Source organism: Kribbella sp. NPDC051586 (assembly GCF_044453965.1).
In the GTDB taxonomy this organism is placed as follows: domain Bacteria; phylum Actinomycetota; class Actinomycetes; order Propionibacteriales; family Kribbellaceae; genus Kribbella.
In genome coordinates, this window is record NZ_JBITDF010000002.1 from 55,539 (window position 1) to 110,989 (window position 55,451).

The following is a 55,451-nucleotide window of genomic DNA, read 5'->3' on the forward strand; positions in this document are numbered from 1 at the left end:
GACATGAAGGTCCTGGAAACCACACCGGGCGAGCTCGTCCGCTGGGAAGTCGTCGGCGGACCCGAGGAATGGATCTGCACCCACGTCAGCTTCGAGCTCTCCCAGACCGACGAGTACACGATCGTGCTCTTCAAACAGGCGGGATGGCGTGAGCCGGTCGAGTTCATGTACCACTGCAGCACCAAGTGGGCCACGTTCCTGATGAGCCTCAAGCAGTACGTCGAAACCGGCAAGGGCGAGCCGGCGCCGCACGACGTGCTCGTCAGCAACTGGCACTAACCCTGCAGGGCGCCGAGGAGCTCCTTGAGTCGACGCTCCTGGGCTTCGCGCTCGGCCTTGAGCTGGTCGTCGTACGAGCGGTCCGCGGCACCGAGGAGCAACGCCTTGGTCTCGCGGATCGCTCCCGGCAGCGGGCCGAGCAACGCGTCGGACAGGTCCTTCACCGTCGCCTCCAGCTCATCGGCCGGTACGACGATGTTGGCCAGGCCGAGCTCCTTGGCCTCGGCCGCCTCGACCCAGCGACTCGTCGCGCACAGCTCGAGCGCCCGCGAGTAGCCGATCAGCTGGACGAGCGGCTGCGTGCCGCCGAGATCCGGGACGAGGCCGAGTGCGGGCTCGCGCATGCTGAAACGCGCGTCCGGGGTGACGACCCGGAAGTCGCAGGCCAGCGCCAACTGGAACCCGGCGCCGACCGCGTGGCCCCGCACGGCGGCGATGCTGATGATCTCGGGGCGCCGCAACCACGAGAAGCCCGCCTGGAAGCCGGCGATCAGCTCGTGCACCTCGTGGGTCGGCTTCGCACCGAGGCTGAGCAGCGGCTCCTGGCCCAGATCGTTGTCGCCCATGATGAGGCGGCGGTCGAGTCCGGCCGAGAACGACGGCCCCTCCCCCGACACGACGACGACGCGGACCTCGGGCGGCAACGACGTACCGAAGTCGGCCAAAGCACTCCACATCGCTGGAGTCTGCGCATTGCGCACCTCCGGCCGATCGAGAACCACGCGCGCAACAGGCCCGTCCACCGACAACCGCAGATCCGTCATAGGCGGAACATTACTGCGGAGTAATCAGGCGAGCGAGACCAGGTCGGCGTAATCGCTGGACCAGAGGTCCTCGACGCCGTCGGGGAGCAGTACGACGCGCTCCGGCTCGAGCGCCTCGACGGCGCCCTCGTCGTGGGTGACGAGGACGATCGCGCCGCTGTACGAGCGGATCGCGTTCAGCACCTCGGCGCGGGAGGCCGGGTCCAGGTTGTTGGTCGGCTCGTCGAGGAGCAGTACGTTCGCCGCCGAGACGACCAGGGTCGCGAGGGCGAGCCGGGTCTTCTCGCCGCCGGACAGCACGCTGGCCGGCTTGTCCGAGTCGTCGCCGGTGAACAGGAACGAGCCGAGCACGCTGCGGGCCTGGGTCTCGTTCAGGTCCGGGGCGGCCGACTTCATGTTCTCCAGCACGGTCCGGTTCACGTCGAGGGTCTCGTGCTCCTGGGCGTAGTACCCCAGCTTCAGGCCGTGGCCGTCGATGATCTCGCCGGTGTCGGCCTTCTCGATCCCGCCCAGGATCCGCAGCAGCGTCGTCTTGCCGGCGCCGTTCAGCCCGAGTACGACGACGCGCGAGCCCTTGTCGATCGCCAGGTCGACGTCGGTGAAGATCTCGAGCGAGCCGTACGACTTGGAGAGCTCGCGGGCCATCAGCGGCGTCTTCCCGCACGGGGCCGGCGTCGGGAACGCGATCTTCGCGACCCGGTCCGCCTGGCGCTCGTCCTCGAGCGACGACATCATCCGCTCGGCGCGGCGGAGCATCTGCTGGGCGGCCGCGGCCTTGGTCGCCTTGGCGCGCATCTTGTTCGCCTGGTCGACCAGCTGGGTGGCCTTCTTCTCCGTGTTCGCGCGCTCGCGCTTGCGGCGCCGTTCGTCGGTCTCGCGCTGGGTCAGGTACGCCTTCCAGCCGACGTTGTAGACGTCGATCTCGGCCCGGTTCGCATCCAGGTGGAAGACGCGGGTGACGGTCTCCTCGAGCAGGTTCACGTCGTGGCTGATCATGATCACGCCACCGGCGTACGACTTGAGGAAGTCGCGCAGCCAGATGATCGAGTCGGCGTCGAGGTGGTTGGTCGGCTCGTCGAGGAGCAGCGTCTCGGCCTGGGCGAACAGGATCCGGGCCAGCTCGACGCGGCGGCGCTGACCGCCGGACAGGGTCGCCAGCGGCTGGCCGAGGACCCGGTCCGGGAGGCCGAGGTTGGCCGCGATCCGGGCCGCTTCGGACTCCGCGGCGTACCCGCCGGCGGCGTGCAGGTCGGCCTCGGCGCGCTCGTACCGGCGCATGCCCTTGGCGCGGGTCTTCTCGTCGGCGCTGGCCATCGACTTCTCGGCACTGCGCAAGCGGCGTACGACGTCGTCCAGGCCGCGCGCGGCCAGGATCCGGTCGCGAGCCAGTACTTCGAGGTCGCCGGTGCGCGGGTCCTGCGGCAGGTAGCCGATCTCGCCGGACTTGGTCACCGAGCCGCTCGCCGGGAGGCCTTCACCGGCCAGGATCTTGGTCAGGGTCGTCTTGCCGGCGCCGTTGCGGCCGACCAGACCGACCTTGTCGCCCGGGCCGACCCGGAACGACGCGGGCGCGAGCAACTGCCGGGCACCGACGCGAACCTCGAGATTGGAGACAGTGATCATCGGGGTTCGCAGGGATCCTTTTCGCTAGAGCTCAAGCCGAGTTACCTGCTCTAGTGTAAGTGGCGTGAAATTCAATCCGGATGCGGATCTCGACACCAGTGGCGTCGAGGACACCCGCGGTAGTGGCGGCGGACGCGGTGGCGGCCTGCCCGGCGGGGTGATCCCGGTCGGCGGCGGCATCGGCGGCATCATCCTGCTGGTCGTCATCCTCCTGCTGACCGGCGGCCTGCCAGGCGGAGGTGGCAGCGCCGACGAGCCGGTCACGCAGAACACGGCGACCGGCAACCTGAGCTCCTGCAAGAAGGGCACCGACCTGCAGTCGAACTCGAACTGCCGGTTCGTCTTCTACCAGAACTCGATCGAGAGCTTCTGGGCCGCGGAGCTCCCCCGGCGCGGGAAGAAGTACACCCGGGCGCCGATGCGGGTCTTCGACGGCTCGGTGAGCACCGGCTGCGGCCCGGCCACCAGTGCGGTCGGCCCGTTCTACTGCCCGCCGGACATGCGGGTGTACCTGGACCTCGGGTTCTTCGAGACGCTGCAGACGGACCTCGGCGCCCGCGGCGGCGAGTTCGCCGAGGCGTACGTCATCGCGCACGAGTACGGGCACCACATCCAGAACCTGTACGGCATCCTCGACCGGATCAAGACCCGCAACGGCCCGACGTCCGACTCCGTGCGCTCCGAGCTGCAGGCCGACTGCCTGGCCGGCATCTGGACCAACCACGCCACCACGGTCCCCGGCAAGAACGGCCAGCCCCTGATCACCGAACTCTCCGACGACGACATCGCCCGCGGCCTCGACGCCGCCGCCTCCGTCGGCGACGACCGCATCCAGCAGAAGACCCAGGGCCAGGTAACCCCCGAATCGTTCAGCCACGGCACCGCCGCCCAACGCATGAAGTGGTTCCAGAAGGGCATGGACTCCGGCGACATGACCGCCTGCGACACCTGGTCCGCCAACCCCCTCTGACCACCTGGAGGGTTATCTCCTGGCGTTGCCGGTTCTCTCGTCTTACACGGGTGGGAGAACCGGCAACACCAGGGGATAACCCCTGGTGTTGCTGCGGGTCAGGCGACCTGGGCGGGGCGGTGGTAGCCGGGGAGGAGTTCGTCGACGAGGGCGTCGGTTTCGGCCTCCGGGCCGCGGGGGGCGCCGTGTTTGGTGAGGGCGGCGTACATCTGGCCGGCGACGTTGGTGACGTCGGCGGTGGTGCCGAAGTGCGACGCCAGGCGGAGGGTGGCTCGCCACAGTTCCTCCGAGGCCGGCGAGAAGCTGAGGCCGGTCTGGAGGGCCGTGCGGGCCAGGTTGCCGTCGTTGTGGCTGAGCGACGCCTCGGCGAGCCGCAGGGCGGCGTCGACGACAGCTTCGACCATCCGGCGCTCGATCCCGGACGCGGCGAGCCACGAGTAGCGGCCGCCGGGCAGGTTCGACCAGGCGGGGCCGTGGACCAGGCTGAGCGCCGTCGACAGCGGACCACGCGGGTCGTCCACCATCGTCGCCTGCTTGGCCAAGGTCCGGAACACGTCCCAGTCGACCCGTACGACGCTGCGGTTCAGCATCCAGCGGCCGGACTCGTCGGCGTACATCGCATCCACACCGACCCACCGACGGGTGTGCTCCAGCGCGGCGTCGCGCAGCTCCTCGCTGATGCCGCGCGGCCAGATCGCACCGGCGAGCACGTTCGGGTGTACGCCGTAGTCCTGGCTCGCCAGGAAGGCGATGATCTCCGTCGAGAGCGAGACCCGGCCCTCGTCGATCGCACCGCGGGCGTCCACCTCGACCGGACCGAGCAGGTCGACCTCGACCGGAGCCGGCTGGCTGAGATCGGTGGTCGAGAACTCGTACGCCGGCATGTCCTGCTCCGCGCGCCGCTTGTCCCGCGCGTCCACCTCGGCCGCGTCGAACAGCGCGACCAGGTCGGCGAACTGCTCCGGGTTGACGCTGTGGGCGTCCACCTCGAGGCCGAGCAGCCGGCAGACGGCCTGGTTCTTCTCGTCCACGACGAACCGCCACGGCGAGTTCATCACGTCGCCGACCACGACGACCGCGATGCTGCGCTGGGCGTCCGCGGCCAGCCGGTTCAGCTGGTCCTGCTCCTCCGGCGACGGCGGCGCGGACACGAAGATGATCTCCGAGCCCCACAGCGCCGCGTCGGGGTGCGACATCCGGGCTTCGGCGACCGACCCGGCGTTCCGCCGCTGGCACGCCTGCACCTGCGCCTCGGTACGCCGGGCGACCTCACCCATCGCGTCGTCGAGACGGATCCAGTAGCTCAGCCGGTTCGGCGCCAGCGACGACAGGTCGTCACCGAACCCGACCATGCTGATGTGCGCCCCCTCGGACCACAGGTTGGTCGCGAGCTCGACGGCGAGCGAACCGACCACGTCCCGGGACGCGTTGTTCACGCCGCCGAAGGAGACGATCCCGTTCGCGGTGTCGAGGTCGATGAGTACCGTCGCGCCGTCCGCGTTCTGCCCGACCGTGACCAGCGTCGGGTACGGCGCGGGCGCGTTGACCTCGCCACTCGGGCCGTACGCGCGCCGCAGGGTCCAACGGGTGCCTTCGGCAATCGCCTGCCACGGGCCGGGCGGCTCGGGCTGCGCCTCGTACGGGTCGAGTACCAGGGTCAGCGCCCGGTCCGTCACCAGCGCGGCGACGACCTTCGGCATCGACCGCTGCAGCTGCGTCATGTCCGCGCCGAGCTTGCGCAGCGCGTTGTCCACGAACTGAGCGGTCGGCACGTCCGACGCCAGCCGCAGGCCGATCTCGGTCTGCCGGTGACCTGCTGCCTTCGGCCCCGGGCCCAGTGCCCAGCCGCGACGCCGCCTCAGGGCCAGCGCCAGCCCGGCCGCGAGCAGCGCCGCACCGAAGCCGTAGATGCCGGCCTGCTGCAGGTTGATGCCGCTGCCGTCGGCCGCGACCGGCGTCGCCTCGGGCACCTGGATGCCGCCGCCGGCCGGCTCGCCGTGCTCGGACTGCCCGGTGCCGGGAACATGCGGCTCGACGGTGACGTTCGGGTCGCCCGGCTTGACGTTCTTCGCGCCGGGATCGTTCTGCGCGCTGCCGATGACCACCGACGAGCCAGGCTCGATGCCCTGCTCGGAGTACCGGGTCGGACCGCTGGGCTTGGTCTCGGTCTTCCCGCCGACCTTGCTCTCGGTCTTCGTGTTCGACTTGACCGTCGGCTTGACGGCAGTCCTGGTCTCGGTGGTGGTCTTCGTGCTGACCGTGGTCTTGCCGGTGCGGTCGTCGATACTCACGCGGACCGTGTGCACGCCCGGGCCCTTGGCGTCGCTCGGCAGCCGCACCTGCCAGCCCGGCATGATCAGATCCGGGTTGGTCAGCCGGCGGCCGTCGGGCTGCAGCTTGTTCTTGTTGAGGTCGTAGATCTCCTTGTACCGGCGGCCCTCGCCGAGGTACCGCTCCGCGATATCCCAGAGGCAGTCGTAGTTGCGGCCCTGCGGCGGACGGACCTCGGTGTACTTGATGACCTGACCCTTGTGGTCGTGGTTCGTCCGTACGCCGGTCGTCGTCTTCTGGTTGCCCGCGAGGATCTTGCTGGCCGCCTCGGTCTGGCGGAACTGCGACGTCGAGCTCTGCTCGGTCGCGTGCCGCGCGGACACCGAGGTCGGAGCGGCCGGACCGCTCGTGGTGACCGCGCTCGCGACCGGCAGGCTCACGCCCGCTCCGGCCGCGATCAGTACGACGGTGCCGATCAGCCGGCGGGCGATGGTCTGCGAACCGCCGCCGAACGGGATGTGTGGAGACAGGCCGTGCCCGCGGATCTCGGCGACCGCCTCCGCGATCAGGCAGACGACGAAGTGCAGCCACGCGACCCAGATGAAGAACGCGATGATGCCGAGGACGGTCCGGATGCTCAGCTCGTCGAACAGCATGCTGCTCGTCGGCATCTTGTCCGGCCACGGCGTACCGAAGAACCGCAGCAAGATGTACGGCACGCCGCCGACGATCGCGAGAATCGCCAGCAGCGCGACGAACCCCTTCAACCGGTCCGCGCCCGGACTCCCCGCCCGCCGCTGCGGCAACCGCGCCGCACGCACCGGCTCATTCGTCCTTACCATCGCTCCTCCATACCCCCACCATCAACCACCAATGGCCTGCGCTTCCTGAACCGGAAGCCGCTGTACCGCGGTCACGTTCGCCTGCCCGATCGGCTTCCAGCCGCCCGCGTCCTTACCGACCCAGTACGACACTTCCCACGTGATCGTCAGTTTCACCGTGTACATCTTCTCGGGCTGGTTCGCACTGGATCGCTCGTACGTGTGCTTGCAAGTGTTCATCTGATGGAACGGATCCTGGGTCTCGTCATACCCGTCCGGATCGTCCTCCGGCGTCACACCCATCGCGCACGTGAACGGCCTCGACCCGTCACCAGGGTCGACCTTCATCTTGACGACCAGGCCGCGCATGGTCAGGTTGTGCGTCGGGTCGATGTACCCGCTGTACTCCCCTGGGTCCTTGTGCGGGTCGGCCTCCGCCTTCGAGCTCTGCGCCGTCAGCGAGAAGAAGGCAGGCACGTTGACCCGCGGCGTGAACGTCGGCATGACCACCAGCGCCGGCGGCGGATAGTTGCTCCTGAACTCATGCCAGAAGGGCTCCATGTAGTTCGGGAACGGGCACTGCGCCTCCTCCGCCGGACCCACCGGGACGTAGGCGCGCTCCAGGTGAGCCGCGTCACCGCCGTCGTAGGTGTCGAGGTCGTAGTCGGTGATCGTGATCCGCATCACCCACTTCTTGCCCTCCGGCGCCTGCGGGAGCCGAATGCCGTTCGGGATGTCGAAGTCCCGGCACGGAATGAACGGCTTACCCGCGAGTCGCTTCCGCCACGTCGGCGGTGGGTCGAAGTTCGTGTCCGTATAGGCCGAGCCGTTGCTGCAGTACGCGCCGAAGCCCACGGAGTTGACATACATGCTGCAGACCGAGGTGCCGGTCTGGATGGTGTCGGCGGAGGCGGTTGTCGCGGGTCCGGCCATGAGTAGTGCGAGCACGGCGCTGAGCACCAGCAGTCCGCGGCCCACTCGGTTCTGCATCCTCACTCCCCAGACTCGACAGCTCTTCGGCAGGTTATCTTCGACCAGGTGCATCATGCCCGTTGCTCAGTGCCCCGTCACCTATTCGGAATGTGAATTCGGCAGTTCTGGCCTAGGCCGGATAGTGCACCCCGGCGCAGTTGACACCCTTCGGCGTGGCCAGGCGGTATGGCATCCAGCCGATGCCGGTCTCGATCATCTCGATGACCTCCGCGGACCCCCTGGGCGTCACCACGGTCCAGGCCTTCGCCTTCGGGTCCCAGTACTGCGTGGTTTGGGAACGGCAGGTCTGCACTGCGACGGTGCCGTCCTTCGTGCTGTGGGCGCCGACGATGACCACGCTGCCCGGGGGCTTCATGACCCAGCCGTTGCGCTGGGCGTCGAAGATGCCCTGCGACACGTCGGAGTAGAAGAACGACGGGAACTTCTTCTTCAGGATCGTGTCGTCCTTGGACACCAGCGCCTGGAAGTAGAGCGGGTAGCTCGTCACGAGGCCTTGGACGGCGGGGTTGGAGGCGAAGTTCCCTGTTTCGATGACGATCTGGCCCTTGGGCGCTGTCGTGGGCTTGGCCGTGGTGGCGGGCTGGGTCGGGGCGCTGGTCGGCTCGGTGGGCTCGGTGGACGGGGTGTCCGAGGACGAAGCCGTATCCGAGCCGCCGGCCGGGACCGGGAGGGTGCCGTCGTTCGAGTCCTTGCTGCAGGCACTCAACAGCAGGACTCCGGCCAACAGGGCGGGGAGGGCGAACCTACGCACGACGAACAATCCTCCGGTGTCTAGCGCCCGCTCGGCGGCGGCGTACTGGTGGGGCCGGTCGGCGGCGTCCCGGTCGGGGGTGTGCCGGACGGGTCGGGGGTGGGTGTCACGTTCGGCGAGCAGGTGGCGGGGAACGGGAACGGCGACAGGGTCCAGATCGGGGTCGGCGAGCCGACGGTCCAGGTCGGGCAGGGCAGGTCGATCGTCGGCGGGTGCGCGACGGAGGTCGGCGCGCCCGGGCCGTCCGTGGTCGGGTTGACCACGATCGGCGGGATGGTCGGGCTGTCGTCGGCCTTCTCGATGCCTTGCTCGGCGTGCGCCTGACCGGTGCCGCTGGCCTTCAGCGACGTCTTGCCGATCAGACCGAGGAAGGTGGTCTTGTTGGCGATGTCGACCTGGATGTCGACCTCTTTGTCGGTCAGTGTGGTCGGGCCGCAGGCGGTGACGGCCGGGTCGTTGCTGCGCACCTGGGCGCAGAACCCGGAGATCGCGACGGCCGCCTTGGCGGTGTCGATCTTGGCCTGGGCGACGTTCAGCTGGATCGCGGCGGCGCCGACGCGGGCGGCTTCCTGGGCGTACCCGACCGCACGGGAGCGGGCGCCGAGCTGACGGCCGCCGTCGATGACGAGTCCGGCCAGGGTGAAGATCATCACCGCGAGGATCGCGACGGCGGGACTCAGCGCACCCCGGGAGAAGCTCCGATGGTTGCCGGGAGCATCGATCCGGAGGAAGTCGGCGATCCGCGACCGGCGTTGCTCAGCTGTCACCGCGCACCCCCCGGTAAGGGTCGAGGGACGAGGTGAAGCGCTTGGTGATCGTGGTGTCGCCGCCCAGGCCGAGCAGGCCCAGGTCGCGGTAGTTGATCGTGCAAGTGACTTCGACCGACAACGGCGACCCGGCAACGAACCCGGTGGTGATCGAGCCGGACGCCGAATCCTTGCAGGACTTGATCGCCTGGCCCATCGTCGCGGTGACGGCCTGGTCGACGCGGCTCTGGGCGTCGGGCAACGACCGGGCCTGGCTGGCGCTCCGGGCGCCGTCGCGGGCGGCGCTCTCCAGCAGCGACGACGTCTGGAAGTACCGCCCACAGGCGAGCAGGAACATGAACAGCAGGAGCAGCACCGGCGCAAGGATGACCATCTCGAGCGCCATCGTGCCGCGCTGCCCGCGCGTCCCCAGTTTCATCCTCACGCTCACTTGTCGGCTTGGAACTGTTCGATCTGGCCGGTGGCGGTCCGGTTCACATGCAGCTTCAGCCCCGGCACGAGCGAGACCGTGTCGCCGCTGACGGTGAACGAGACCACGCCTTCGGGGTTGTTGTACTTCGGGAACTTCACATCCGTGTTCTGCAACGTCGTGCCGCCGAGCTGCGAGGCGTACGACGCGATGTCGGTGCGGACCTTCTCCCCCACCGCCGTGGTGTAGACGGTCGGCTGCACCAGCCGGAGCCGGGACACGCCTTCCTCCGCGGCATTCAGCGCGACGGAGCGCCCGTACAGCCAGAGGGCGGTCTGGATGGACAGGAAGATCAGCGTCAGGATCGTGGGTGCGAGGATCGCCAGCTCGAGTGTGCTGACACCTCGCTCCGACCGTCTGCGCCGCATCTTCTTCCACCCCAGCCGCATCGCTGTGACCGTCAGCTGCCGGTGTCGATATCGGCGGTGTGCTTGCTGATGACGCGCTTCACCACCACGCCGATCGCCAGCGCGGCGACGACCAGGATCCCCGAGATGATCGCCCACTCGAGTGCGGAGGCGCCCAACTCGGTGTGCCCCTGCCGGGCCCGAGCACGCTGGGCCTGCGCCCGTGCGAGCGCGTAGCGGGCCATGGTCCGCCAGAACATCAACTCCGAGGTCATCCGATTGCCTTCCAGATCGTGAGGCCGAGCGAGGCCTCAGTATGCCTTGTACGACGGACGAATCCGCCGAGTGGATCCCGTTCGCTGATCACCGTTTCGCGCTAACTTCCGAGGATGGCCACGCCGGCCGGGAACGCGAGGAACAGGAAGAACGCCGAGATCATGACGAGCTGGGCGACCAGCATCGACTGAGAGCGCTCACCCGCCTTGCCTTCCACGTCGGCCAGCTCCTTACGCCGCAGCGACGCCGCCCGCGCGAGCAGCGAGGACCGGATCTTCGCACCCTCGTCGCCGGCCAGTGCGAGCGCCGACGCCAGGTCGCGCAGCTCCTCGACGCCGAGGTCCTCACCGAGCAGTGCCATCGCGTCCCACGGCGTGATCCCGATCAGCCGCGCGTTCGCGAGCGCCTGCCGGATCCGGGCCATCGCCCAGTGCTCGCCGATCGTGGACGCGGTCATCAGCGCCTCGGGCAGGCCACGGCCACCAGCCAGGTTCATCGCGACCAGGTCGAGGAAGCTGCCGACCACGTGCCGGAAGTCGCGCCGCCGCTTCTCCGCCTCCTGCCGCAAGGCCAGGTCCGGCAGGAAGAACCCCAGCGTCATGAACGCCAGTGTCACGATCGCCGGCGCGGCACCCGGAGCGGAGAATCCGATCGCGGAGAACAGGAACAGCACGATCGGGATCAGGACCAGAGCGCCGAGCGCGAAGAACACCTTCGTCGCGAGCATCGCGGCGAAGGGCTGGTTCATCACCGCGAGATCGCGGCGCAGCTTGCCGAACGCCCAGCCCCGGGCGTTCGCCTCGGCCTCGAGTCGCCGGCCGAGCGTCTCCCTGGCCCGGTCCACGCCGCCGAGCACGCGCTCGCCGGCGGCGCTGGTGGTGGCGCTGGTGTACCCGCCGCGGCCGGCGTCGATCCGCGCGATCGTCGACAGCACGTTCGTCCGCGGCTTGATGAAGATCCGCACCGCGACGTACACGCCGAGGCCCGCCAGGCCGCCGGTGATGAAGGCCCAAGTCATCCGCTCACCGTCTCCATCCGGTCGTCACCCGGCCGGCTCAGCCGGCTGTCGGTGCTCATGCCGATCAGGAACCGCTCCGGCACCTCGATCTTGGCCAGCCGCCGCAGCCACAGCAGTCCGAGCGCGTACAGCCCGATCACGACGGTCAGCACGGCCTGCCCGATGAAGCTGCGGTACGGCGCCATGTACGTCGGGTTGAACAGCACCAGACCCGCCGCCATGATCAGCGTGATCGCGACGACCACCTGCACGCTGCGCCGGGTGGATCGCCGTTCCGCCGCGACCTTCCGCCGTACGTCGAGCTCCTCGCGGGCCGAGTCGGCCAGCGCGCTGAGCACCTCGCGCAAGCCGGGTCCGCGCAGGCGGGCGTTCAGCACGAGAGCGGCGACGATCAGGTCGGCCGAGGGGTCGTTCAGGTCGTCGGCGAACCGCATCAGGGCCGAGGGCAACGGTTCGCGGATGCGCAGCCGGTCGACCAGCAGGTTCAGGCTGGGCTTGATCGCCGGCGCCGCGTTCACCGCGGTCGCGGGGATCGCCTGCTCCAGACCCACCGCGCCGGCGATGGTGTCGCGCAGCGCTTCGGTCCAGGTGGCCAGTGCATCCAGCCGGTCGATCGCCCGGCGTTCCTCGCCGGTGCCGCCGAAGAACCGGTCCGCCATCCCGGCCAGCAGACCGAGAGCGATGGCGAGCACGAGCCAGCGGGTCACCACCAGCACGACCAGGCCGACGGCGATGGCGGCGCCCAGGCGGATCAGGTTCTTGCGGTTGTCGGCGGTGCGGTTGCGGAACAGCGACGGCGTCTCGTCCTTCGGCTCGGTGCCGCGGATCGCGACGATCAGCAGCATCACCGCGCCGCCGACCACCGCCCCGCACAGCAGCGCAAGCAAGGTCCTGTCGTTCATCGCGTCACGCCCACGATCCGTGGACGAGCGGCTGGTAGCCGTAGTGCTCGAGCTCGTCCATGCAGGCGATCGGGGCGTGCGCCGCGGCGCGACCGTCCGGTCCGGCCGCGAACACCTCGCCGGACAGCACCCGGCCGTCCCAGCCGGTGACCTCGCGGATGCTCTCGACGTACCGGCTCAGACCGCCGCCGCGCTGGTAGTCGTTGTGCTTGCGGATGAACACGACGAAGTCGAGCGCGCCGGCGATCAGCATCTGGGTGGCATCCATCGGCAGCCGCTCCATCGCCTGGATCGCGTACGTGCTGATCCGGTTGAACACCTCCATCGAGCTGTTCGAGTGGATCGTCGACAGGGAGCCGTCGTTACCCTGGCTCATCGCGTTCAGCATCGTCACGATCTCGTCGCCCAGCACCTCACCCACGATGACCCTCGAAGGGTTCATCCGCAGCGAGCGGCGGACCAGGTCGGCCATCGTGACCTCGCCGACGCCTTCGGAGTTCGGCAGGCGCTCCTCGAACGCGACCACGTTCGGGTGCAGGTCCTTGAACTCCCCGAGGCCGAGCTCGAGCGAGCGCTCGACCGTGATCAGCCGCTCGTGCGGCGCGATCTCGTTGGCCAGCGCGCGCAGCAGCGTGGTCTTCCCGGAGTTCGTCGCGCCCGCGATCATGATGTTCTTCCGCGCCGCGACCGCGGCCCGCAGGAACGAGCCGATGTCGTCGGAGATGGTCCCGTTGGCCACCAGGTCGCGCAGGTACACCTTCCCGAGGCGGGCGCGCCGGATCGACACGGCGGGGCGCGACGTCACGCCCATCACCGCGGACAACCGGGAGCCGTCCGGCAGGCGGAGGTCCAGCTGCGGGTTGGCCGAGTCGAACGGGCGGCTGGTCAGCCCCGCGTGCGCGGCCAGCACCTGGATCAGCTCGACCAGTTCCTCGTCGCTCTCGGCCACCGGACCGGGAGTCTCCTCGCGGCCGTCGCCGTACTGCACGAAGACCTGGTCGCAGCCGTTGATGTCGATGTTCTCGACCTCGGGATCGTCGATCAGCGGCTGCAGCCGGCCGACGCCGAACAGCGCGGAGTGGATCGCGCCGGCGATCTGCGCGTCGTCGTCCGGGGTCGGCGGCGTCCGGCCCTCGGCCAGCTCGTACCGCGCGTGGTCCTCGAGCACCTGCACGATCAGCGACCGCGCGTACTCCCGCTCGTCCTCCGCGCTCATCGGAGGTACGCCGTTGACCTGGTCGCGGCGACGCTGCTCGTTCAGCCGCTCCGCAACCTGCACGCGGAGCTTCCGGACCAGCTCCTGATCAGCGCTCATCGACGTCCTCGCTTCGCTCCGGGCGCCGATGAGACACGAGACGCACTGTGTCGAATGGTGATCTCGCTTCGCTCGATCACTGATAGCCACCCGGCGGGAACGCCGCGTTGGCCATGTCGAAGTCCTGCGGCGGCGGCGCGGAGACCAGGGAGGCCATCTCCGCGGTGATGTCCGTCGCGGACCGGATCAGCGGCGTCTTGTCGAGCCGGCCGTGGCCACGCCCGTCGAAGAACGCCGCACCGACCGGGTCGTACGCCAGGTGCCACCGGTGCCGGACCGGCACCGACATCGCGTCGAGCACGGTCCAGACCTGCTTGACGCCGTCACGCCGCTTCGGGTCGGCCACCACGATCACGCCGAGCTGGGCGTCCACGTGGTGCACCAGGGTGGACAGCCGCTCGCGCAGGTGCGCCACCGACGAGCCGGTCGCCGTACACACCATTACGACGAGGCGTGCGGACTGGATGACCGGCAACTGCGGCGACGACGCGCCGATCCGCCCACAGTCGGCCAGTACGTCGCTGTGCTGCATCTGGTTGAACGAGATGCCGAGCGGGTGCCACAGACCGCCCATGCCACCGACCTGCTCCGGCGACCGCACACCGAGCAGCACGTCGAGACCGCCGTCGAGCTGCTGACTGTGCGCAAGGATCACCTCGTCGCCCAGGCCCTTCCGGCTCGCGGCGGCCAGGCTCACCAGGCCGCGGTCGGAATTGAGCGCGGCGCCACCCGGCCCCGTCATCCGGATCGCCACGTCGCTGCCGGCCGGGTCGCACTCCGCCAGCAGCACCTGCCGCGGCCAGAGCGCACCGATGACCAGACTCGCGGTGGTGACGCCGGGTGAACCCTTCGCGCTCGCGAATGCCACCAGTGCCATCAGTTCGAACCGCCGTTGCGCGCGACGTCCGTCTTCGTCCCCGGCGGCAGCTTCGCCAGCATCAGCGACTTGGAGGCCGCTGCCGCGCCGACCGTCGTGATCTGGTCGGCCGGGATCAGCACGGTCACGTTCAGCGAGCTGTTCGCGCTGGTCTTCGAGTCCGTGATGGCGCCGGCGGTCGAGGTGACCTGGGCCGCCTTGACCAGCAGCACCGCCGAGCCGCCGTCCTGGTTCGCGGTGGGGACGCGGGTCACCGAGACGATGTCACCGACATCGAGCCCGTCCGACGGCGCACGACCGGCCTCCAGGCTGATACCGACCAGGGCGGCGCCGGTCGGGATCGGCTCCTGCCCGTCCTTGGTGAAGTTGTCCGGCGTGACGAACTGGTCCTTGTACAGCCACGTGGTGGTGTAGTGGCCGAGGTACTTGCTCGCCTCGGACCACGGGATCAGGCCGCCGGTCGCACCGGCCAGGTCGCCGCGGGACAGGTCCTTCGACTCGAGCTTGTGCCCGGGCGGAAGGCTGTCGGCCGAGATCGCGACGAAGTCGGACCGGTTGCCGCTGTTCAGCGCGATCAGCGCGGACCCGGCGGCGCCGAGCAGGATCAGGATCACCGCGAGCGCGGCCAGGGCCGGACGCCGCTCCCGGCTGCTCGGGAGGCGGTTGGGACCACCGCCCGCCGATCGGCCCGCTGCCCGGGCGCCTTGGGACGGGGTTCGCGTGGAGGACGAGAGACTCACCCGCCTACCGTAATGGCAGCGAGGTGCCACTCATGCCAGCAGGCCGGTGCCGTTACCGCGCCGCGACCCGCCTGCGTTCGGCGGTGGTGAGCAGTTCGTTGAAAGCGCCGGGGCCGCCGTGCAATTGGTCTAGATAGGTGTACAGCGCGCGCAGCGCCCTGCCGACGTCCTGCTGCCACCCGTCCCGCTCCTCCAACCAGGCCGTCAAGGCCCGCCCCTCGACCAGCGTGACCGCCGCGTTGACCGGCTGGGCGAGCCGCTCACCGCGCGGATCCGGTACGACGCTGCGTCCGCGGACCTTCCGGACCGCGTCGGCCAGCCCCTGCCGCTCGGCCCCGGTGAACACGTAGTCGAACCCGATCCCGCCGTGCAGCTGGTCGAGGTAGTCGCACAGAGCGATGAAAAGCTCCACGCCGTCGTACTCCGGGCCATCGTCGGCGACGTGCCGCAGCCGGGCGATCATGCTGCGCGCTTCGGAGACGCTCCACCGCGAAGTACCCAACCGGTCGGCCATGAACTTGATCCTAGGTGGCCGGTCAGGCGTAAATCGTTAACAGTTCGGGTGGTTCGAGTTGCTGGCAAGTAACCGCCTGTTTGCTAGATTCCGGAACTAGGACGTCCTAGTGACAACTGGTGAGCACTTGGACACCCAACGGGAGGGGGTGAGACGGCTGACCACACCCATTTCGTCGGCCGCCGATCCGACGACTCGCGCCCGCTGGGCAGTCGGAACCGCGCTCGGGATCCTGCACCCGTCCGCCGTTCCGCTGCGTAACGGACGGGTCTGGCTGAGCGGGCGCGACGACATGCTGCCCGCGAACGTCATGCGTGCGCTGGAGGAGCAGCTGACGCGCCGGGCCGCGGACCGCGCCGCCGACGACCGTCTGCTGGCCGAGGCCGTCACCGTGCTCGGCGCCGAGGTGGCCCGGGCGCGCGGTCAGCTGCCGGCCCGTGGCGCGATCGACGCGATAGACCAGTACCTGCGTGGTCCGGGGCTCGACCAGTCCCACCGGGCCGAGGCCGAGGCGATGCTCGAGCTGGCGCTCAGCAGGGCCGCGTCCGACGACCCTGACGCCGCTGCCCGGCTGGACCGCCTGTCCGGATCGGCTGGCGTCGTCACGCCGTCCACGATCGTGTCGACGTCGTCCCGGATCAGTCAGGACGCTCACCTTCTCGGCGTGAACGGTCCGGTGAACGGGCCACCCACCCGACGTGCAGGCCGACATCGGGCTCAGGTCGGCAGCAGCCACAGACGCGCCGAGGGCCGGCGGGTCTGGACCTCGCAAGTCCGCGGCACGGGCCTGGTGACCGGTGCGGGCGGACGACCAGGTGATCAGACCGACCTGACCGGGTCCGGCGCGCTGACGGCGCTTGCCGCGATGAGCGAGGTCGACCTCGCCGCTGCCTCCGTCACCGGCCCTCCGGCCGTGGACCTCCAGGCGCAGCGCGCGATCCTGCGGACGTCGGCCGCCGACGTGCCGCAACACGTCAGGATCGAGGTCGGGCCGACCACCCTCGACGCGATGGCGCAGGGCACCGTCCGATCCGGTACGGCGAACGACCCGCATGTACTGCGGATCTCGGCGCGTCTCGCCGACGACCAACTGCGCCACGTGTGGACGCACCAGCTCGCCCTGATGACGCAGGAGATCGCCGCCGCACGGGCAGACCGGCCGCGCGGCGTACTGGGCCGGCTGAAGTCGGTCTTCAGCCACGAGCGGCGCGACCGCCGGCTCCAGGCCGACCACGCGGCGTACCAGGTGATGGTCCGGGACTGGCAGGAAACCCGCGCCGAGACGCTGGCCAACGGCGCGCCGAGCGGGTCACGGAGCCTGGCCGATCTCGAGCGCGACCTCACCGGCCTGGCCCGCACGATCCGGCGCCACGGCGGATCCGAGCCCGTCCTCCCCTGGTCCGCCGAGGCGCTCGCCGGGCCGGATGCGACCACCTTCGGCGTAGCCGCGGTCCGGGCCAACCAGCGGCCGGCCCGGGACTCCGTCGCGCACCTGCGCGAAGAGGTCGTCACTCAGCTCCGGTCCCTGCAAGCCGCGGTCGACGATCTCGAGTCGCAGTCCGCCGCCAAGGCGGACAGCTCGGAGGCCGCGAAGGCGCTGGCCAGGAAGACCAAGCTCGAGGCCGCGACGGAGGAGCAGGGGCTCGACCTCGGCGCCGCCGAACGCGCCCGGATGATGCGGATCACGGCCACAGCCGCTGAGAACAAGGCCAACCGGCACAGCGAGATCAGCGCCGCGTACGGCGCCGCGGCGGGCGAGGCACAACAGGCCCTGAACGCGTACCGCACCCTCCTGGACGGGATCGACGCGGGCGGATCGCCGGCCCAGCTCCGATCGCTGGCCGACGCCGCGCAAACCCAGGTCGGCAAGTACGAGCAGAGCTGCAAGTCCGCCATGCCGGTCGCGGATGTGCTGATGACCGGCACGCCGGAGGGTGTGCCGGTCGAGCTGCCCGTCGACGTCATCAACGAGGAACTGACGGCGAACGGCGCCTCCCGCCTGCTCCCGTCGAGCGGGCCCCTGCCGCTGGAGAGTGCGGAGTACCGCATGCTGCTGTCGCAGGACGGCATGGTCTTCACCGTCCCCGGTGACGGGGACAGCAGCGTCTCCCGGATGCCGGAGGTCCGCCTGCGGATGCGCGCGCGCAACATCCGCGAGAAGGCGCACGACGACTTCGAGATGGCCGAGCAGATGTCCGGCACGCTCGGCGAAGGCGGTATCAGCGCCGGCACCACGAACACGCACTCGGGCAGCACCACGGTCGGCGTGAACCTGCAGCCGATCATGGCGCTGGCCGCACCGGGTACTCCGCTGCACGCGGTCGCCCAGCTGACCACGCCGAAGATCGAGGTCACCCACGGCCATACGCTGGCCGACAACGCCGGCGAGACCGGACACCATCAGCTCGGCTGGGTGAGCGTCCACCGTGGCGAGTCCGTTCTGGTGGAGTGGGACGGCGTCCTCGAGGTGGAGGTACGCAAGTCCCCCACCGAGCAGTGGTCCCCGGTCCGGAGCATCGATGTCGGCGCTCAGCAGACCTGGGTGGCCAGCCCGTACACGGTGAAGGCCGCGTCCGAGACGGTGAGCCTCGCGGAGCTCGGCCACGCCAAGGACGTCACCGGCGAGTTCCCGCGGTACACGATCGACAGCATCGACGGGCCGCGTGGCGTCGCCACCGATGTCATCCGGCAGGCCCAGGCGCGGTACGGGGACCTGGACGAGGTGACCGCCAGCCACATCTCCGGCCTGATCGTGATGGACACGCCGCGACTGATCCACGACATGAGCCGGCCGGGCGGTCTCACCCGCAGCTTCCGGACCGCCGACAACAACGAGTACGAGCTCACCTGGGAGCTCGAGCCGGACTGGAGCAAGGCCGAGCTCGTCGGCGAGTTCAGCGCCGAGATGGGGATGGAGAAGGTCCCCGTCGGCTTCCTCGGCGGCAACGCGAGCCAGACGTACGGCGCGTCGCTCACCGGCACCGGATCGCTGTCCTTCCCCGGCGTCCGGGACGCGGCCCATCCGGTGGCCGCGGCGACGGCGCTGAACGACGTCGCCGGGTCCGGTGTGAACCTCTCACCGAGCGTGTCCGCCGGCCGGAACGTGTCCCGCCAGGGCGGCCAGAACGTCAGCAACACGACGATCTCGCCCGTCGTCCACCGCTTCATGGGGACCCAGGGCGTCAAGGTCCCGCTCCGCGCGAAGGCGACGCTGCGCCGTGCCGGCGACCGGAAACCGCCGATCGTCGCCGAGAGCCTGTGTACGGCGCACATGCGGGTCGCGGAGAACGATCTGCTCCGGGCCGGTGGCCGCGCCGACGCGAAGGCCGTCCTGCGCGACAAGGCCAAGAACAACGCGATCAGGACGGACCAGGACGGCCGCGTGCTGCTGCGCGACGACCCGGAGCCGCCGACCGGTCCGCAGACGGCTCCGCCCTGGATGGGGCGCGGGCCGAACCAGATCCGCGGTGTCGGCCAAGGCCTGGCGCAGAACGTCGTCGGCGCGGAGCAGGCCTGTGCTGATGCGCTGGCCGGGCTCCGCGCGGAAGGCCTGGTGCCGAGGGACGGCGAGACCGGGACCAGGTCCCAGCTCGCCAACCGCCATCGCGTCGAGCAGGCGATCAGTGCGGCGCGGCTCGCGGCGGGGATGGACGAGGCCTGCCAGGGCGGCCTGATCGTGGTCCTCGAGGACGAGGGCTTCGCCGGCACACCGCGCTGGCGTCCGTACCGGTTGACCGTCGACCAGGAGTACGACCCGAAGACCGGCACCTTCGTCTCCGAGGGCCGCGGTACCAGCACGAACGAGAACCAGGTGCCGCTCGGCATCAGCTCGGAGGCGTCCAGCCGGACGATCGGGCAGAGCAGTTCGGTGCCGATCTCGGGCGGTATCGGCGGCTCCGTCGGGCCGGCGACAGGTGTCCGGGGCTGGGCAGCGAAGCTCGGTTTCAAGGCCAGCCGGTCCGCGTTCATGCGGAACATGAGCTGGACGGCGGGGCTGCGGATCAACCGGGTCACGCTGAGCGAGAGCACCGAGCCGCTCGACCGGGTCAGGCAGAAGATCCGGATCAGGTTCGCGGAGATCACCGACGCGGGCGACGCCGCGCCGTTGGCCGATGTCAACGGCAGCATGGAGGTCGCGTACGACAGCCCGCTGGCCCGGGCCGACACACCGGTGCTCGAGCAGACCCCGCAGGTGCCGTCCGCGGCCGCCGTCGAGCAGGCGATCCCGGTCGCCGTCGACGCGGGGAACGCGGCCGACGCGATCGCCGCCGCGATCCCGGCGATCCGCGCCGACTCCACCGCGCTGCCGGCGCTGCACGCGGCGCTGGCCCCGCGGAGCCTGATCGCGAACCGCGAGTGGATGAACGGCACGTACAAGCCGCCGTTCATGGTGGTGCAGGCGCCGGGCAACCCGATCCATGCGCTCACCGACGGCACGATCCTGCCGCAGCAGTACCAGGTGCACATCCGCGGCGAGGCGGTCAGCCTTACCCACGTCGCGATGACCCAGCAGAACAGCGTCGACATCAACTTCACGATGAGCGACGTCGGGTACACCTCGGGTACGTCGACCTCCGGCGGAGTCAGCGGGACGGCCAGTACCGGTCCGGTCGAGGCGGACGGCTCGGCGTACTCCGGTGGCGTCACGCTCGGCCGGACCGGCGGTAGGTCGCAGTCGACCACGGTCAGCGAGACGTCGGGTGAGGAGCGGCTGCTGATCAACGCCGGTACGCACCATCAGTTCCTGGAGCAGTACCGGATGTTCGCGGACATCGTGCACAACGGCCAGGTGGTCACGACCGTGCAGCTGCCCGACGCGACGGTGCAGAAGCTGATGGCCGAGCGGCGGGCGCTGGAGCTCTACGCGGCCGGCAAGCTCGATCTACCGCTGCGGATGGTCAGCGACGCGGCCGAGCGCTACCTGAACGACAAGCTTCCGCTCAGTCCGCGGGTCCGCGGCGCCTTCATCCGCCGCTACCAGCTGGAGAAGAAGGGCGTCACCACCGGTCTCGCGCCGACGCACACGACCGATCGGTTCGCCGCGAAGCTCCGGGCGGCGGGTGTCGCCGCGCCGGGTCAGCACAAGACCGAGGACGAGAAGCTCAGCGCGGCCCTCGACCGGTCCGACCAGATCGCCGCGTCCGGCCGCACCATGCACACCTCGGAGGCCTTCCAGGACAGCCTGGGCTCCGCCGAGGTCGAGAAGCTGGTGGTGGTCTCGGGCCAGGAGGAGCGGCCGGTCGATCTCCGGCCACAGGTCGCGGCCCAGATCGACGAGGCGGCCCCCGGACTGCGGAATGCCAGTCCGGTGGTGCAGGCCGGGCTGGATGTCGCCCTCGCGCCCGCGAACATCAGCGGTCAGCTGGACGACATGCTCGGCCCGGACGGAGTCGAGATCCCGATCGAGGCGCCGCTGTCCGGGCGGGCGCATCCCGACGTACTGGTGCTCCGGGTGCGGGCGCACTTCGAGGGCGACGTGACCGTCCGCGCCGTGCTGACCGACGCGGACGGGAATGTCCTCTACAACGAGAACGGACAGCCGAAACTCGCGGCCGAACAGGCCGGCGGAGCCGAGCAGGAGTACGACTACGAAGGCCGCGACCGTTCGGTGAGCCGCACCCGGTCGATCTCCGTCGGCGCCGACGGCGGAATGCCCGGGGCGGGCGGCGTCAATCCCACCGGCGGTGTCTCGACGGACCTGACCACGACAGACACCCTGGGCGACGGCCACCAGAACACCACCATCCGCCGGCACGGCGCCTTCGTCCGGAACCTGGCCGAGCGGAAGGTCGTTTTCACCACCGAGGTGGTCCGGCTGCACAACGCCGGCGCGTCGGCGATGAACAGCACCGGCGCGAAGCTGCGCCGCCTCGACCCGGATGCGAAGGTCACCCGCTCCGCGCCGCGCCGGCTGACGGCCGAGTTGTTCACGATGATGCCGGACGGCGAGCTGCGCGACGGCCCGGCGCCACAGACCGCGGAGATGGCCGAGCAGCAGCCCGACCACCGCAGGGTCCGGCTCCCCGAGGGCGCGACGCCGGTCCGCTCGGTGCCGTTCGGCCGGGGTCAGAAGAAGCAGGACCAGCTGTACGACAACCTGACCGCCGTCCTGCAGCAGCCGCAGTTCCTCGGACGGCGCGGCATGGCCACCTTCCGGCACCTGGTCCGGTCGACGCTGAAGCCGAGCGCGCTGAAGGCGAAGATCGGTCGCCTGCTCGACGGCGGGATCGACCTGGTGCCGATGAAGCAGCCGGGCAACGGCAAGTCGATGATCAACGTCACGGTCAACGCGAGGGCGGTGGGCTGGGAGCTCAGCGGCGATCCCTCGTTCGGTCAGGAGGGCCATGTCTGGCGGAGTCAGCGGGTGGCGCGCTCCGGCAGCTCCCGGAACCGGCGGACGCCGGTCACCGCGACCGGCGGGCTGAACGGCGGTGTGGTGGCGGTCAGCGGCGCGGCCGGTGAACAGGTCAAAGAGCAGACCGGCGACGCGATGGGCACCCGGTTCGAGCTCAGCCGCTTCCTCCAGGGGCAGATGGTCACGGTCCGGATCCCGGTCGTGTACGACGCCACGATCCGCACCACAACCGACAACGGCCGCGGCGAACAGGTCACCAAGAAGACCACCCACGTGCCCAACCTCGCGAACGGCCAGATCTTCGTGCGGATGCTCGGACACCGGTATCTCGAGGGCCTCCGGCAGCTGGAGCAGGGCGTCGCACTGGACTCAGTACTGGCCGATTCCCGGCTGCAGGCCGTGCCGGAGAAGCTGGGCCGGCCGGACATCGTGGCCACCGAGTACGGGCAGGGCAAGACCGGACAGGAGTACCAGCCGTACCGGCCGCTGCTGGAGGCGATCGACCGGGCGCAGGCCACGAAGCGGCCGGTCGTGCTGCTGGTCAAGGAAGCCGACGGCACGGAGCGGAAGTACCAGGCGCTGCCCGGCGACCCGGCACAGAACCGGCCGGCGACCCTGCTCGGGGTGAACGACGGTGGTTTCGCCTCCGCATTCGCCACGCTGAATCGGCAACTGGCGCAGATGGCCGAGGGCCGGGTCGACCTGCGCGAGCTGTACAACACGTCGTCGCCGGACGGCAGCTTCAGCGGCAAGGTGGCCGCCGAGCTGGAGAAGGCCGGCGTACCGCGGGATGTGCTGAAGGCGCTCGACTACACGACCGCCGCGCGCAGCATGTCGCCGGCGACCGCTCCGGCCGCACGCCAATCGGCGACCGGCGCGGGACGGACCATCGCACCGACCGGCCACGGGCAGACGATGAGCGGGCCTTGAAGGCGATAACGCCGGACGACGAGAGGGGCGGAATGGCATTCGCGGTGGCGCGGACCCGGGACGAGGCGCAGCTGTACCTGGAGCTGCACCCGTGCCCGGACTGCGCGTCGGTGGACGCGCCGTGGGAACAGGCACTGGTCGAGATCGACGGCGAGCTGGCCTCCAGCTACGCCGCGATCTGCCCGGGCTGTGACGCGGAGCGCGAGTACCTGTTCGGTCTGCCGGCCCGGGAGACGCCGGTGCGCGGCTGGCCCACGTTCGGCGGTCCGGAGCCGTCGGAGTTGCTGGATGCCGGCCAGTGGCTGGAGGTTGCCGACACCGCCGCCTCGGAGGTCCCCGCGGACCCGGCCGAGGCCGGTAAGGTGCTGGCCGTCGCGCAGGCGGCCGTCGTCGAGGTGATCAAGTTCGTCCCGTCCGGCACCGACGCCGTACCGGAGGACGAGTTCTGGACGCCGCAAGGCCAGGCGGTCCGGGACGCCGAGCCCGGGCGGTTTCGGCTCGACCGGCTGCTGATCGCCCGCGACACCTACGACGCACTGGCCCGAGATCTAGGAGCGAGATAACCGATGCTGACCGCGAGGACCCTGGTCGAGGCCCAGATCTACGTGAGCCTGGTGACCGCGGCCGATCCGGAAGCTCCGGCGGTCGTGCCGGCGCGGCCCGAGCCGGGCGTGAACGTGACCGACGGCCCGGACGCGTGGGTGTTCGCGTCCCAGGCCGGCGAGATCACCATCCCGTACGCCTCGGAGCGCGCGGCGACCGCCATCGGCGCCCGGTTCGGACTGGGCAAGTCGCAGCTGATCGACGCGGCGCAGTGGGCGATCGTGTCCGCGTCGTTCGCCAGCCGGGCGCAGGAGGCCGACCTGGCCTACACGGGCGAGGCGGACCAGGACCGCAACTCCGTCGAGCTGAACTGGGAGTTCGCCGCCGACGCCGTCGCCGAGGCGATGAAGTTCCTGCCCGACGACGCGGACGAGGTCCCCGACGCGGACATCTGGTCGGAGTACGGCGCCGCGGCGAAGGCACGGCACCCGCATCTGGTCAGCCGCGCCAAGCTGCAGGACGACCTCGAGTTCTACCGCGGCACCCTGGAGGATTTCCGCGCCCTGTACGACCGACCGTGAGCTGACCAGTTACGACGGTTGATCCACGTCGATCCGGATCGCCCGGGCGTCGAGGCCGGCCTGTTCGAGGACCTTCTGTTTCGGGTCCGGTACGCCGAGGAAGGGCGGCCGGACCAGCCCGGGCAGATCCTTCAACCGGGGATCCTCGAGCACGGTGTCGACCGCCCGGCGGTCTCCCCCGCACACCAGCACGTCGAGCTTCGCCGGGGCGAGGATCCGGACGGCGACCTCCGTCGCGGCCGCGAACGCCTCCCTGGCCTGGTTGTCGCGCCGGCGGGCATACCGCTGCTGCGACCAGCCGCCCGCCTTCGTGGTGCCCTGCACATGCCGGGAGCCGACCTTCGAGTCGAGAAGCTTGCCATCGGCAAACACTCCGGCGCCGTACCCGCCGCGACGGACGAGCAGTACGCCGAGCCGCCGCTCGGTCAGCACATGTGCGACGAGCCCCTCGCGGGACAACACCGCGAGGGGCTCGAAGGGCACGGTGACGACGGCGGTGGAGCCGTCCTCGGCGGACAACGTGACGCTGGTCGGCGTCACGTCGTACCGCACCGCACCATGGCGCTCACCGAAGCCGTCCAGCCACCTGTCCAGTCGGCCCGGCGCCACCGAGACAGTGCGGGTCACACGTTGAAGCCGAGTGCGCGCAGCTGGTCGCGGCCGTCGTCGGTGATCTTCTCCGGGCCCCACGGCGGCATCCAGACCCAGTTGATCCGGAAGTCGTTGACCAGGCCGTCCAGCGCCATCCGGGTCTGGTCCTCGATCACGTCGGTCAGCGGGCACGCGGCCGACGTCAGCGTCATGTCGATGATCGCCGTGCTGGTGTCGTCGACGGTGATGCCGTAGATCAGGCCCAGGTCGACCACGTTGATGCCGAGCTCGGGGTCGACGACATCCTTGAGTGCCTCGGTGACATCCTCGACCTTCGCCGGGGAGGTGCCCGGGGACGCGGCAGCCGCGAGGTCGACCTCGGGCAGCTCGATCTTCTCGTCGGTCTGGTCAGGCATTCTTGACTCCTTCGTTGGCTGCCATGGCCTGCGCCGTGGCATCGCGCCACGCCGACCAGCCCAGCAGTGCACACTTCACCCGGGCCGGGAACTGCGCGACGCCCGCGAACGCCACACCGTCCTCCAGAACCTCTTCGTCCGGCTCGACATTCCCCCGGCCCTGCATCAGCTCGAGGAACTTCTCGTACGTCGCCATGCCCTCGGCCACCGGCTTGCCGATCACCAGGTCCGACATCACCGACGTCGCCGCCTGGCTGATCGAGCAGCCGACGCTGTTGTGCGTGATGCCCTTGACGGTGTCGCCGTCCAGCTCGACCCGGAGCGTGACCTCGTCCCCGCAGGACGGGTTCACGTGGTGCACCTCCACGTCGTACGGGTCCGCGAGGCCCGAGTGGTGCGGGCTGCGGTAGTGGTCCAGGATGATCTCCTGGTACAGGTTGTCCAGCTGCATATCAATCCACCTTGAAGTACGAGCGCACGAATCCGAGTCCGTCCACGAGCGCCTCGATCTCCTCGGGGGTCGTGTACAGATAGAAAGACGCTCTGGTCGACGATTGCATTCCGAACCGCTCGTGCACCGGCCGCGCGCAGTGGTGCCCGGCGCGGACCGCGATGCCGCGGGTGTCCAGCACGGTCGACACGTCGTGCGGGTGCACGCCGTCCAGCGCGAAGCTGATCGCGCCGCCGTGGTCGGCCGCGTCGGTCGGTCCGAGGATCTTCAGTCCCGGCACCGTCTTCAGGCCTTCCAGGGCGTACTCGACGATCGCGTGCTCGTGCGCCGCGATCTTGTCCATGCCGATCCCGGACAGGTAGTCGACGGCCGCACCGAGACCGACCGCCTGCGCGATCGGCGGCGTACCCGCCTCGAACCGGGCCGGCGGTGCGGCGTACGTCGAGCCGGTCATTCGCACGATCTCGATCATCTCGCCGCCACCGAGGAACGGCGGGAGCGAGGCGAGCAGGTCGTACCGGCCCCAGAGCACGCCGATGCCGGTCGGGCCGACCACCTTGTGGCCGGTGAAGGCCAGCAGGTCGGCGCCGAGCGTCGAGACGTCGACCGGGAACTGCGGAACGGCCTGTGACGCATCGACCACGACAGTCGCGCCGACCGCGTGCGCCCTTGCGGCGATCTCGGTGATCGGGTTGATCGTGCCGAGCGCGTTGGAGACCCAGGTCAGCGCGACGACCTTGGTGTCCTCGGTCAGCAACTCGTCGATGTTCGACAGGTCGAGCCGTCCGTCCTCGGTCACCCCGAACCACTTCAGCGTCGCGCCGGTCCGCTCACACGCGAGCTGCCACGGGACGATGTTGCTGTGGTGCTCCATCTCGGAGACCACCACGACATCGCCCGGCTTCAGCGACGCGCCGAGCGTGTGGGCGGCGAGGTTGAGCGCCTCGGAGGCGTTCTTGGTGAAGACGACCTCGTCCCGCGACGTCGCGCCGATGAAGGCCGCGACCTTGTCCCGGCCGCCTTCGTACGCCGCCGTGGCCTCCGCGCCGAGCTGGTGCATGGCGCGGGCCACGTTCGCGTTGTGCTTCAGGTAGTGGTCCTCGATCGCCTGCACCACCTGGCGCGGCTTCTGCGACGAGTTCGCCGAGTCCAGGTAGACCAGCGGAAAACCGCCGGCCAGCTCGCGCGACAGGATAGGGAAGTCCGCCCGGACCGACTGCAGGTCCAGGGGACTGCTGAACGTCCGGGCTTCGGTCACTTGGCGCCGGCCTTCAGGAAGCGCTCGTAGCCGTTGGCCTCGAGCTCCTCGGCCAGCTCCGGGCCGCCCTCCTCGGCGACGCGACCGTCGACGAACACGTGCACGAAGTCCGGCTTGATGTAGCGCAGGATCCGCGTGTAGTGCGTGATCAGCAGGACACCCTTGTCGCCCTGCTCGGCGAACCGGTTCACGCCGGTGGAGACGATCTTCAGCGCGTCGATGTCGAGGCCGGAGTCGGTCTCGTCGAGGATCGCGATCTTCGGGTTCAGCAGCTCCAGCTGGACGATCTCGTGCCGCTTCTTCTCACCACCGGAGAAGCCCTCGTTGACGTTGCGGGTGCCGAAGTCGGCGTCCATGTCCAGGTCGGCGAGCGCCTTGTTGACGTCCTTGACCCAGGTCCGCAACTTCGGGGCTTCGCCGTCGATCGCGGTCTTCGCGGTGCGGAGGAAGTTCGCCACCGAGACACCGGGCACCTCGACCGGGTACTGCATCGCCAGGAACAGGCCGGCCCGGGCGCGCTCGTCCACCTTCATGTCGAGCACGTCTTCGCCGTCCAGCGTGACCGTGCCGCCGGTGATGTTGTACTTCGGGTGACCGGCGATCGAGTACGCCAGCGTGGACTTGCCGGAGCCGTTCGGGCCCATGATCGCGTGCGTCTGACCGCCGGCGATGGTCAGGTTGACGCCGCGCAGGATCTGCTTCGGGCCGCTCTCGGTGTCGACCGACACATGCAGGTCGCGGATCTCGAGTGTCGCCATGAGTTTGTCTATCTCCGTCTGTTTACAGGGCCATACAACTTATAGGGCTGGCTGGTTCAGGGGGTTCTTCACGTCGACGAGTACGTCGTCGCCGTCGAGGCGCACGGGGTAGATCGGCACCGGGTCGTAGGCCGGCAGGCTGGTCGGCTCGCCGGTGCGCAGGTCGAAGCGGGACCCGTGCAGCCAGCACTCGATCTCGCACTCGCCGACGTCACCCTCGGACAGCTGGATCTGCGCGTGCGAGCACTCGTCCCGCACCGCGAAGTACTGTCCTTCGCTCTTCACGACCGCGACCTCCACGCCACCGACCTCGACCGGGATCACTCCCTCGTCGGGTACGTCGGCGGCGGCGCAGGCGCGCTCGAAGGTGTCGCTCACTGGCCGGTGACCGCCTTGGCAGCTTCGCTCAGCTCGGCGGTGCGGGCCAGCTTCTCCTCGATCACGTCGTGCAGGTGCTCGGTCACCTCGGGGACACCGATCTTGCCGATGATGTCGTTGAAGAAGCCGGACACGACCAGCCGGCGAGCCGCATCCTCGGGGATGCCGCGGGCCTGCAGGTAGAACAGCTGCTCGTCGTCGAACCGGCCGGTCGCCGACGCGTGCCCCGCGCCCTCGATCTCGCCGGTCTCGATCTCCAGGTTCGGCACCGAGTCGGCGCGGGCGCCGTCGGTCAGGACCAGGTTGCGGTTCAGCTCGAACGTGCTGGTGCCCTCGGCCGCGGCCCTGATCAGCACGTCGCCGATCCAGACCGAGCGGGCGTTGTCACCGGCCAGCGCGCCCTTGTAGATCACGTTGCTCTTGCAGTTGATCGCCTCGTGATCGACGAAGAGCCGGTTCTCGTGGTGCTGACCCGACTCCGCGAAGTACACCCCGAGCAGCTCGGCGTCGCCGCCGGGACCGGCGTACCGGACGTTGGTCCCGATCCGGACGATCTTGCCGCCGAGCGTCACGACGACGTGGTGGAGCCTGGCGTCGCGGCCGACCAGCGCGTCGTGCTGGCCGAGGTGGATCGACTCGTGGTCGCCCTGCTGGATCGAGACGACCCGCAGATCCGCGCCGTCGCCGGCGACGATCTCGACGGTGCTGCTCAACTCACCGGCGCCGGAGTGATCGATGATCACGATCGCCTTGCTGTGCCGGCCGGACTCGATGATCAGGTGGCTGAAGCCGCGTGCGCCGAGGCTCGCGACGTTCACGTGCACCGGCTCGGTCAGCTCGGCCTCGATCGGGATCCGGACCGCGAACGCGTCGCCGGCGTGGTTCCAGGCGACGGCCGCGGAGCGGTCCTGGGGCTTGCCGACCTTGAGCGAGTCCGCGGCGACGGTCTCGAAGACCACGCCCTCCGGACCGGACGCGTCGACCTTCGGGGTCTCGGTGCCGGCCACGTCCTCGAACAGGGCCTTCAGCTGCTTGACCGGGGTGAAGCGCCACTCCTCCTCGCGTCCGTTCGGCACCGCGAAGTCGGCCACGTCGTACGACGTCGGCCGCTCGCTGCGGGCCTGGAGCGGGACCGGCGAACCCGGCCCGTGGGAGTGCGCCTTGTTGCCGGTAGCAACAAGGGTGTCAGACGACGACATCAGCCGACGGCCCCTTCCATCTGCAGCTCGATCAAACGGTTCAGTTCCAGCGCGTACTCCATCGGGAGCTCGCGGGCGATCGGCTCGATGAAGCCGCGGACGATCATCGCCATCGCCTCGTCCTCGGCCATACCCCGGCTCATCAGGTAGAAGAGCTGGTCGTCGCTGACCTTGGACACGGTCGCCTCGTGCCCCATCGCCACGTCGTCCTCGCGGACGTCGACGTACGGGTAGGTGTCCGAACGGCTGATGGTGTCGACCAGCAGCGCGTCACAGCGCACCGTGGACTTACTGTGGTGCGAGCCCGGCGCCACCTCGACCAGACCGCGGTACGACGTCCGGCCGCCGCCGCGGGCCACCGACTTCGACACGATCGAGCTCGACGTGTACGGCGCGTTGTGCACCATCTTGGAGCCGGCGTCCTGGTGCTGGCCCTCGCCCGCGAACGCGACCGACAGGGTCTCGCCCTTGGCGTGCTCGCCCATCAGGTAGACGGCCGGGTACTTCATCGTCACCTTGGAGCCGATGTTGCCGTCGATCCACTCCATCGTCGCGCCCTCTTCGCAGGTGGCGCGCTTGGTGACCAGGTTGTAGACGTTGTTCGACCAGTTCTGGATCGTCGTGTAGCGGCAGCGGGCGCCCTTCTTCACGATGATCTCGACCACCGCGGAGTGCAGCGAGTCCGACTTGTAGATCGGCGCGGTGCAGCCCTCGACGTAGTGGACGTAGGCGTCCTCGTCGACGATGATCAGGGTCCGCTCGAACTGGCCCATGTTCTCGGTGTTGATCCGGAAGTAGGCCTGCAGCGGGATGTCCACCTTCACGCCCTTGGGCACGTAGATGAACGAGCCGCCGGACCAGACCGCGGTGTTCAGCGAGGCGAACTTGTTGTCGCCGACCGGGATCACGGAGCCGAAGTACTCCTTGAAGATCTCCGGGTGCTCCTTCAGGCCGGTGTCGGTGTCGAGGAAGATGACGCCCTGGGCCTCCAGGTCCTCGCGGATCTGGTGGTAGACGACCTCCGACTCGTACTGCGCGGCGACGCCGGCGACGAGGCGCTGCTTCTCCGCCTCCGGGATGCCGAGCTTGTCGTAGGTGTTCTTGATGTCCTCGGGCAGCTCTTCCCAGCTCGACGCCTGCTTCTCCGTCGAACGGACGAAGTACTTGATGTTGTCGAAGTCGATCCCGGACAGGTCGGCACCCCACGACGGCATCGGCTTGCGATCGAAGAGCTTCAGGCCCTTCAGGCGCAGGTCGAGCATCCACTCCGGCTCGTTCTTGAGAGTGGAGATGCCCCGCACCACGTCGGCGGACAGGCCGCGCTGGGCGACCGCGCCGGCGGCATCGGAGTCGGCCCAGCCGTACTGGTAGTTGCCGAGGCCTTCCAGTTCGGGGTGAGCGGTTTGCGTCATCGTGCAGTCCTCGCAGCTTCGCCGTCGGATACAGGGGCAACAGACTCGGTCGCGACCGGGCCTGGGATATGCGTGGTGCAGACACCGTCGCCGTGGGCGATGGTGGCCAGTCGCTGCACGTGCTTGCCGAGGAGTCTCGAGAACACCTCGGTCTCGGCCTCGCACAGCTGGGGGAACTGCTCGGCCACGTGCGCGACCGGGCAGTGGTGCTGGCAGAGCTGGGCTCCGTGGCCCGCCTCCGCCGTGGACGCGGCGTACCCGTCGGCCGTCAGGACCTGGGCGAGCACCTCCGCCTTCTTGCCGTCGGGAGCCAGTGCGACCTGCTCCCGGTACCGCTCCTCCACCTCGGCGACGCGGCGCCGCGCGAACTCCGCGACGGCGTCGTCCCCGCCGGCCTCGGCGATGAACCGCATCGCCGTCGCCGCCAGGTCGTCGTACGCCTGGTGGAAGGCGTGCCGGCCGGTGTCGGTCAGCACGAAGACCTTCGCGGGGCGGCCGCGGCCGCGCGGGCCGTAGACACGCTCCTCGCGGGCCTCGACCAGCCCCTCGTCGAGCAGGTGGTCGAGGTGCCGGCGGACCGCCGCCGGGGTCAGCTCGAGCCGCTCCGCCAGCACCGCGGCGCTGGACGGACCATTGGTCAGGATCGAGCGTGCGACCCGGTCCCGGGTGGACTCGTCCCGCGCGCTACCGGCGCCGTGGGGCACGGCTCCGCTGTTCGCAGGATTTTTCACAACATCAGTGTCGCGTAAATACCCGGGGCCTTCAAATAAGGCTCCCCTAACCGGTTCGCGCCGGCACGCGGGGCGCGGGACCGGACCGTGAGCGAGGTCACTCCGGGGCGTTCTCTATGCTGCCGTTGTGCCAGTCGCGGTAGAGATCGACAACCTCGTCGTGCGGTACGGCGAGAAGACCGCGGTCGACGGTCTCGGTCTCACCGTAGCCGCCGGCACGGTGACGGCCGTGCTCGGCCCGAACGGCGCCGGCAAGACCACGACCGTGGAGACCTGTGAGGGCTTCCGCCGGCCCGACTCCGGGCGGGTCCGGGTGCTCGGGCTGGACCCGATCGCGGACCACGACGAGCTGATGCCGCGGATCGGCGTGATGCTCCAGGAGGGCGGCGCGTGGTCCGGCGTCCGCGCGGTCGAGATGCTGAAGTACGTCGCGACGCTGCACACCGACCCGCTCGAGATCCCGGGCCTGGTCGAGCGCCTCGACCTGGGCAGCTGCGGGCGTACGCCGTACCGGCGGTTGTCGGGTGGGCAGAAGCAGCGGCTCTCGTTCGCGCTGGCGATCGTGGGGCGGCCGGAGATCGCGTTCCTCGACGAGCCGACGACCGGGCTGGACCCGCACGGCCGGCGCGAGATCTGGCAGGTGATCCGCGACCTGCGCGACGACGGCGTGACCGTCGTCCTCACCACCCACGCGATGGACGAGGCCGAGCAGCTGTCCGACCAGGTCCACGTGGTGTCGGCCGGCAAGGTGATCGCCTCCGGCACTCCCGACGACCTGACCGAGCACCACAAGAAGTCCCTCGAGGACGTCTTCCTCGAACTCACCGCCAAACCGGAGCGCTCGTGAGTACTTACAGCCCGCAGCCGGGCAGTGCGCCGTGGCCGCGGAAGGTGCTGGCGCACTCGCGGATGGAGTTCAAGCTGCTCGTGCGCAACGGTGAGCAGTTGCTGCTGGCGCTGGTGATCCCGCTCGGCATCCTGCTCCTGCTCGGCGCGACCGGGCTGGGCGACCGCCTGCCGCTCGGCGAGGGCCGGGCGATCGACGAGGCTGTCCCCCGGGTGCTCGCACTGGCCGTCCTGTCCTCGTCCTTCACGTCGCTGGCCATCGCGACCGGCTTCGAACGCCGGTACGGCGTCATCAAACGACTCGGCGCCTCCCCGCTGTCCCGGACCGGCCTGCTCGCCGGCAAGATCGGCGCCGTCCTGCTCGTCCAGCTGATCCAGCTCGCCGTCCTGACCGGCACCGGGCTCGCCCTGGGCTGGAAGCCGGTTGGCGGAGTCGAAGCAGTCGTCGGCGTGATCCTCACCGTCCTGTGCGGCACCGCGGCCTTCGCGTCGCTCGGTCTGCTGATGGCCGGCGTACTGCGAGCTGAAGCGACGCTCGCGGCTGCGAACCTGCTGTACCTGTTGCTGCTGGTCGGCGGGGCGATCATGACGCCCGTCGACGAGTACCCGTCCGGCATGCAGAGCGTCGTACGCCTGCTGCCGAGCGCCGCCCTGGCCAACGGGCTGGCGAACTCGACCATCGAAGGTGTGATCCCTTGGGCGGCCGCTTTGTCCCTGGCGTTGTGGGCCGGGGTGCTCGGATACCTGGTGTCCCGGACCTTCCGCTGGGACTGAGCAGACCTTTCTCTAGAGTGTGCCGGTGATGAGCCCGGAGAACCCACCCCCAGACAACGAGCCGGTCAACAGATTCTGGCGCCTGGTCCCCGCGCCGACACTGGACACCGTCCGGCGCTGGGGCTGGGCCTCGGTGGTGGTGAACATCGGCATCGTGGTGACCGGTGGCCTGGTCCGCCTGACCGGCTCCGGCCTGGGCTGCCCGACCTGGCCCTCGTGCACCGACGACTCGTACGTGCCGCACGCCGCGCTCGGCTATCACGGCGCGATCGAGTTCACGAACCGGATGCTCGGGTTCGTGGTCGGTGTGGTCGCGATCTGCACCTGGCTGGTCGTGATGCGCTACCGCCCGATCCGCCGCGACCTGCGCCGGCTGGCGACGGCGGCTGCCCTGGGCGTCCCGCTGCAGGCGGTGATCGGCGGCATCAGCGTGCTCACCGGGCTGAACCCGTGGATCGTCTCGGCGCACTTCCTGGTCTCGCCGGTCATCATCACGCTGACGGTGTCGATGATGCGGAGGTCCCGCACCAGTCCGTACCCGCACACTCCCCCGGTGGTGCGCGCGCTCGCGACCGCCGCTGTGGTGGCGGTCTGGCTGACCGTTGCCCTCGGCACCGTTGTCACCGGCGCCGGTCCGCACTCGGGCGATCCGGAGACCGGCCGCAACGGGTTCGACCCGGAGCTGGTCAGTCAGCTGCACGCGGACGTCGTGTTCGGGCTGCTCGGCATCACGATCGCCCTGGTGATCGCGACCCGGGTGACCGCGACCTCGCGGACGTTGCGCAAGCTGGCCGCCTGGCTGCTGGCCGTCGAGCTGTTGCAGGGCGCGGTCGGCTTCACGCAGTACTTCACCGGTCTGCCGTGGGGCGTCGTGCTCGTGCACATGTTCCTGGCCGGGATGCTGATCGCGCTCGTCACGGCCGTGTACGGCGAGCGCGGGACGCCCGCGACCTGAAACGGGCGTCCCGCCGTACCTCAGTCGATCTCAGTAACGCACCTTGTAGACGGCGCCCGGGCCGAAGACCGGTGCGGCGACGAACAGCTCGCCCCATCGGTTGAAGCCCGCTCCGCCTGGCAGCGTCAACTGATCCTTCACCAGTTCCCGTGCGTACCCTGCGCGGTGGTTCCGGCCCGGGTACTGCAGGAACAGCCCACCGTGCGTCGGGCCGCTCATCTCGAACTTCAGCCAGCTCGCCTTGTCCAACTCGACGACCGCGAGCGTGCCGCGCGGACCGCCGGCCAGGTCGACGATCGACGTGTAACCGTCGGCGTACCGCTTGCAGTTGCCCTTGTTCGGATTGACCGGGTCACACACCGCGCCCATCGAGCCCGGCCTGATCCGCCAGATCTCCGACGTCCCCGGTGTTGCCGGGAAGCCACGGAGCTCACCGACGTACCAGTAGCCGTCCGAGCCCACCGTGACCGACGTGGCCACTGCCTCGGCGACGAACGGCGTACCGGCCGGCGGAGCCTCGTCACCGAGACCGGCAGGCACCTTGACCGTGCGTGGCTTCAGCCGCGCGACCGTCTTGACGTGACCGTTCGGCCACACCCTCAGCAGATCGTTGTTCGCGGCATCGGACACCAGCACCGTGCCGTCACTCAGGGCCGCGACGCCGAACGGGTTGGACTCCGTCGGTGAGTCGGCCTGGTTGTACGGGTCCGGGTCGTGCGCCTGGTACGCCGCGATGTCCGCGACCTTGATCGGCGCCTTCCCGTACCGCATCCGGTACAGCGTGGAGCTGCCCGGCACCGGCGGCTGTCCCGGCTCGCCGCCCGCACCGGTCAGTGCGTACGTCGTACCCCACTTGTTCGTGTCGATCGCGGGCGGGAACCCGCCGGTGCCCGGCACCGTACCGAGCTTCACGGACCTGTGGCCGTTGGTGACGTAGACCGAACCGTCGGTGACGCTGTAGATGACGAGGTTCTTGTACGTCGACACGCCGCGCGGACCGTTCAAACCCGTTGCCACCGGCTTCAAACTGCTGTGACTACCGGCGTCGGCCTGCCCGGCAACCAGCAACGAGCCGGCCAATGCCAGTGCGGCGACTGCCGCAACACGTGTTCGTACCCCCATACGAATCCCCCTGCCACTGTGTCTCCCCAGGCGTGGAAACGCCTCCACAGACCGGACCATCGCAACACGTGGTCACGATCTGGTCAAGCGCTGCCCGTCAGTGCAGGAGCGGATCGACGGCCGCCGCGATGAACAGCAGTGCGAGGTAGATGTTCGAGAAGTGGAAGAGCCGCATCGGCCGCAGCGCGGCGCCTTCCGCGCCGGTGTGGGCCCGGAGCAACAACCGGCGGGCCTCGCGGAGGAAGACGAAGCCGAGCACGATCGAGGCCAGCGGATACACGAAGCCGGTGCCGGCGACCGGCCACAGCGCGATCGACGTGACCACCATGACAACGGAGTACGCCATGATCTGCCGGGCCGTCGCGACCGGGGTGGCGACCACCGGCAGCATCGGCACGTCGACCGACGCGTAGTCCTCGCGGTAGCGCATCGCCAGCGACCAGGTGTGCGGCGGCGTCCAGAAGAACACCACCAGGAACAGCACGACCGGGGTCCAGGCCAGCTTGCCGGTGACCGAGGTCCAGCCGATCAAGGTCGGGAAGCAGCCCGCGATACCGCCCCAGACGATGTTCTGCACCGTCCGGCGCTTGAGCACCATCGTGTAGCCGAAGACGTAGAACAGGTTCGCCGCGAGCGCCAGGCCGGACGACAGCCAGTTGACGAAGAACCCGAGCTCCACGGTGGCCAGCACCCCGAGCACGACGCCGAAGACCGTCGCGGAGCGCGGGCTGACCGCGTGCCGCGGCAACGGGCGGCGCCGGGTCCGGCGCATCTGCTCGTCGATGTCGCGGTCGAGCACGCAGTTGATCGTGTTCGCGCTGCCGGAGGCGAGGATGCCGCCGATCAGGGTGGCCACGACAACCTCGAGCCCGGGCACTCCCCCGGCGGCCAGGAACATCACCGGCACGGTGGTGATCAGCAGCAGCTCGATGATGCGCGGCTTGGTCAGACCGACGTACGCCTTCACCACGTCGCGCACCGACGGACTCACCACAGCGGTAGCGTCCGGCAGCGGCGTCGGGTACGACGTCGTCGCGGCGGGACGCGGGTCGACGGCCGTCACGAACACCTCGAACATCAGTGGGTTGACGCCGGAGCTCCGGCGCTGACGATTCAGCAGTCTACGACGCCCCGTAGGAGGGTTCTCGCACCCCCCTCCGAAGACGCCGGTGTGACCTCGCAGACGTCGGGGAACAGCCAATGATGCTGAACGGTTGACAAACAGTCGAGCGGTGCGCAACACGGGCAGGCCCCCGCAGTAGGCTCATCCCGAGTGCGAACCCTGAAGGTCATGTAAGTCTGCATCGAGAGGAGCGCCGCCGGCGTGACGGAGAAGACCAGCCCCAAGCTTGAATGGACCGAGCTCGACCAGCGCGCGGTCGACACCGTGCGGGTGCTCGCGATGGACGCGGTCGAGAAGGTCGGCAACGGACACCCCGGTACGGCGATGAGCCTGGCGCCGGCGGCGTACCTGCTGTTCCAGAAGGTGATGCGGCACAATCCGGCCGACGCGCACTGGGCCGGCCGCGACCGGTTCGTGCTGTCGGCCGGCCACTCCAGCCTGACGCTGTACATCCAGCTCTACCTGGCCGGCTTCGGCCTCGAGCTCGACGACCTGAAGGCGCTGCGCACCTGGGGCAGCAGGACCCCGGGCCACCCGGAGTACCGGCACACGACCGGCGTCGAGACGACCACCGGCCCGCTCGGCCAGGGCGTCGGCAACGCGGTCGGCATGGCGATGGCGGCCCGCCGCGAGCGCGGCCTGCTCGAGCCGGACGCGCCGACGGGCGAGGGCCTGTTCGACCACCACATCTACGTGATCGCCTCCGACGGCGACCTCGAGGAAGGCGTCTCGGCCGAGGCCTCCTCGCTGGCCGGGCACCAGCAGCTCGGCAACCTGACGGTGATCTACGACGCCAACAAGATCTCCATCGAGGACGACACCAACATCGCGTTCTCCGAGGACGTCGCCGCCCGCTACGCGGCGTACGGCTGGCACGTCCAGGACGTGGACTGGACCAACGGCGGCACCGGCTACCACGAGGACGTGCAGGCGCTGTACGACGCCATCGAGGCGGCGAACGCGGTCACCGACAAGCCGAGCTTCATCCGGCTGCACACGATCATCGGCTGGCCGGCGGCGACCAAGAAGGGCACCGGCAAGGTGCACGGCAACGCCCTCGGCGCCGAGGAGGTGGCGGCGACCAAGAAGATCCTCGGCTGGGACCCGGAGCAGACCTTCGAGGTCGCCGACGACGTGATCGCGCATACCCGCGAGGCGCTCGACCGGGGCAAGGTCCTGGAGGCCGAGTGGAGCGGCAGGTTCGACGAGTGGAAGGCCGCGAACCCGGAGCGGGCCGAGCTGCTCGACCGGCTGTCCAAGCGCGAGCTGCCGGCCGGCTGGCGGGACGCGCTGCCGAGCTGGGACGCCGACGCCAAGGGCATCGCGACCCGCGCCGCCTCCGGCGAGGTGCTGACGAAGCTGGCGCCGGAGCTGCCGGAGCTGTGGGGCGGCTCGGCCGACCTCGCGGGCTCGAACAACACCACCCCGAAGGGGCAGCCGTCGTTCATCCCCAAGGAGCACTCGACCGAGGAGTTCCAGGGCGACGAGTACGGCCGGGTGCTGCACTTCGGCATCCGCGAGCACGCCATGGGCTCGGTGCTGAACGGCATCGCCCTGCACGGCCTGACCCGTCCGTACGGCGGCACCTTCCTGGTCTTCTCCGACTACATGCGCCCGGCGGTCCGGCTGGCCGCACTGATGCAGCTGCCGGTGACCTACGTCTGGACGCACGACTCGATCGGCCTCGGCGAGGACGGTCCGACGCACCAGCCGATCGAGCACCTCTCGGCGCTGCGGGCGATCCCGGGCCTGGACGTCGTCCGCCCCGGTGACGCGAACGAGACGGCGGCCGCGTGGGCCACGATCCTCGAGCACACCGACCGCCCGGCCGGCCTCGCGCTGACCCGGCAGAACGTACCGACGTTCCCGCGCGGCACCGACGGGTTCGCCACCACCGAGAACGTGCCCAAGGGCGGCTATGTGCTGCTCGACACCGACGGCACCCCGGACGTGGTGCTGATCGGCACCGGTTCGGAGCTGCAGATCGCCGTCGAGGCCCGCACCAAGCTGGCCGAGGAGGGCGTCAACGCCCGCGTCGTGTCGATGGTCTCGCGCGAGTGGTTCGACGAGCAGGACGACGCGTACCGCGAGTCGGTCATCCCGGCCGGCGTCCGGGCCCGGGTCTCGGTCGAGGCCGGGATCGCGCAGAGCTGGCACGACATCGTCGGTGACGCCGGTCGTTCGGTCAGCCTGGAGCACTACGGCGCCTCGGCGGCGTACCAGACGCTGTACGACGAGTTCGGCATCACGACCGATGCCGTCGTACAGGCCGCGAAGGACAGCATCGCCGCCGCGGCGCAGATCAGCGGCCCGGGTGTCCCGCCCGGACGCGCCGCCTCCGGTCCGGTCGGACCGGCCGACGCCAGCTGAAGACACCCACAACAGAACATCCCGGAAGAAGGCATCGGAGAAATGAACGATCGCTTGAAAGCACTCGCGGACGCGGGTGTCTCCATCTGGCTCGACGACCTGTCCCGCGAGCGGCTGACCAGCGGCAGCCTGCAGGCCCTGATCGAGGACAAGCACGTGGTCGGCGTGACCACGAACCCGACCATCTTCGCCAAGGCCATCTCGGACGCCGACGCGTACGCCGCGACGGTCGCCCGGCTGGCCGCCCAGGGCGTGTCCACCGACGAGGCGATCCGGGTCATCACCACCGAGGACGTCCGTGACGCCGCCGACGTGTTCAAGCCGGCCTACGACGACTCCGAGGGCCAGGACGGCCGGGTGTCGATCGAGGTCGAGCCGACGCTCGCGCACGACACCGCGAAGACCGTCGAGCAGGCCAAGCAGCTGTGGGACATCGTCGGCCGGGAGAACATCTTCGTGAAGATCCCCGCCACCAAGGCGGGTCTGCCGGCGATCACCCAGACGCTGGCCGCCGGGATCAGCGTGAACGTGACGCTGATCTTCTCGCTGGAGCGCTACAAGGCGGTCGCCGCCGCGTTCCTGGCCGGCCTCGAGCAGGCCGTCGAGAACGGGCACGACGTGACCAAGATGGCCAGCGTCGCGTCGTTCTTCGTCAGCCGGGTGGACACCGAGGTGGACAAGCGGCTGGACGCGATCGGCACGGACGAGGCGAAGGCGCTGAAGGGCAAGGCCGCGATCGCCAACGCGCGGCTCGCCTTCGAGGCGTACGAGGAGATCTTCGACACCGACCGCTGGCGAGAGCTCGAGACCGCCGGCGCCAAGCCACAGCGGCCGCTGTGGGCGTCGACCGGCACCAAGGACCCGTCGTACTCCCCCACCCTGTACGTCGACAACCTGGTCACCCGCGGCGTCGTGAACACGATGCCGGAGGCAACCATCAAGGCGGTCGAGGAGCACAGCGAGTTCTCCGGCGACACGGTCCGCGGCGACTACGCCGGCGACCGCAAGGTGATCGACGACCTGGAGAAGCTGGGCATCTCCTACGACGAGGTCGTGCAACTGCTCGAGGACGAGGGCGTGGCGAAGTTCGACGCCTCCTGGTCGGAGCTGCAGGACACCGTCACCGCGGCGCTGAAGGGCGCGGCCAAGTGAGCGCTCCGAAGGTCAGCACGCAGAACGGCGACTGGGCCGAGGTCGTCGACAAGCTGGTCAGCGAGAAGATCGCGTCCCGGATCGCCGCGAAGGACGCGACGATCTGGGGACCGGACGCCGAGCACGAGGCGTCGATCCGGCTCGGCTGGGTCGACCTGCACGACACCTCCCGGCCGCTGCTGGCCGAGATCGAGGCCCTGCAGGCGGACTTCCGCTCCGAGGGCCTGGACCGGATCGTGCTGTCCGGCATGGGCGGTTCGTCGCTGGCGCCCGAGGTCATCACCCGGACGGCGGGCGTGGAGCTCGTCGTCCTGGACTCGACCGACCCGAGCGTGGTCGGCCGCGCGCTGGCCGGTGACCTGTCGAAGACCGTGATCGTGGTGTCGAGCAAGTCCGGCGGCACGGTCGAGACGGACAGCCACCGGCGTACGTTCGTCAAGGCGTTCGAGGACGCGGGTCTCGACGCGGCGTCGCGGGTCGTCGTCGTGACGGACCCGGGTTCGCCGTTCGAGAAGCTGTCCGCGGACGAGGGGTACCGCAAGACCTTCCTGGCCGACCCGAACGTCGGCGGCCGGTACAGCGCGCTGACGGCCTTCGGCCTGGTGCCGTCCGGCCTGGCCGGCGCCGACATCGCCGAGCTGCTCGACCAGGCGGCCGAGGCGGCGCCCGAGCTGCAGGCCGACTCGACGGACAACCCGGCGCTCTGGCTGGGCGCTGTGCTCGCGGCGAGCGCGGGCCGGGACAAGGCGATCATCACGGCCGACGGCTCCGAGATCGTCGGATTCCCGGACTGGGCCGAGCAGCTGATCGCGGAGAGCACCGGCAAGAACGGCACCGGCGTACTGCCGGTCGCGGTCGAGGTCGATGCGCCGGAGCTCTCGAGCGACGCCGCTGATCTGACCAACGCGCTGCTCGCCGAGAAGGCGACCAGCGGCGTCCCGACGGCGTTGACGTCGGGTTCGCTCGGCGGACAGATGCTGCTGTGGGAGACGGCGACGGCGGTGGCGGGCTACCTGCTCGGCATCAACCCGTTCGACCAGCCCGATGTGGAGAGCGCGAAGAAGGCCGCGCGCGGTCTGCTGGACGCGCAGCCGAAGCCGGAGGCGGCCGCCTTCACCGAGGGCGCTGTCGAGGTGCGTGGCTCCGAGGGGCTGCTGGACGGTGTGGATTCGCTGCAGGGCGCGGTCGACGCGCTGCTGGGCAAGCTCGACGCGAAGGGGTACGTCGCGGTGATGGCGTATCTCGACTCCGAGCGGGACGCCGAGCTGATCGGCGTACGGCCGGCGCTGGCGACGAAGACCGGCCGGCCCGTCACGTTCGGCTGGGGTCCGCGGTTCCTGCACTCGACCGGTCAGTACCACAAGGGTGGGCACCCGGAGGGCGTGTTCCTGCAGATCACCGGCGCGCACACCACCGACGTGGAGATCCCCGATCGGCCGTTCAGCTTCGGCACACTGATCACAGCGCAGGCCGCCGGCGACGCGAACGTCCTCGCGGAGCGCGGCCGGCCGGTGCTGCGACTGCACCTCACGGACGTGGCGGCAGGGCTGCAGCAGCTCCTGTCCCTGTTCAAGTAGCTCGACAACTCGGAGGGATACGGCAGATGACCGCTGAGCTCGACGAAGAGCCGGCTGGCCCGGTAAACCCGTTGCGGGATCCGCAGGACCGGCGGCTGCCGCGGATCGCCGGGCCGTGCAGCCTGGTGATCTTCGGTGTCACCGGCGACCTGGCCCGCAAGAAGCTGATGCCGGCGGTCTACGACCTGGCGAACCGGGGGCTGCTGCCCCCGGGCTTCGCCCTGGTCGGGTTCGCCCGTCGTGACTACACCAACCAGGACTTCGCCCAGATCGTGCACGACTCGGTGAAGGAGCACGCCCGGACCCCCTTCCGCGAGGAGGTCTGGCAGCAGCTGTCCGAGGGGTTCCGGTTCGTGCCGGGCGACCTGACCGACGACGTGGCCTTCGAGCGGCTGCGCGAGACGGTCGACGAGCTGGACGTCACCCGGGGTACCGGCGGCAACCACGCGTTCTACCTGTCGATCCCACCGGGGCTGTTCCCGGAGGTCGTGCGGCAGCTGTCCGAGCACGGGCTGACCGACGAGAAGCCGGGCTCGTGGCGGCGGGTGGTGATCGAGAAGCCGTTCGGCCACGACCTGAAGAGCGCCCGCGAGCTCAACCACGTGGTCGAGTCGGTGTTCCCGCCCGAGGCGGTCTTCCGGATCGACCACTACCTGGGCAAGGAAACGGTCCAGAACATCCTGGCCCTGCGGTTCGCGAACGCGATGTTCGAGCCGATCTGGAACAGCAACTACGTCGACCACGTGCAGATCACGATGGCCGAGGACATCGGTATCGGCGGCCGCGCCGGGTACTACGACGGCATCGGCGCCGCCCGCGACGTGATCCAGAACCACCTTCTCCAGCTGCTCGCGCTGGTCGCGATGGAGGAGCCGGTCAGCTTCGACGCCTGGTCGCTGCGCCAGGAGAAGAAGAAGGTCCTCGCCGCGGTGCAACTGCCGGAGCGCCTCGACCTGCACAGCGCCCGCGGCCAGTACGCGGCCGGCTGGGCCGGTGGCGTGAAGGTCAAGGGCTACCTCCAGGAGGACGGCATCCCGGCCTCGTCGGCGACGGAGACGTTCGCCGCGCTGCGCGTCGACGTCGACACGCGTCGCTGGGCGGGCGTGCCGTTCTACCTGCGCACCGGCAAGCGGCTCGGCCGCCGGGTGACCGAGGTCGCGGTGATGTTCAAGCGGGCGCCGCATCTGCCGTTCACCAAGACCGAGACCGAGGAGCTCGGCCAGAACGCTCTGGTACTGCGGATCCAGCCGGACGAGGGCATCACCATCCGCTTCGGCGCCAAGGTGCCCGGGACGACGATGGAGATCCGCGACGTGAACATGGACTTCCAGTACGGCGGTTCGTTCACCGAGTCCTCGCCCGAGGCCTACGAGCGGCTGATCCTCGACGTACTGCTCGGCGATCCGCCGCTGTTCCCGCAGCACACCGAGGTCGAGCTGGGCTGGAAGATCCTCGACCCGGTGCTCGACTACTGGGCCCGGCACGGCAAGCCGGAGCAGTACGCCTCCGGCCACTGGGGCCCGGACTCGGCGCACGAGATGCTGGCCCGCGACGGACGGTCCTGGAGGCGGCCATGATCATCGACCTGACCGATACGACGTCGAGCGGGATCGCTTCGGCGCTGCTGAAGGCCCGCCGGCACGCGGGGTCGCCGGCGATGGGCATGGTCGGCACGATCGTGGTCGTCGTCGACGAGGCGTCCCACCACGACGCGATGAAGGCGGCGAACGAGGCCGGTCGCGAGCACCCGTCGAGGGTCCTGGTCGCGATCCTGCGGCCCGGCCGGGGTCCGTCCGGACTGGACGCCGAGGTGCGGGTCGGCGAAGGCATCCCGGGCGAGGCGGTGCTACTGCGCCTGCACGGCGAGCTGGCCAAGGTGCCCGAGTCCGTGATCACGCCGCTGCTGTTGCCCGACTCCCCGGTCATCGTCTGGTGGCCGGGTGGCGGGCCGAAGGTCCCGGCCGACGACCCGCTGGGCCGGCTCGGTCGGCGTCGCGTCACGGATGCGGCGTCGACACGGCGCGCGTCGGTCGACTTCAGCGCGCGGGCCGAGGGCTACAAGCCCGGCGACACCGACTTCGCGTGGACCCGGTTGACGCCGTGGCGGGCGCTGATGGCGGCTGCCCTGGACCAGTACCCGACGAAGGTGACCGGGGCTGAGGTCGCGGCAGCCAAGGGAAACCCGAGTGCGGACCTGATGGCGGCGTGGTTGCAGTCGCGGCTGAAGGTGCCGGTCGAGCAGCGGAATTCGCGCGGCCCGGGTGTGACCGCCGTACGGCTGTTCACGCCGTCGGGGCCGATCGCGCTGACGCGGCCGGACGGCGCGGTCGCGACGTTCAGCGTGCCGGGTCAGCCGGACCGGCCGGTGGCGCTGAAGCGGCGTACGACGTCCGAGCTGTTGAGCGAAGAGCTGCGGCGGCTCGATCCGGACGACGTGTACGCACACACGCTGGCGTGCATGGTCGAGCGGGACCAGATGCCCGCCGCGAAGAAGACGGTCGACGCGACGGCGCGGAAGTCCACGGCGGCGAGCGTGACCGCGGCAGGCAAGAAGGTGGTCGCGGCCCAGAAGAGCCCGGCCCAGAAGAAGCCGGCCGCGAAGAAGGCCGTTGCCAAGAAGACGGCCAAGCGGACCGCCGCGAAGAAGACGGTTGCCAAGAAAGCGGCCAAGAAGACTGGTGCGACCAAGAAGGTTGCCGGAAGCAAGCGGGTGGCCAAGCGATGACCGTCGATCCGGAACTGCTGATCCATTCTGATGCCGACGACCTGGCGTTCTCGGTGGCGTCCCGGTTCATCACGGCCATCGCCGACGCGCAGAGCACCGGCGGGGTCGCGCAGGTCGTGCTCACCGGCGGGCGGGTGGCCGCGGTCGTGTACCGCGCGGTCGCCGAGTCGCCGGCGCGGGTCGAGGTCGACTGGCGGCGGGTCGAGTTCTGGTGGGGCGACGAGCGGTTCCTGCCGGACGGCGACGCCGAGCGCAACGAGACGCAGGCACGGGAGGCGTTGCTGTCGGTCCTGGATGTCGACCCGGCGCGGGTGCATCCGATGGCCGCCGATTCCGGTCAGGGCGCGGAGGCCGCCGCCGCGGCGTACGCGTCCGAGCTGGAGGCGGCGGGTTCGCCGACGTTCGACGTGCTGATGCTCGGAGTCGGTCCGGACGGACATGTGGCGTCGCTCTTCCCCGGGTATCCGCAGATCGAGGTCACGGACACGGCGGCGGTCGCTGTGCACGACTCGCCGAAGCCACCGCCGACCCGGATCTCGCTGACCCTGCCGCTGCTCAACCGGGCCCGTGAGGTCTGGTTCGTGGTGGCAGGCGACGACAAGGCCGACGCGGTTGCGACCGCTCTGGCCGAGGGCGACGTCCCCGCCGCCCGCCCGAAGGGCGAGAACCGCACCCTGTGGCTCCTCGACGAGGCCGCAGCGTCGAAGCTGACCTAGCTCGCACCCTATGGTTGGTCGCTGAGGGGGCTGCACAGCGACCGACCAGGAGCTAGCAGCATGAAGAAGACCATCGCGGTGGTGGCGAGCATCCTGCTCGCCGCCACCGTTTTTGTTGCCACGTCAGACAATCCCGTCCAGGCAGCCACACCGGTGCTGATGGGGGTGCACGACGACGTCGCCCCGAAGGACCTGGCCAAGCGCTACCCCGGCGTGAAGGCGACGCGAGAGTTCGTCAACGGTGTTCAGGGCACGAAGGTCGACCTGCGGAAGAAGTACGCCGGGGTCGCGAAGGCTTCCTGGGCTGCCGGTCTGATCCCGTTCGTCAGCATCAAGACCGCGCCGGGGCCGACCGGCGCCGGCGCGTACGACGCACGGTTCCGCGAGCTCGCGCAGTGGCTGGCCGAGCAGCCCGGCACCTACTTCATCTGGTACCACGAGCCCGAGAACGACATGGACGGCGCCACCTTCGCGAAGGCCTTCAAGCGCGTCCGCGACGTGATGAAGGCGGCGAACCCGCAGGTGAAGGTCGGCTACTCCGCGATGGCGTACCAGTGGAACAACCAGCCGCGGACCAAGGATCCGGCGCCGTGGCGGGTCGAAGCGGACTTCTACGGCGCCGACACGTACTCCGGCGGCACCCAACCGGCGACCGCGATCATCAGCGAGCACAAGGGCCACGCGCGCTGGTACCGCGAACTCGTGCAGAAGACGCCTGGTGCGGCCGCGAAGTGGGGCCTGACCGAGCGCGGGTTCAAGGGCACCAAGAGCGATCAGGCCCGGGCGAACGAGATCGACCGCGAGACGGCGTACCTCGACCAGCTGCCGGCGGGATCGCGGCCGTCGTTCTACCTGTACTGGAACACGAAGGGCACCGAGGGCGATCCCGATCTCGTCAACGGCCCGAAGGCGCGGGCGGCGGTGGCGCGGATGGTCGCGAAGCTTGGTTGACGGGTTCGGTGAGCGCCGAAGCGCCCGGGTGACAGACTCGGGGTATGACTTTCCGTGAATTGCATGCCGGTCGTTTCGTGATGCCGAATGCGTGGGACGCCGGCAGCGCGGTGATCCTCGCCGCAGCCGGGTTCCCGGCGATCGCGACGACGAGTGCGGGGATCGCGTTCTCGCTGGCGAAGGGCGATCACACGCTGCCCGACGGTGCGCCGGCGGTGTCGCGGGAGGCGATGTTCGAGCGGGTGCGGGAGATCGCGGCGGCCAGCGCCGTACCGGTCAACGGGGACCTCGAGGACGGGTACGGCGCCGAGCCGGCCCGGGTCGCCGAGACGATCACACTGGCCCGCGAGGCCGGGCTGGCCGGCGGGAACATCGAGGACTACGACGGCAGGGAGTTGTACGACGCCGCGCTGGCGGTCGAGCGGATCGTCGCGGCGCGCGAGGCGGCGGGGTCCGAGTTCGTCCTGACGGCGCGGACCGACGGGCAGTTGCTGCGTACGCCGACGTCGCTCGCGGACTCGATCGATCGTGCGAACCGCTTCCGCGCGGCGGGTGCGGACTGTCTGTACGTGCCCGGGGCGAACAGTCTGGACGCGATCCGCACGCTGGCGGAGGAGATCGACGGGCCGCTCAACGTGGTGATCGGGCTCGGTACCTCGACGCTGACCGTCGCCGATCTGCAGTCGGTCGGGGTGACGCGGATCAGCCTCGGCGGGAGTATCGCGCGGGCGGCGCTCGGGTTCGTCCGCCGGAGCGCGGAGGAGCTGGCGACGAAGGGCACGATCACGTTCGCCGCCGACCAGATCCCACAGGCTGACCTGAACCTGCTGTTCGCGCGATCATCCAGGGGTGAGCACTAGAGCGGTGGCGATGGCCCACGGCATCGTGGGCTTCACCACCTGCGTCTGCCTGATCGTCTTCTTCGCCGCCGGCGGTCCCTTCGGCACCATCAACGACTTCGGCAACGCCCTCTTCGGCGTCGTCAGCTTTGCCCTGGCGTGGCTCCTTCGCCCCGCGGCATCCTGGCTGTCCGGAGTGCTGGTGAGTCTTGCCGGACTCGGCGCGGCGTTGACGATCGTGGGCACGGTGCTCGTGGTCAGCAACATCACCGGGTACTACCTGGCCGGCTTGTGGTCGAGTTCCGGGTTCGGGCTGATCGGGATCTGGCTGGTCGGGATCAGCCGCCCGGCCGCAGCGCGGATGCGTCGGGCTGGGTTGATCGCAGGCGCGGTGATGGTGCTCGGGCTCGTCGGCGTACCTGGCATCTTCAGGGGACTCGACATCCTGGAGATCGCTCCGGCGTGGACCTACCTGGCCGACCTCAGCTGGGCCGGGACGTATCTGCTCTTCCCGGCCTGGAGCCTAGGACTGGCCTGGCAGCACCGTCCCGAACGCGTCGGCTAGCGGCGGGAACATCCCGCGCACATCTCCCCCGCTCACCCAGATCCCGATCGCCAGCGCAGCAGTTGCCTCCAGCAACTTCGCCCGCACCAACCCACCCGCGGCCACCGGCACACACCCGAGGTCCCGCACCAGCTCGGCGACGACCTCCACCCCGTCATCGCCACAGATCGGCACACCCAGCCCGGCCGGCGGGTTCCGCCAGACCGAATCCGCCGCGAGGTTGAACGCCTTCACCACCCGCACCTCCGGGACCGCCCGGCTGATCGCCTCGGCCGTCGCCGGCTGCGCCAACGTGAAATCCCTGTGGTCCAAGGCATTCGTGCAGTCGATCACCGTCCGGCCGGCCGGCACCATCCGCGCGACGTCGACCGCCACCTCGGCCGGTACGCCGAGCAGCACCACCTCGCCGTACGCCGCTGCCTCCGCCAACGATCCCGCCACCGCACCGATCCGCTTGGCGACCTCCCCGGCCCGGCCCGCATCGCGGCCGCCCACCATCACGTCGTGCCCGGCCCTGACCCACTGACCGGCGAGCGCTTCGGTCATCAATCCGTTGCCCAGTGTTCCTATTCGCATGGTCCGACGGTAGACAGTTCGATGCGCACCTTCCGGTGTCTATGCTGGCCCGATGGCAGCCGTCAAGCAGTTCCAGGTCACCTTCGATTGCGCGGATCCGGAGCGCGTCGCTCGCTTCTGGTGCGAGGTGCTGGGGTACGTCGTACCGCCGCCGCCCGAGGGCTTCGCCGACTGGGGCGAGTTCGATCGATCGTTGCCGGCGGAGAGTCAGGGCTCGGCGTTCGCGTGCATCGACCCCACGGGTGTCGGCCCGCGACTGTTCTTCCAGCGCGTCCCCGAGGGGAAGGTCGTGAAGAACCGGGTGCATCTCGACGTACGCGTCGGCACCGGGCTCGTGCGTGAGGAGCGGCTTGCCGTCCTCGAGGCCGAATGCGTTCGCCTGGAAGCGCTCGGCGCGACGCGTGGGCTCCTGCTGCGGTACGACGGCGTCAACGAGTCGTGCCAGAACATGCAGGACATCGAGGGCAACGAATTCTGTCTCGATTGATCGATAGGCACCACCTGGTGCGCATCGGCCGACGCACAATGGACAGGTGGAGCCGAGATTCTTCTCCGACTGTCAGGCGCGGGTCGCCGCCGACCTGATCAGCGGTCGCTGGCCGATGGTGGTGCTGTACTCGCTCGCCCACGGCGCCGCCCGCCCTGGTGACCTGCGCCGGCAGATCGGCGGCATCAGCCAGAAGGTCCTCACCGAGACGCTGCGCCGCCTCGAGCACAACGGCCTGGTCGAGCGCCGGCGGTACGCCGAAGCGCCGCCGCGGGTCGAGTACTCGCTGACGACCGCGGGCAAGGACCTGCTGGTCCCGATCCGGGCGCTGGGCGACTGGGCCGCTGTTTACGCCGACCAGGTCCCGACCGAAAGCAAACCGTAAACGCCTCCAGGCACAGTGATCGAGTCATCCAAACTGGAGGTTCTGATCATGTTCACGTTGCAGCAGGTCGTCGATGCCCCGCCCGCCGAGGTCGTCCGCGCGTTCACCGAGGCCGAGCCGTTCGCGGCCTGGTTCCTCGCCGAAGGTTTCACCACCCCGTCCGACCGCGTCGCGCTCGACGTCCGGCCCGGCGGCCTGATCTCGGCCGTCTTCGTCGGCGAAGGCGGCGTCGAGGTGCCGTTCACCCTCCGGTACGGCGAGCTGGATCTGCCGCATCACCTGGTCCTGCACTTCGACGACCCGGCCGAGGAGATCACCGTCGACCTGACCGAACTGCCCGGTGGCAAGACCCAGCTCGACTACCGCAGCGTCGGTCTCACGGACGAACAGCAGGTCCCGATCAAGCCTGGCGTCGCCACCATGCTCAACCACCTGGCGACGTACTTCAGTCGATGAACCCCTTGTACACGCCCGGCATCGGCCCGCGTCGCGGCAGCACGCCGGCTCCTCCGCCCGGTCCAGCCAGCCCCGGTCCGGGCGGGTCGCCGCCGCCTGCCTGGTCGTCGTACGGCTCGCCTCCAGTCGCTCCGAGCAGTCGCCGGGTCAGCGCATCACGCGACGACAGCAGCTCGGCGACCGCAGCTCGGAGGTGATCAGCTGCCGGCGCCTCTCCCGCCTCGGCAGCGAGCAGCACAGTCCGCCGTACCAGCTCTTTCATGAACGACGCCGTCGTACCCGCCGTCTGCTCCACGATCTCGTCCACCAACTCAGCGGACAGCTCCAGCCCCGGCCCGTAAAGCCGTAGCAGCCGCCCTCGTCCATCGGCGTCCGGCAGTGGCACCTCGACCGCCATGTCGACCCGACCGGGCCGCTGCATCAGCGCGGGCTCCAGCAGGTCCGCCCGGTTCGTGGTCAGCAGGAACGCCACATCCGCGTCCTGCGCCAGTCCGTCCATCTCGTTCAGCACCTGGAACAGCAGCGGATTCTCGGCGCCGTGCGAGTAGTCCCGCGCCTCGGCCACCAGATCGCAGTCCTCGAGTACCACGAGCGCCGGCTGCAGCATCCGCGCCAGCGCGCACGCCTGGGAGATGAAGTGGATGCTGGTCCCCGCGAGCAGCACAACGGTGAACTCGGGCAACTGCGACAGTACATACCGTATGGTATGGGTCTTTCCGGTGCCGGGCGGGCCGTAGAGCAGAACGCCCCGCCGCAGGTGCTGACCCGCCGCCAGCAGCGTCTCCCGATGCGCGGCGATCCCGACGACCTCCCGCTCGATCCGCTCCAGCACACCGTCGGGCAGTACGACGTCCGCGCGCGTGATCCCCGGCCGCGGATGCAACCGGAACGGCCCCACCCCCTGGCCGAACTCGTGCCCCTCGAACGACATCACCTTGCCCCGGAACACGTTGTGCTCCCGGATCAGCCCCGGCAGCGCCCCGAGGAAACGGTCGCCCGCCGCCTTCTCCACCGCGAGCACCTCGAGATCGACGCTCCCCCGCCCGTACTGCGGATTGGCCGCCCGCAGCAGAGCGACGTACCGGTCATCGCCCCGCACGCCCAGGTAGAACCCGAACGCGACGCAGTCCATGTCCTCGTCCACATCGATCTGCAAGCGCTGATAGTCGACCGCCCCGATCCCGAACCGGTCGTACTCCGCCAGCTCCAGGAGCTCGCCGAGCGAGTGGTGACCGCGGTTGGACCCCGCCAGCCCGACCACCTGGAACGAGTCGAACCACGCTTCGATCGCCCGCTGCACGTTCGGCAGGTCGTACGGCGGGAAGCTCGCCGACACCACCGGCACCTGCTCGGGGTCGACGCCGAGATGCGCCCGGAGCCGGTCCCGCAGGCTCTCCCGGCTGCTCCGCGGCGCGCCCTGCTGCATCCGCTCCAGGAAGCGCGTGAACAGCCGCGCGAACTCGTCGACCTCTGCCCCGTCGGCAGACACGGTGTCAGACATCTGGCGGTACCTCCTCGTCGTCGTTCCGGACCTATCCGGAGGGTCCTCCGCAACGGCGGATAGGATCTTCACCATGACAGCTTCCGAGTCCACCGACCGTCCGTACGGCGCCTTCCCGGTACGGATCGGTCTGCAGGTCCAGCCCCAGCACGCCCAGTACGCCGACATCCGGCGTACCGTCGCCGCGGCCGAGGAGATCGGCGTCGACGTGGTGTTCAACTGGGACCACTTCTATCCGCTCAGCGGTGAGCCCGAGGGCCTGCACTTCGAGTGCTGGACCATGCTGGCCGCCTGGGCCGAGGCGACCGAGCGGGTCGAGATCGGCGCCCTGGTCACCTGCAACTCCTACCGCAACCCCGACCTGCTGGCCGACATGGCCCGCACGGTCGACCACATCAGCGACGGCCGGCTGATCTTCGGCATCGGCTCCGGCTGGTTCGAGAAGGACTACGACGAGTACGGCTACGACTTCGGTACGGCGGGCGGCCGGCTGGACGCGCTCGGCGAGGCACTGCCGCGGATCGAGCAGCGCTGGACCAAGCTCAACCCGCAGCCGACCCGGGACATCCCGGTGCTGATCGGCGGCGGCGGCGAGAAGAAGACGCTGAAGCTGGTCGCGCAGCACGCGAACATCTGGCACGGCTTCGGTGACGCCGAGACGATCGCGCACAAGCACGCCGTCCTGGACGAGCACTGCAAGACGATCGGCCGCGACCCGGGCGAGATCGAGCGCTCGGTCGGCGTCGGCGACAAGGAGCCCGAGGACGTCGGCAAGCAGTTGCTCGACGTCGGCACCCGCCTCTTCACGGTCCACGCCTCCGGCCCCGACTACGACCTCGGCCTCCTCCGCGAGTGGGTCAGCTGGCGCGACGAGGTCAACGCCAAGTAGCACCTTGGGCACCCGCCAACCACCGGCGCCGACCGGAAACGGTTGGTGGGTGCCCAAAGCCGGGGGCAGGTTAGGATTTCGGGCATGTCTACGTTGCCTGGGAATGGTTCGGTGCGGGCGATCACCCGATGGGGTGAGGACGTCATGCATCGGGTCAACAAGCCTGTGACCGACTTCGGGGACGAGCTGCAGACGCTGGTCGCCGACATGGTCGCGACGATGAACGCGGCCGAAGGCGTCGGCCTGGCGGCGAACCAGGTCGGCGTCGACCTGCAGGTGTTCGTGTTCGACTGCCCCGACAAGGAGGGCAACCGGGTGCAGGGCGTGGTCTGCAACCCGACGGTCGAGGTGCCCGAGGGCAAGGACCGCAACCTGGACGAGGGCGACGAGGGTTGCCTGTCGCTGCCCGGAGCGTTCACCAAGTGCGCCCGCCCCGACTTCGCCAAGGTCACCGGGGTCGACCAGCACGGCGAGCCGGTCAGCTTCGAGGGCAACGGCCTGCTGGCCCGCTGCCTCCAGCACGAGACCGACCACACGCAGGGCATGGTGTTCGGCGACCGCCTGTCCCGCAAGTACAAGAAGCGCCTGTTCGCCGAGGCCGAGGAGTTCGCGCCGGACTACCCGTCCGACTGGCCGGTCTCCCCGATGGTCGAGCACGAGGACGACCACGAGGACGACCACGAGGACACCCCCGCCACCTGAGCTACCAGCGGGCCTTCTCCAGGTCGATCTCGTCGACCGTCTGGGCCGGGGTCTGACCGGTGGTGTCGAGCCACAGGCCCCGGCGCGGAACCTCGTCGAGGCCCGCCATCAGTGCGCGGACGCCCTCCTCGACCGAGGGTCCCCAGTCCCGGTACGCATTGTTGCCGCCGCGCCCGATCTCCCGCTCGACGATCGATTCGACCGACGGCACGAGTACGACCAGGTACGGGTCGACGCCCCGCAGCCGCGAGAACCATCGCTCGACGTGCTCGCCCAGCACGATGTCGCTGCAGACGAAGTCGAATCCGTTGTCGGCATAGTGCTGTGCCACGAGTGCGCTCGCGGCGTACCGCAGCTCGAGCTGCCGGACGGCCTCCGCGGACGGCTCCGGCGTCATGATCTCGGCTCCGGCGACGACGCCGCGGTAGAACACGTCGCCGTCGAGGGTTGCCGCGGGCGGGCCCATCCTTGCTGCGAGCAATGGTGCGATCGTGGACTTCCCGGCCGCCTGCATCCCCGTCACGAGGACTACCTTCGGTCTGCTCTCCATGCCTTCCGTGCCTCCGCCGTCAGCGAGTAGATGGTGGCGTCGAACGGTACGCCGTCCTCCTCCAGCACCGCCTCGTGATCGAAGCTCATCCCGAGCCGGCGCATGACCGCGATGCTACGGACGTTCGGGGTATCGGTCACCGCAATAATGCGCGGGAGGCCGAACGTCGTGAATCCGTGCTCGATCCAGGAGGCCGCCGCCTCGGCACCAGGCGTTCCGTCGTACGCATGGCGCCTCCTCAGGGTCGAGTGGCGTAGAACGCGACTGCTGCCGAGGATGCCACGTTGAGGGAGTCGACGCCGCCGGCCATCGGGATGCGCACGGTCAGGTCGGCCTGTTCGAGCACGTGCGGTTTGAGGCCGTGACCTTCGGTGCCGAAGATCAGCGCGAGCTTCTCGTCCTTGCGGCCGGCAAGCTCGTCGAGCGTGATCGAGTCGTCGGCCAGCGCCATCGCGGCGGCGACGTACCCGTTGTCCTGGAGGAGTCGCAGGTCGCCGGGCCAGTCCTGCAGACGCGTCCACGGCACCTGGAAGACGGTGCCCATCGAGACCTTGATCGACCGCCGGTAGAGCGGGTCGGCGCAGGTCGGCGTCACCAGCACGAGACCGACACCCAGCGCCGCCGCGGCCCGGAACCCGGCGCCGACGTTGGTGTGGTCAACGATGTCGTCGAAGATCGCGATCCGTCGTACGCCGTCGGTCAAGAGCTCTGCGAGGGGTACGGCGGCGCGGCGCTTGTACGACGCGAGCGCGCCGCGGTGCACGTGGAATCCGGTGACCTGCTCGGCCAGCTCCTCCGACACGACGTACACCGGCCTGTCCGGCCATTTCGCCAGGACGTCCTGCAAAGAGTCCAGCCAGCGCGGCGCGAGCAGGAACGACCGCGGCTCGAACCCGGCGTCCGCGGCCCGCCGGATCACTTTGTCGCCCTCGGCAATGAACAGCCCGTGCTCCTCCTCGAGCAACCGACGGAGACTGACCTCGCGCAACTTCACATAGTCGGCCAGCCGCTCGTCCGCGGCGTCGTCGACCGCGACCAGCGTCACACCGACCCACCGCCACGTGCCTGGGCGGCCACCTCGACCACGTTGCCCACGACAACGATTGCTGGTGCGCCGACGCCCGCGTCCGCCATCGCCGCCGCGATCCCGGCCAGGTCCGAGGTCACCATCCGTTGCCCCGGCAACGTTCCGTCGGCGATCGCGGCCGCCGGTGTGTCGGCCGGCCGGCCGGCCGCGATCAACCGCTCGGTGATCGCCGGCAGGTTCTCGACCGCCATCAGCAGGACCAGTGTCCCGTGCAGCTGCGCCAGCGCGTCCCAGTTGATCAGCGAGTCCGGGTGCGACGGAGGGATGTGGCCCGACACCACCGTGAACTCGTGCGTCACCCCGCGATGCGTGACCGGGATCCCCGACACCGCCGGCACCGAGATCGAGCTCGTGATCCCCGGCACGACGGTCCACGGCACCCCGGCCGCGGCGCACGCGAGCGCCTCCTCGAACCCGCGGCCGAACACGTACGGATCGCCGCCCTTGAGCCGTACGACGACCTTCCGGGCCTGTCCGCGCTCGACCAGGATCCGGTTGATCTCCTCCTGCTGCGCAGCCCGCCCGCGCGGCAACTTCGCCGCGTCGAACAGCTCCACGTCAGGGTGCAGCTCGTCCAGCAACTGCTGCGGGGCCAATCGATCCGCGACCACCACGTCGGCCTCGGCCAGCAGTCGCCGCCCGCGGACCGTGATCAGGTCCGGATCGCCCGGCCCACCGCCGACCAGGTACACCCCCGGTCGCCGATCCACGTCCCGTGCGGCCAGCTCCCCGGTCCGCAGCCCTTCGAGGATCGCGTCCCGGACGGCGGCCGACTTCCGGTGGTCGCCCCCGCCGAGGACGCCGATCGTCACGTTGTCGTGCTGCCCGGACGCGGGCGTCCACGCGGTCGCCCGCGAACGGTCGTCGGAACGCACGCAGAAGATCCGCCGCTCCTCGGCCTCCGCCGACACCTGATCGTTGACCGAGGCATCGTCCGTCGCCACCACGACGTACCAGGCGCCGTCGAGATCGCCTTCCTGGTACCCGCGCTCGATCCAGGTCAGCGAGGAGTTGCCCAGCAGGCCCTCGATCGTCGGTGTGACCGACGGTGAGATCAGGTCGACGTGCGCGCCGGACTCGAGCAGCCGCGGCAGCCGGCGCTGGGCGACACCGCCACCGCCGACGACGACCACGCGCCGGCCCTCGAGGACGAGACCGGACAGGTACTGATGCGTCACTGACCGATCCCCGCGTCCTCGAACGTGGCCATCTCGGCGAGCGCACGCACCGCGCAGGTCAGGATCGGGTACGCAAGCACCGCACCGGTCCCCTCACCCAGCCTCAGGTCGAGGTCGACCAGCGGCTGCAGTCCGAGCCGCTTCAGCGCGACCGCGTGACCGGGCTCTGCCGACCGGTGACCGGCGACGCAGTAGTCGATGGCGGCTGGGTGGAACGCCTGCGCCACGAGCGCGGCCGCACCGGCGATGACGCCGTCGAGGATGACCGGTGTGCGGTTGGCCGCGGCGCCGAGGATGTAGCCGGCCAGGGCGGCGTGCTCGAGGCCGCCGTACGCCTGGAGTGCCTTGAGCGGGTCGGCCGAGGGTACGTCGTGGAGCGCGAGCACGTCCCGTACGACGGAGGTTTTGTGGGCGAGGGCGGCGTCGTCGATGCCGGTCCCGCGGCCGGTGACCGCGTCGGCGGTCGCCCCGGTGAAGGTCGCGATCAATGCGGCGGAGGCGGTCGTGTTGGCGATGCCCATGTCGCCGGTCAGGAGGCAGCGGTACCCCTCTTGGACCAGCTTGTCCGCGAGGTCGAACCCGACCGCGATCGCCGTACGCGCCTCGTCCTCGGTCAGAGCGTCGG

55 protein-coding genes (2 of these 55 cut by a window edge) are annotated in these 55,451 nt (G+C 69.8%); 22 read left to right on the forward strand and 33 right to left on the reverse strand.

The genetic code is table 11. The features are described 5' to 3' along the window. Positions 1-279, forward strand: the 3' portion of a protein-coding gene (locus ACIA58_RS10675; protein WP_396403394.1) for an SRPBCC domain-containing protein. The gene continues 165 nt to the left of window position 1, outside the view; the window shows 279 of its 444 coding nt (coding positions 166-444); its start codon lies off the left edge, out of view; it ends in the stop codon at positions 277-279. Here the strand turns inward: ACIA58_RS10675 and ACIA58_RS10680 are convergent. Beyond that, entirely contained in the window at positions 276-1,043 is a 768-nt protein-coding gene (locus ACIA58_RS10680; protein WP_396403395.1) for an enoyl-CoA hydratase/isomerase family protein, read from the reverse strand. The two genes, ACIA58_RS10675 and ACIA58_RS10680, sit on opposite strands and share 4 nt — an antisense overlap. A 24-nt stretch (positions 1,044-1,067) precedes the next feature. Further along, entirely contained in the window at positions 1,068-2,666 is a 1,599-nt protein-coding gene (locus ACIA58_RS10685) for an ABC-F family ATP-binding cassette domain-containing protein (RefSeq protein WP_396403396.1), read from the reverse strand. A 64-nt stretch (positions 2,667-2,730) separates the two neighbouring features. Here ACIA58_RS10685 and ACIA58_RS10690 point away from each other — a divergent pair, with 64 nt between their 5' ends. Continuing rightward, entirely contained in the window at positions 2,731-3,636 is a 906-nt protein-coding gene (locus ACIA58_RS10690) for a neutral zinc metallopeptidase (RefSeq protein WP_396403397.1), read from the forward strand. A gap of 98 nt (positions 3,637-3,734) precedes the next feature. Here the strand turns inward: ACIA58_RS10690 and ACIA58_RS10695 are convergent, their stop codons facing one another. The 13 genes from ACIA58_RS10695 to ACIA58_RS10755 all read right to left on the reverse strand — a co-directional run bounded on the left by ACIA58_RS10695 (position 3,735) and on the right by ACIA58_RS10755 (position 15,697). Beyond that, positions 3,735-6,749, reverse strand: coding sequence for a hypothetical protein (locus tag ACIA58_RS10695; protein WP_396403398.1), 3,015 nt, complete (start codon positions 6,747-6,749; stop codon positions 3,735-3,737). A gap of 21 nt (positions 6,750-6,770) precedes the next feature. Continuing rightward, positions 6,771-7,718: a hypothetical protein gene (locus ACIA58_RS10700; protein WP_396403399.1), complete on the reverse strand. Its 948-nt coding sequence runs from the start codon at positions 7,716-7,718 to the stop codon at positions 6,771-6,773. 112 nt (positions 7,719-7,830) lie between these two features. After that, the gene (locus ACIA58_RS10705) at positions 7,831-8,472 is read right to left on the reverse strand and encodes a hypothetical protein (RefSeq protein WP_396403400.1); all 642 of its coding nucleotides are present in this window, start codon (positions 8,470-8,472) and stop codon (positions 7,831-7,833) included. Positions 8,473-8,492: 20 nt separating this feature from the next. Beyond that, on the reverse strand, positions 8,493-9,239 hold the full coding sequence (locus ACIA58_RS10710; RefSeq protein WP_396403401.1) for a TadE/TadG family type IV pilus assembly protein: 747 nt from the start codon (positions 9,237-9,239) through the stop codon (positions 8,493-8,495). After that, positions 9,229-9,657, reverse strand: a complete 429-nt coding sequence (locus ACIA58_RS10715) for a TadE/TadG family type IV pilus assembly protein (protein ID WP_396403402.1) — start codon at positions 9,655-9,657, stop codon at positions 9,229-9,231. The genes ACIA58_RS10710 and ACIA58_RS10715 overlap by 11 nt, the downstream gene beginning before the upstream one ends. A gap of 8 nt (positions 9,658-9,665) precedes the next feature. Next, entirely contained in the window at positions 9,666-10,076 is a 411-nt protein-coding gene (locus tag ACIA58_RS10720; protein ID WP_396403403.1) for a TadE/TadG family type IV pilus assembly protein, read from the reverse strand. Positions 10,077-10,108: 32 nt separating this feature from the next. Further along, on the reverse strand, positions 10,109-10,330 hold the full coding sequence (locus ACIA58_RS10725) for a hypothetical protein (protein WP_137254948.1): 222 nt from the start codon (positions 10,328-10,330) through the stop codon (positions 10,109-10,111). Positions 10,331-10,431: 101 nt separating this feature from the next. Continuing rightward, complete coding sequence (locus ACIA58_RS10730; RefSeq protein ID WP_396403404.1) at positions 10,432-11,349, reverse strand: type II secretion system F family protein; 918 nt, start codon at positions 11,347-11,349, stop codon at positions 10,432-10,434. Further along, positions 11,346-12,251, reverse strand: a complete 906-nt coding sequence (locus ACIA58_RS10735; RefSeq protein WP_396403405.1) for a type II secretion system F family protein — start codon at positions 12,249-12,251, stop codon at positions 11,346-11,348. The genes ACIA58_RS10730 and ACIA58_RS10735 overlap by 4 nt, the downstream gene beginning before the upstream one ends. Positions 12,252-12,255: 4 nt before the next feature. Then, positions 12,256-13,566 (reverse strand): CpaF family protein, encoded by a 1,311-nt coding sequence (locus ACIA58_RS10740; protein WP_396403406.1) that lies wholly within the window; start codon positions 13,564-13,566, stop codon positions 12,256-12,258. Positions 13,567-13,642: 76 nt separating this feature from the next. Next, positions 13,643-14,443: a hypothetical protein gene (locus ACIA58_RS10745; RefSeq protein WP_396403407.1), complete on the reverse strand. Its 801-nt coding sequence runs from the start codon at positions 14,441-14,443 to the stop codon at positions 13,643-13,645. Then, positions 14,443-15,183: a hypothetical protein gene (locus ACIA58_RS10750; protein ID WP_396403408.1), complete on the reverse strand. Its 741-nt coding sequence runs from the start codon at positions 15,181-15,183 to the stop codon at positions 14,443-14,445. The genes ACIA58_RS10745 and ACIA58_RS10750 overlap by 1 nt, the downstream gene beginning before the upstream one ends. Positions 15,184-15,235: 52 nt before the next feature. Next, positions 15,236-15,697 carry a hypothetical protein gene (locus ACIA58_RS10755; RefSeq protein WP_396403409.1) on the reverse strand — a complete coding sequence of 154 codons (462 nt, stop codon included), beginning with the start codon at positions 15,695-15,697 and terminating at the stop codon, positions 15,236-15,238. Positions 15,698-15,845: 148 nt separating this feature from the next. Between ACIA58_RS10755 and ACIA58_RS10760 the strand changes: the two genes are divergently transcribed. From ACIA58_RS10760 to ACIA58_RS10770, 3 genes are read left to right on the forward strand one after another with little or no spacing between them, the layout of a single operon-like run. After that, positions 15,846-22,982 carry a hypothetical protein gene (locus ACIA58_RS10760; RefSeq protein ID WP_396403410.1) on the forward strand — a complete coding sequence of 2,379 codons (7,137 nt, stop codon included), beginning with the start codon at positions 15,846-15,848 and terminating at the stop codon, positions 22,980-22,982. Positions 22,983-23,014: 32 nt separating this feature from the next. Further along, positions 23,015-23,545 (forward strand): hypothetical protein, encoded by a 531-nt coding sequence (locus ACIA58_RS10765; protein WP_396403411.1) that lies wholly within the window; start codon positions 23,015-23,017, stop codon positions 23,543-23,545. Between the two features lie 3 nt (positions 23,546-23,548). Continuing rightward, the gene (locus ACIA58_RS10770; RefSeq protein ID WP_396403412.1) at positions 23,549-24,106 is read left to right on the forward strand and encodes a hypothetical protein; all 558 of its coding nucleotides are present in this window, start codon (positions 23,549-23,551) and stop codon (positions 24,104-24,106) included. A 9-nt stretch (positions 24,107-24,115) separates the two neighbouring features. Here ACIA58_RS10770 and ACIA58_RS10775 read toward each other — a convergent pair whose 3' ends face one another. Genes ACIA58_RS10775 through ACIA58_RS10815 form a run of 9 tightly spaced genes read right to left on the reverse strand, consistent with a single transcriptional unit; the run spans position 24,116 to position 31,300 of the window. After that, the gene (locus tag ACIA58_RS10775; protein ID WP_396403413.1) at positions 24,116-24,733 is read right to left on the reverse strand and encodes an acVLRF1 family peptidyl-tRNA hydrolase; all 618 of its coding nucleotides are present in this window, start codon (positions 24,731-24,733) and stop codon (positions 24,116-24,118) included. Next, positions 24,730-25,113 (reverse strand): metal-sulfur cluster assembly factor, encoded by a 384-nt coding sequence (locus ACIA58_RS10780; RefSeq protein WP_396403414.1) that lies wholly within the window; start codon positions 25,111-25,113, stop codon positions 24,730-24,732. Before ACIA58_RS10780 ends, ACIA58_RS10775 begins: the two co-directional genes overlap by 4 nt. Beyond that, positions 25,106-25,564: a Fe-S cluster assembly sulfur transfer protein SufU gene (gene sufU, locus ACIA58_RS10785; RefSeq protein ID WP_396403415.1), complete on the reverse strand. Its 459-nt coding sequence runs from the start codon at positions 25,562-25,564 to the stop codon at positions 25,106-25,108. The genes ACIA58_RS10780 and sufU overlap by 8 nt, the downstream gene beginning before the upstream one ends. A gap of 1 nt (position 25,565) precedes the next feature. Beyond that, complete coding sequence (locus tag ACIA58_RS10790; protein ID WP_396403416.1) at positions 25,566-26,822, reverse strand: cysteine desulfurase; 1,257 nt, start codon at positions 26,820-26,822, stop codon at positions 25,566-25,568. Further along, positions 26,819-27,580 carry a Fe-S cluster assembly ATPase SufC gene (gene sufC / locus ACIA58_RS10795; protein WP_396403417.1) on the reverse strand — a complete coding sequence of 254 codons (762 nt, stop codon included), beginning with the start codon at positions 27,578-27,580 and terminating at the stop codon, positions 26,819-26,821. The genes ACIA58_RS10790 and sufC overlap by 4 nt, the downstream gene beginning before the upstream one ends. Before the next feature lie 39 nt (positions 27,581-27,619). Continuing rightward, complete coding sequence (locus ACIA58_RS10800) at positions 27,620-27,958, reverse strand: non-heme iron oxygenase ferredoxin subunit (RefSeq protein WP_396403418.1); 339 nt, start codon at positions 27,956-27,958, stop codon at positions 27,620-27,622. Then, on the reverse strand, positions 27,955-29,157 hold the full coding sequence (sufD, locus tag ACIA58_RS10805; protein WP_396403419.1) for a Fe-S cluster assembly protein SufD: 1,203 nt from the start codon (positions 29,155-29,157) through the stop codon (positions 27,955-27,957). Before sufD ends, ACIA58_RS10800 begins: the two co-directional genes overlap by 4 nt. Continuing rightward, positions 29,157-30,569 carry a Fe-S cluster assembly protein SufB gene (gene sufB, locus ACIA58_RS10810; RefSeq protein ID WP_363874746.1) on the reverse strand — a complete coding sequence of 471 codons (1,413 nt, stop codon included), beginning with the start codon at positions 30,567-30,569 and terminating at the stop codon, positions 29,157-29,159. The genes sufD and sufB overlap by 1 nt, the downstream gene beginning before the upstream one ends. Next, positions 30,566-31,300 carry a helix-turn-helix transcriptional regulator gene (locus ACIA58_RS10815; RefSeq protein WP_396403420.1) on the reverse strand — a complete coding sequence of 245 codons (735 nt, stop codon included), beginning with the start codon at positions 31,298-31,300 and terminating at the stop codon, positions 30,566-30,568. The genes sufB and ACIA58_RS10815 overlap by 4 nt, the downstream gene beginning before the upstream one ends. Before the next feature lie 127 nt (positions 31,301-31,427). On the opposite strand from ACIA58_RS10815, the gene ACIA58_RS10820 reads away from it, so the two are divergent. From ACIA58_RS10820 to ACIA58_RS10830, 3 genes are read left to right on the forward strand one after another with little or no spacing between them, the layout of a single operon-like run. Further along, on the forward strand, positions 31,428-32,147 hold the full coding sequence (locus tag ACIA58_RS10820) for an ABC transporter ATP-binding protein (protein ID WP_396403421.1): 720 nt from the start codon (positions 31,428-31,430) through the stop codon (positions 32,145-32,147). Beyond that, positions 32,144-32,920, forward strand: a complete 777-nt coding sequence (locus ACIA58_RS10825; RefSeq protein WP_396403422.1) for an ABC transporter permease — start codon at positions 32,144-32,146, stop codon at positions 32,918-32,920. Before ACIA58_RS10820 ends, ACIA58_RS10825 begins: the two co-directional genes overlap by 4 nt. A gap of 28 nt (positions 32,921-32,948) precedes the next feature. Continuing rightward, positions 32,949-33,875, forward strand: a complete 927-nt coding sequence (locus tag ACIA58_RS10830) for a heme A synthase (RefSeq protein ID WP_396404963.1) — start codon at positions 32,949-32,951, stop codon at positions 33,873-33,875. Positions 33,876-33,905: 30 nt separating this feature from the next. On the opposite strand, the gene ACIA58_RS10835 is transcribed toward ACIA58_RS10830, so the two are convergent. Both ACIA58_RS10835 and ACIA58_RS10840 read right to left on the reverse strand, forming a co-directional pair. Further along, on the reverse strand, positions 33,906-34,997 hold the full coding sequence (locus tag ACIA58_RS10835; RefSeq protein WP_396403423.1) for a ScyD/ScyE family protein: 1,092 nt from the start codon (positions 34,995-34,997) through the stop codon (positions 33,906-33,908). 97 nt (positions 34,998-35,094) lie between these two features. Beyond that, positions 35,095-36,075: a heme o synthase gene (locus ACIA58_RS10840; RefSeq protein WP_396403424.1), complete on the reverse strand. Its 981-nt coding sequence runs from the start codon at positions 36,073-36,075 to the stop codon at positions 35,095-35,097. Positions 36,076-36,321: 246 nt separating this feature from the next. Here ACIA58_RS10840 and tkt point away from each other — a divergent pair, with 246 nt between their 5' ends. From tkt to ACIA58_RS10885, 9 genes are read left to right on the forward strand one after another with little or no spacing between them, the layout of a single operon-like run. Beyond that, positions 36,322-38,490 carry a transketolase gene (gene tkt / locus ACIA58_RS10845; RefSeq protein WP_396403425.1) on the forward strand — a complete coding sequence of 723 codons (2,169 nt, stop codon included), beginning with the start codon at positions 36,322-36,324 and terminating at the stop codon, positions 38,488-38,490. A gap of 42 nt (positions 38,491-38,532) precedes the next feature. Further along, positions 38,533-39,642, forward strand: a complete 1,110-nt coding sequence (gene tal / locus ACIA58_RS10850; RefSeq protein WP_396403426.1) for a transaldolase — start codon at positions 38,533-38,535, stop codon at positions 39,640-39,642. Next, positions 39,639-41,219, forward strand: coding sequence for a glucose-6-phosphate isomerase (locus tag ACIA58_RS10855; protein WP_396403427.1), 1,581 nt, complete (start codon positions 39,639-39,641; stop codon positions 41,217-41,219). Before tal ends, ACIA58_RS10855 begins: the two co-directional genes overlap by 4 nt. A 26-nt stretch (positions 41,220-41,245) precedes the next feature. Next, positions 41,246-42,796 carry a glucose-6-phosphate dehydrogenase gene (gene zwf, locus ACIA58_RS10860; protein WP_396403428.1) on the forward strand — a complete coding sequence of 517 codons (1,551 nt, stop codon included), beginning with the start codon at positions 41,246-41,248 and terminating at the stop codon, positions 42,794-42,796. Continuing rightward, positions 42,793-43,944 carry a glucose-6-phosphate dehydrogenase assembly protein OpcA gene (locus ACIA58_RS10865; protein WP_396403429.1) on the forward strand — a complete coding sequence of 384 codons (1,152 nt, stop codon included), beginning with the start codon at positions 42,793-42,795 and terminating at the stop codon, positions 43,942-43,944. Before zwf ends, ACIA58_RS10865 begins: the two co-directional genes overlap by 4 nt. Continuing rightward, positions 43,941-44,660, forward strand: coding sequence for a 6-phosphogluconolactonase (pgl, locus tag ACIA58_RS10870; RefSeq protein ID WP_396403430.1), 720 nt, complete (start codon positions 43,941-43,943; stop codon positions 44,658-44,660). Before ACIA58_RS10865 ends, pgl begins: the two co-directional genes overlap by 4 nt. 60 nt (positions 44,661-44,720) lie before the next feature. After that, complete coding sequence (locus tag ACIA58_RS10875) at positions 44,721-45,611, forward strand: hypothetical protein (protein WP_396403431.1); 891 nt, start codon at positions 44,721-44,723, stop codon at positions 45,609-45,611. A gap of 44 nt (positions 45,612-45,655) precedes the next feature. Then, the gene (locus ACIA58_RS10880; protein WP_396403432.1) at positions 45,656-46,471 is read left to right on the forward strand and encodes an isocitrate lyase/phosphoenolpyruvate mutase family protein; all 816 of its coding nucleotides are present in this window, start codon (positions 45,656-45,658) and stop codon (positions 46,469-46,471) included. Then, positions 46,461-47,015, forward strand: a complete 555-nt coding sequence (locus ACIA58_RS10885; protein ID WP_396403433.1) for a hypothetical protein — start codon at positions 46,461-46,463, stop codon at positions 47,013-47,015. Before ACIA58_RS10880 ends, ACIA58_RS10885 begins: the two co-directional genes overlap by 11 nt. Here the strand turns inward: ACIA58_RS10885 and ACIA58_RS10890 are convergent. After that, positions 46,974-47,591: an NADPH-dependent F420 reductase gene (locus ACIA58_RS10890; RefSeq protein ID WP_396403434.1), complete on the reverse strand. Its 618-nt coding sequence runs from the start codon at positions 47,589-47,591 to the stop codon at positions 46,974-46,976. The two genes, ACIA58_RS10885 and ACIA58_RS10890, sit on opposite strands and share 42 nt — an antisense overlap. A gap of 52 nt (positions 47,592-47,643) precedes the next feature. On the opposite strand from ACIA58_RS10890, the gene ACIA58_RS10895 reads away from it, so the two are divergent. Genes ACIA58_RS10895 through ACIA58_RS10905 form a run of 3 tightly spaced genes read left to right on the forward strand, consistent with a single transcriptional unit; the run spans position 47,644 to position 48,919 of the window. Then, on the forward strand, positions 47,644-48,078 hold the full coding sequence (locus ACIA58_RS10895) for a VOC family protein (RefSeq protein ID WP_396403435.1): 435 nt from the start codon (positions 47,644-47,646) through the stop codon (positions 48,076-48,078). 46 nt (positions 48,079-48,124) lie between these two features. Beyond that, positions 48,125-48,463: a winged helix-turn-helix transcriptional regulator gene (locus tag ACIA58_RS10900; protein WP_396403436.1), complete on the forward strand. Its 339-nt coding sequence runs from the start codon at positions 48,125-48,127 to the stop codon at positions 48,461-48,463. 48 nt (positions 48,464-48,511) lie between these two features. Further along, positions 48,512-48,919 carry an SRPBCC domain-containing protein gene (locus ACIA58_RS10905; protein WP_396403437.1) on the forward strand — a complete coding sequence of 136 codons (408 nt, stop codon included), beginning with the start codon at positions 48,512-48,514 and terminating at the stop codon, positions 48,917-48,919. On the opposite strand, the gene ACIA58_RS10910 is transcribed toward ACIA58_RS10905, so the two are convergent. Further along, a complete protein-coding gene (locus tag ACIA58_RS10910) occupies positions 48,909-50,420 on the reverse strand; it encodes an AAA family ATPase (RefSeq protein ID WP_396403438.1) in 1,512 nt (503 codons plus the stop codon). The two genes, ACIA58_RS10905 and ACIA58_RS10910, sit on opposite strands and share 11 nt — an antisense overlap. Positions 50,421-50,493: 73 nt before the next feature. Between ACIA58_RS10910 and ACIA58_RS10915 the strand changes: the two genes are divergently transcribed. Together ACIA58_RS10915 and def are read left to right on the forward strand one after the other, a co-directional pair. Further along, positions 50,494-51,309 carry an LLM class F420-dependent oxidoreductase gene (locus tag ACIA58_RS10915; RefSeq protein WP_396403439.1) on the forward strand — a complete coding sequence of 272 codons (816 nt, stop codon included), beginning with the start codon at positions 50,494-50,496 and terminating at the stop codon, positions 51,307-51,309. A gap of 84 nt (positions 51,310-51,393) precedes the next feature. After that, complete coding sequence (gene def, locus ACIA58_RS10920; protein ID WP_396403440.1) at positions 51,394-52,011, forward strand: peptide deformylase; 618 nt, start codon at positions 51,394-51,396, stop codon at positions 52,009-52,011. Position 52,012: 1 nt separating this feature from the next. Here the strand turns inward: def and ACIA58_RS10925 are convergent, their stop codons facing one another. The 5 genes in view from ACIA58_RS10925 to cobT are tightly spaced (at most 14 nt apart) and all read right to left on the reverse strand, a layout consistent with a single transcriptional unit that may run on beyond the window. Continuing rightward, a complete protein-coding gene (locus tag ACIA58_RS10925) occupies positions 52,013-52,525 on the reverse strand; it encodes a hypothetical protein (RefSeq protein WP_396404964.1) in 513 nt (170 codons plus the stop codon). Positions 52,526-52,539: 14 nt separating this feature from the next. Beyond that, a complete protein-coding gene (locus ACIA58_RS10930) occupies positions 52,540-52,839 on the reverse strand; it encodes a GNAT family N-acetyltransferase (protein ID WP_396404965.1) in 300 nt (99 codons plus the stop codon). After that, entirely contained in the window at positions 52,800-53,606 is an 807-nt protein-coding gene (locus ACIA58_RS10935) for a TrmH family RNA methyltransferase (RefSeq protein WP_396403441.1), read from the reverse strand. The genes ACIA58_RS10930 and ACIA58_RS10935 overlap by 40 nt, the downstream gene beginning before the upstream one ends. Beyond that, positions 53,603-54,826 carry a uroporphyrinogen-III C-methyltransferase gene (gene cobA, locus ACIA58_RS10940; protein ID WP_396403442.1) on the reverse strand — a complete coding sequence of 408 codons (1,224 nt, stop codon included), beginning with the start codon at positions 54,824-54,826 and terminating at the stop codon, positions 53,603-53,605. The genes ACIA58_RS10935 and cobA overlap by 4 nt, the downstream gene beginning before the upstream one ends. Further along, a protein-coding gene (cobT, locus tag ACIA58_RS10945; protein WP_396403443.1) for a nicotinate-nucleotide--dimethylbenzimidazole phosphoribosyltransferase crosses the window boundary here: on the reverse strand, positions 54,823-55,451 show its 3' portion. Its footprint extends 505 nt past the window's final position; the window shows 629 of its 1,134 coding nt (coding positions 506-1,134); its start codon lies beyond the right edge, outside the window — the gene reads right to left on this strand; the stop codon is at positions 54,823-54,825. The genes cobA and cobT overlap by 4 nt, the downstream gene beginning before the upstream one ends.

Bases quoted from the DNA above. Each gene is read 5' to 3' on its own strand.
- ACIA58_RS10865 (WP_396403429.1), top strand. From the start codon at position 42,793: ATGATCATCGACCTGACCGATACGACGTCGAGCGGGATCGCTTCGGCG.
- ACIA58_RS10905 (WP_396403437.1), top strand. From the start codon at position 48,512: ATGTTCACGTTGCAGCAGGTCGTCGATGCCCCGCCCGCCGAGGTCGTC.
- ACIA58_RS10695 (WP_396403398.1), bottom strand. From the start codon at position 6,749: ATGGTAAGGACGAATGAGCCGGTGCGTGCGGCGCGGTTGCCGCAGCGG.
- sufU (WP_396403415.1), bottom strand. From the start codon at position 25,564: ATGCAGCTGGACAACCTGTACCAGGAGATCATCCTGGACCACTACCGC.
- ACIA58_RS10680 (WP_396403395.1), bottom strand. From the start codon at position 1,043: ATGACGGATCTGCGGTTGTCGGTGGACGGGCCTGTTGCGCGCGTGGTT.
- ACIA58_RS10910 (WP_396403438.1), bottom strand. From the start codon at position 50,420: ATGTCTGACACCGTGTCTGCCGACGGGGCAGAGGTCGACGAGTTCGCG.
- ACIA58_RS10880 (WP_396403432.1), top strand. From the start codon at position 45,656: ATGACTTTCCGTGAATTGCATGCCGGTCGTTTCGTGATGCCGAATGCG.
- ACIA58_RS10765 (WP_396403411.1), top strand. From the start codon at position 23,015: ATGGCATTCGCGGTGGCGCGGACCCGGGACGAGGCGCAGCTGTACCTG.
- ACIA58_RS10915 (WP_396403439.1), top strand. From the start codon at position 50,494: ATGACAGCTTCCGAGTCCACCGACCGTCCGTACGGCGCCTTCCCGGTA.
- ACIA58_RS10715 (WP_396403402.1), bottom strand. From the start codon at position 9,657: ATGAAACTGGGGACGCGCGGGCAGCGCGGCACGATGGCGCTCGAGATG.
- ACIA58_RS10685 (WP_396403396.1), bottom strand. From the start codon at position 2,666: ATGATCACTGTCTCCAATCTCGAGGTTCGCGTCGGTGCCCGGCAGTTG.
- ACIA58_RS10725 (WP_137254948.1), bottom strand. From the start codon at position 10,330: ATGACCTCGGAGTTGATGTTCTGGCGGACCATGGCCCGCTACGCGCTC.
- sufD (WP_396403419.1), bottom strand. From the start codon at position 29,157: ATGTCGTCGTCTGACACCCTTGTTGCTACCGGCAACAAGGCGCACTCC.
- ACIA58_RS10720 (WP_396403403.1), bottom strand. From the start codon at position 10,076: ATGCGGCGCAGACGGTCGGAGCGAGGTGTCAGCACACTCGAGCTGGCG.
- ACIA58_RS10840 (WP_396403424.1), bottom strand. From the start codon at position 36,075: ATGTTCGAGGTGTTCGTGACGGCCGTCGACCCGCGTCCCGCCGCGACG.
- ACIA58_RS10735 (WP_396403405.1), bottom strand. From the start codon at position 12,251: ATGAACGACAGGACCTTGCTTGCGCTGCTGTGCGGGGCGGTGGTCGGC.
- sufB (WP_363874746.1), bottom strand. From the start codon at position 30,569: ATGACGCAAACCGCTCACCCCGAACTGGAAGGCCTCGGCAACTACCAG.
- ACIA58_RS10740 (WP_396403406.1), bottom strand. From the start codon at position 13,566: ATGAGCGCTGATCAGGAGCTGGTCCGGAAGCTCCGCGTGCAGGTTGCG.
- ACIA58_RS10755 (WP_396403409.1), bottom strand. From the start codon at position 15,697: ATGGCCGACCGGTTGGGTACTTCGCGGTGGAGCGTCTCCGAAGCGCGC.
- ACIA58_RS10780 (WP_396403414.1), bottom strand. From the start codon at position 25,113: ATGCCTGACCAGACCGACGAGAAGATCGAGCTGCCCGAGGTCGACCTC.
- ACIA58_RS10745 (WP_396403407.1), bottom strand. From the start codon at position 14,443: ATGGCACTGGTGGCATTCGCGAGCGCGAAGGGTTCACCCGGCGTCACC.
- ACIA58_RS10895 (WP_396403435.1), top strand. From the start codon at position 47,644: ATGGCAGCCGTCAAGCAGTTCCAGGTCACCTTCGATTGCGCGGATCCG.
- ACIA58_RS10830 (WP_396404963.1), top strand. From the start codon at position 32,949: ATGAGCCCGGAGAACCCACCCCCAGACAACGAGCCGGTCAACAGATTC.
- ACIA58_RS10835 (WP_396403423.1), bottom strand. From the start codon at position 34,997: ATGGGGGTACGAACACGTGTTGCGGCAGTCGCCGCACTGGCATTGGCC.
- def (WP_396403440.1), top strand. From the start codon at position 51,394: ATGTCTACGTTGCCTGGGAATGGTTCGGTGCGGGCGATCACCCGATGG.
- sufC (WP_396403417.1), bottom strand. From the start codon at position 27,580: ATGGCGACACTCGAGATCCGCGACCTGCATGTGTCGGTCGACACCGAG.
- ACIA58_RS10890 (WP_396403434.1), bottom strand. From the start codon at position 47,591: ATGCGAATAGGAACACTGGGCAACGGATTGATGACCGAAGCGCTCGCC.
- pgl (WP_396403430.1), top strand. From the start codon at position 43,941: ATGACCGTCGATCCGGAACTGCTGATCCATTCTGATGCCGACGACCTG.
- ACIA58_RS10875 (WP_396403431.1), top strand. From the start codon at position 44,721: ATGAAGAAGACCATCGCGGTGGTGGCGAGCATCCTGCTCGCCGCCACC.
- tal (WP_396403426.1), top strand. From the start codon at position 38,533: ATGAACGATCGCTTGAAAGCACTCGCGGACGCGGGTGTCTCCATCTGG.
- ACIA58_RS10700 (WP_396403399.1), bottom strand. From the start codon at position 7,718: ATGCAGAACCGAGTGGGCCGCGGACTGCTGGTGCTCAGCGCCGTGCTC.
- zwf (WP_396403428.1), top strand. From the start codon at position 41,246: ATGACCGCTGAGCTCGACGAAGAGCCGGCTGGCCCGGTAAACCCGTTG.
- ACIA58_RS10925 (WP_396404964.1), bottom strand. From the start codon at position 52,525: ATGCAGGCGGCCGGGAAGTCCACGATCGCACCATTGCTCGCAGCAAGG.
- ACIA58_RS10730 (WP_396403404.1), bottom strand. From the start codon at position 11,349: ATGACTTGGGCCTTCATCACCGGCGGCCTGGCGGGCCTCGGCGTGTAC.
- ACIA58_RS10770 (WP_396403412.1), top strand. From the start codon at position 23,549: ATGCTGACCGCGAGGACCCTGGTCGAGGCCCAGATCTACGTGAGCCTG.